62 protein-coding genes and 1 tRNA gene (1 of these 63 only partly in view) are annotated in these 55,164 nt (G+C 64.4%); 34 read left to right on the top strand and 29 right to left on the bottom strand.

Translation table 11 applies throughout. The features are described 5' to 3' along the window. The 5 genes in view from M9921_14240 to M9921_14220 are tightly spaced (at most 27 nt apart) and all read left to right on the top strand, a layout consistent with a single transcriptional unit that may run on beyond the window. Nucleotides 1-161, top strand: partial view of a hypothetical protein gene (locus M9921_14240; protein ID MCO5298005.1) — the 3' portion only. Its footprint begins 961 nt before the window's first position; 161 of the gene's 1,122 nt are visible here — the last part of the coding sequence; its start codon lies beyond the left edge, outside the window; it ends in the stop codon at nt 159-161. After that, nucleotides 161-1,291 carry a 2-C-methyl-D-erythritol 4-phosphate cytidylyltransferase gene (gene ispD / locus M9921_14235; GenBank protein ID MCO5298004.1) on the top strand — a complete coding sequence of 377 codons (1,131 nt, stop codon included), beginning with the start codon at nt 161-163 and terminating at the stop codon, nt 1,289-1,291. The genes M9921_14240 and ispD overlap by 1 nt, the downstream gene beginning before the upstream one ends. Nucleotides 1,292-1,301: 10 nt before the next feature. Next, entirely contained in the window at nt 1,302-1,835 is a 534-nt protein-coding gene (gene raiA / locus M9921_14230) for a ribosome-associated translation inhibitor RaiA (GenBank protein ID MCO5298003.1), read from the top strand. Nucleotides 1,836-1,862: 27 nt separating this feature from the next. After that, nucleotides 1,863-2,363 (top strand): DUF1854 domain-containing protein, encoded by a 501-nt coding sequence (locus M9921_14225; protein ID MCO5298002.1) that lies wholly within the window; start codon nt 1,863-1,865, stop codon nt 2,361-2,363. Then, entirely contained in the window at nt 2,326-2,976 is a 651-nt protein-coding gene (locus M9921_14220; protein ID MCO5298001.1) for a ComF family protein, read from the top strand. Before M9921_14225 ends, M9921_14220 begins: the two co-directional genes overlap by 38 nt. A 78-nt stretch (nt 2,977-3,054) precedes the next feature. Here the strand turns inward: M9921_14220 and M9921_14215 are convergent, their stop codons facing one another. Together M9921_14215 and galK are read right to left on the bottom strand one after the other, a co-directional pair. Further along, nucleotides 3,055-3,324, bottom strand: a complete 270-nt coding sequence (locus M9921_14215; protein ID MCO5298000.1) for a response regulator transcription factor — start codon at nt 3,322-3,324, stop codon at nt 3,055-3,057. A gap of 253 nt (nt 3,325-3,577) precedes the next feature. Further along, the gene (gene galK / locus M9921_14210) at nt 3,578-4,723 is read right to left on the bottom strand and encodes a galactokinase (GenBank protein ID MCO5297999.1); all 1,146 of its coding nucleotides are present in this window, start codon (nt 4,721-4,723) and stop codon (nt 3,578-3,580) included. A 167-nt stretch (nt 4,724-4,890) separates the two neighbouring features. Here galK and M9921_14205 point away from each other — a divergent pair, with 167 nt between their 5' ends. From M9921_14205 to M9921_14195, 3 genes are all read left to right on the top strand, one after another. After that, nucleotides 4,891-6,288, top strand: a complete 1,398-nt coding sequence (locus M9921_14205) for a Sapep family Mn(2+)-dependent dipeptidase (protein ID MCO5297998.1) — start codon at nt 4,891-4,893, stop codon at nt 6,286-6,288. A 114-nt stretch (nt 6,289-6,402) separates the two neighbouring features. Continuing rightward, nucleotides 6,403-6,864, top strand: a complete 462-nt coding sequence (locus M9921_14200; GenBank protein MCO5297997.1) for a glutathione peroxidase — start codon at nt 6,403-6,405, stop codon at nt 6,862-6,864. 8 nt (nt 6,865-6,872) lie between these two features. Next, entirely contained in the window at nt 6,873-7,604 is a 732-nt protein-coding gene (locus tag M9921_14195) for a hypothetical protein (protein ID MCO5297996.1), read from the top strand. 390 nt (nt 7,605-7,994) lie between these two features. Here M9921_14195 and M9921_14190 read toward each other — a convergent pair whose 3' ends face one another. Both M9921_14190 and recG read right to left on the bottom strand, forming a co-directional pair. Further along, on the bottom strand, nt 7,995-8,318 hold the full coding sequence (locus M9921_14190; protein MCO5297995.1) for a rhodanese-like domain-containing protein: 324 nt from the start codon (nt 8,316-8,318) through the stop codon (nt 7,995-7,997). A 12-nt stretch (nt 8,319-8,330) separates the two neighbouring features. Beyond that, entirely contained in the window at nt 8,331-10,436 is a 2,106-nt protein-coding gene (gene recG / locus M9921_14185) for an ATP-dependent DNA helicase RecG (protein MCO5297994.1), read from the bottom strand. 20 nt (nt 10,437-10,456) lie between these two features. Here recG and M9921_14180 point away from each other — a divergent pair, with 20 nt between their 5' ends. From M9921_14180 to M9921_14140, 9 genes are all read left to right on the top strand, one after another. Further along, complete coding sequence (locus M9921_14180) at nt 10,457-10,930, top strand: hypothetical protein (protein ID MCO5297993.1); 474 nt, start codon at nt 10,457-10,459, stop codon at nt 10,928-10,930. Next, nucleotides 10,927-11,307, top strand: coding sequence for a hypothetical protein (locus M9921_14175; protein MCO5297992.1), 381 nt, complete (start codon nt 10,927-10,929; stop codon nt 11,305-11,307). The genes M9921_14180 and M9921_14175 overlap by 4 nt, the downstream gene beginning before the upstream one ends. After that, entirely contained in the window at nt 11,307-12,158 is an 852-nt protein-coding gene (locus tag M9921_14170; GenBank protein MCO5297991.1) for a F0F1 ATP synthase subunit A, read from the top strand. Before M9921_14175 ends, M9921_14170 begins: the two co-directional genes overlap by 1 nt. Before the next feature lie 71 nt (nt 12,159-12,229). Further along, nucleotides 12,230-12,550, top strand: a complete 321-nt coding sequence (locus tag M9921_14165; protein MCO5297990.1) for an ATP synthase F0 subunit C — start codon at nt 12,230-12,232, stop codon at nt 12,548-12,550. Nucleotides 12,551-12,572: 22 nt separating this feature from the next. Then, a complete protein-coding gene (atpF, locus tag M9921_14160) occupies nt 12,573-13,190 on the top strand; it encodes a F0F1 ATP synthase subunit B (GenBank protein ID MCO5297989.1) in 618 nt (205 codons plus the stop codon). A 2-nt stretch (nt 13,191-13,192) separates the two neighbouring features. Further along, nucleotides 13,193-13,744 (top strand): ATP synthase F1 subunit delta, encoded by a 552-nt coding sequence (gene atpH / locus M9921_14155; protein MCO5297988.1) that lies wholly within the window; start codon nt 13,193-13,195, stop codon nt 13,742-13,744. Between the two features lie 21 nt (nt 13,745-13,765). After that, a complete protein-coding gene (gene atpA / locus M9921_14150; GenBank protein ID MCO5297987.1) occupies nt 13,766-15,298 on the top strand; it encodes a F0F1 ATP synthase subunit alpha in 1,533 nt (510 codons plus the stop codon). Between the two features lie 18 nt (nt 15,299-15,316). Beyond that, the gene (gene atpG / locus M9921_14145) at nt 15,317-16,183 is read left to right on the top strand and encodes an ATP synthase F1 subunit gamma (GenBank protein MCO5297986.1); all 867 of its coding nucleotides are present in this window, start codon (nt 15,317-15,319) and stop codon (nt 16,181-16,183) included. A 27-nt stretch (nt 16,184-16,210) separates the two neighbouring features. Next, the gene (locus tag M9921_14140) at nt 16,211-16,777 is read left to right on the top strand and encodes a hypothetical protein (GenBank protein MCO5297985.1); all 567 of its coding nucleotides are present in this window, start codon (nt 16,211-16,213) and stop codon (nt 16,775-16,777) included. Between the two features lie 40 nt (nt 16,778-16,817). On the opposite strand, the gene M9921_14135 is transcribed toward M9921_14140, so the two are convergent. From M9921_14135 to M9921_14085, 11 genes are all read right to left on the bottom strand, one after another. Continuing rightward, the gene (locus tag M9921_14135; GenBank protein ID MCO5297984.1) at nt 16,818-17,351 is read right to left on the bottom strand and encodes an acyl-CoA thioesterase; all 534 of its coding nucleotides are present in this window, start codon (nt 17,349-17,351) and stop codon (nt 16,818-16,820) included. Then, nucleotides 17,348-18,139 carry a triose-phosphate isomerase gene (gene tpiA / locus M9921_14130; protein ID MCO5297983.1) on the bottom strand — a complete coding sequence of 264 codons (792 nt, stop codon included), beginning with the start codon at nt 18,137-18,139 and terminating at the stop codon, nt 17,348-17,350. The genes M9921_14135 and tpiA overlap by 4 nt, the downstream gene beginning before the upstream one ends. Next, nucleotides 18,140-18,598: an OsmC family protein gene (locus tag M9921_14125; protein MCO5297982.1), complete on the bottom strand. Its 459-nt coding sequence runs from the start codon at nt 18,596-18,598 to the stop codon at nt 18,140-18,142. A 32-nt stretch (nt 18,599-18,630) separates the two neighbouring features. Further along, nucleotides 18,631-19,704: a flagellar biosynthesis protein FlhB gene (gene flhB / locus M9921_14120; protein MCO5297981.1), complete on the bottom strand. Its 1,074-nt coding sequence runs from the start codon at nt 19,702-19,704 to the stop codon at nt 18,631-18,633. Between the two features lie 3 nt (nt 19,705-19,707). After that, nucleotides 19,708-20,478: a flagellar biosynthetic protein FliR gene (fliR, locus tag M9921_14115; GenBank protein ID MCO5297980.1), complete on the bottom strand. Its 771-nt coding sequence runs from the start codon at nt 20,476-20,478 to the stop codon at nt 19,708-19,710. Between the two features lie 3 nt (nt 20,479-20,481). Beyond that, a complete protein-coding gene (locus tag M9921_14110) occupies nt 20,482-20,751 on the bottom strand; it encodes a flagellar biosynthetic protein FliQ (protein ID MCO5297979.1) in 270 nt (89 codons plus the stop codon). A gap of 1 nt (nt 20,752) precedes the next feature. Further along, the gene (gene fliP, locus M9921_14105; protein ID MCO5297978.1) at nt 20,753-21,514 is read right to left on the bottom strand and encodes a flagellar type III secretion system pore protein FliP; all 762 of its coding nucleotides are present in this window, start codon (nt 21,512-21,514) and stop codon (nt 20,753-20,755) included. Nucleotides 21,515-21,527: 13 nt separating this feature from the next. Continuing rightward, entirely contained in the window at nt 21,528-22,049 is a 522-nt protein-coding gene (locus M9921_14100; GenBank protein ID MCO5297977.1) for a flagellar biosynthetic protein FliO, read from the bottom strand. Further along, nucleotides 22,050-22,955, bottom strand: coding sequence for a flagellar motor switch protein FliN (gene fliN, locus M9921_14095; GenBank protein MCO5297976.1), 906 nt, complete (start codon nt 22,953-22,955; stop codon nt 22,050-22,052). A 13-nt stretch (nt 22,956-22,968) separates the two neighbouring features. Then, on the bottom strand, nt 22,969-23,988 hold the full coding sequence (gene fliM / locus M9921_14090) for a flagellar motor switch protein FliM (GenBank protein MCO5297975.1): 1,020 nt from the start codon (nt 23,986-23,988) through the stop codon (nt 22,969-22,971). 225 nt (nt 23,989-24,213) lie between these two features. Beyond that, nucleotides 24,214-24,825, bottom strand: coding sequence for a flagellar basal body-associated FliL family protein (locus M9921_14085; protein ID MCO5297974.1), 612 nt, complete (start codon nt 24,823-24,825; stop codon nt 24,214-24,216). A gap of 162 nt (nt 24,826-24,987) precedes the next feature. Here M9921_14085 and pheS point away from each other — a divergent pair, with 162 nt between their 5' ends. Further along, nucleotides 24,988-26,010: a phenylalanine--tRNA ligase subunit alpha gene (gene pheS / locus M9921_14080; GenBank protein ID MCO5297973.1), complete on the top strand. Its 1,023-nt coding sequence runs from the start codon at nt 24,988-24,990 to the stop codon at nt 26,008-26,010. On the opposite strand, the gene M9921_14075 is transcribed toward pheS, so the two are convergent. Next, nucleotides 25,967-27,073 carry a hypothetical protein gene (locus M9921_14075; GenBank protein ID MCO5297972.1) on the bottom strand — a complete coding sequence of 369 codons (1,107 nt, stop codon included), beginning with the start codon at nt 27,071-27,073 and terminating at the stop codon, nt 25,967-25,969. The two genes, pheS and M9921_14075, sit on opposite strands and share 44 nt — an antisense overlap. A gap of 49 nt (nt 27,074-27,122) precedes the next feature. Between M9921_14075 and pheT the strand changes: the two genes are divergently transcribed. Continuing rightward, a complete protein-coding gene (pheT, locus tag M9921_14070) occupies nt 27,123-29,198 on the top strand; it encodes a phenylalanine--tRNA ligase subunit beta (GenBank protein ID MCO5297971.1) in 2,076 nt (691 codons plus the stop codon). Here pheT and M9921_14065 read toward each other — a convergent pair. Further along, nucleotides 29,122-30,474: a hypothetical protein gene (locus tag M9921_14065; GenBank protein ID MCO5297970.1), complete on the bottom strand. Its 1,353-nt coding sequence runs from the start codon at nt 30,472-30,474 to the stop codon at nt 29,122-29,124. The two genes, pheT and M9921_14065, sit on opposite strands and share 77 nt — an antisense overlap. Nucleotides 30,475-30,565: 91 nt before the next feature. Here M9921_14065 and M9921_14060 point away from each other — a divergent pair, with 91 nt between their 5' ends. Continuing rightward, nucleotides 30,566-31,096: a TlpA family protein disulfide reductase gene (locus tag M9921_14060; GenBank protein ID MCO5297969.1), complete on the top strand. Its 531-nt coding sequence runs from the start codon at nt 30,566-30,568 to the stop codon at nt 31,094-31,096. On the opposite strand, the gene M9921_14055 is transcribed toward M9921_14060, so the two are convergent. Beyond that, entirely contained in the window at nt 31,093-32,178 is a 1,086-nt protein-coding gene (locus M9921_14055) for a hypothetical protein (protein MCO5297968.1), read from the bottom strand. The two genes, M9921_14060 and M9921_14055, sit on opposite strands and share 4 nt — an antisense overlap. A 2-nt stretch (nt 32,179-32,180) precedes the next feature. Then, complete coding sequence (trxB, locus tag M9921_14050) at nt 32,181-33,131, bottom strand: thioredoxin-disulfide reductase (GenBank protein ID MCO5297967.1); 951 nt, start codon at nt 33,129-33,131, stop codon at nt 32,181-32,183. 71 nt (nt 33,132-33,202) lie between these two features. On the opposite strand from trxB, the gene M9921_14045 reads away from it, so the two are divergent. The 3 genes from M9921_14045 to M9921_14035 are packed head-to-tail and all read left to right on the top strand — an operon-like array spanning nt 33,203 to nt 35,024. Next, a complete protein-coding gene (locus M9921_14045; GenBank protein MCO5297966.1) occupies nt 33,203-33,508 on the top strand; it encodes a DUF1844 domain-containing protein in 306 nt (101 codons plus the stop codon). Further along, complete coding sequence (locus M9921_14040) at nt 33,505-34,047, top strand: hypothetical protein (protein ID MCO5297965.1); 543 nt, start codon at nt 33,505-33,507, stop codon at nt 34,045-34,047. The genes M9921_14045 and M9921_14040 overlap by 4 nt, the downstream gene beginning before the upstream one ends. Further along, nucleotides 34,038-35,024, top strand: coding sequence for a hypothetical protein (locus M9921_14035; protein ID MCO5297964.1), 987 nt, complete (start codon nt 34,038-34,040; stop codon nt 35,022-35,024). Before M9921_14040 ends, M9921_14035 begins: the two co-directional genes overlap by 10 nt. Nucleotides 35,025-35,037: 13 nt before the next feature. Here M9921_14035 and gyrA read toward each other — a convergent pair whose 3' ends face one another. After that, the gene (gene gyrA / locus M9921_14030) at nt 35,038-37,512 is read right to left on the bottom strand and encodes a DNA gyrase subunit A (GenBank protein ID MCO5297963.1); all 2,475 of its coding nucleotides are present in this window, start codon (nt 37,510-37,512) and stop codon (nt 35,038-35,040) included. Nucleotides 37,513-37,718: 206 nt separating this feature from the next. Between gyrA and M9921_14025 the strand changes: the two genes are divergently transcribed. From M9921_14025 to M9921_13985, 9 genes are all read left to right on the top strand, one after another. Next, nucleotides 37,719-38,702, top strand: coding sequence for an NAD-dependent epimerase/dehydratase family protein (locus M9921_14025; protein MCO5297962.1), 984 nt, complete (start codon nt 37,719-37,721; stop codon nt 38,700-38,702). Between the two features lie 34 nt (nt 38,703-38,736). Next, complete coding sequence (locus tag M9921_14020; protein MCO5297961.1) at nt 38,737-39,336, top strand: UbiX family flavin prenyltransferase; 600 nt, start codon at nt 38,737-38,739, stop codon at nt 39,334-39,336. Then, nucleotides 39,333-40,262: a TIGR01777 family oxidoreductase gene (locus M9921_14015; GenBank protein MCO5297960.1), complete on the top strand. Its 930-nt coding sequence runs from the start codon at nt 39,333-39,335 to the stop codon at nt 40,260-40,262. Before M9921_14020 ends, M9921_14015 begins: the two co-directional genes overlap by 4 nt. 224 nt (nt 40,263-40,486) lie before the next feature. After that, the gene (locus M9921_14010) at nt 40,487-41,296 is read left to right on the top strand and encodes a zinc metalloprotease HtpX (protein ID MCO5297959.1); all 810 of its coding nucleotides are present in this window, start codon (nt 40,487-40,489) and stop codon (nt 41,294-41,296) included. Between the two features lie 98 nt (nt 41,297-41,394). Beyond that, nucleotides 41,395-42,687, top strand: coding sequence for a trigger factor (gene tig / locus M9921_14005; protein MCO5297958.1), 1,293 nt, complete (start codon nt 41,395-41,397; stop codon nt 42,685-42,687). A 57-nt stretch (nt 42,688-42,744) separates the two neighbouring features. Beyond that, complete coding sequence (locus tag M9921_14000; GenBank protein MCO5297957.1) at nt 42,745-43,329, top strand: ATP-dependent Clp protease proteolytic subunit; 585 nt, start codon at nt 42,745-42,747, stop codon at nt 43,327-43,329. Nucleotides 43,330-43,344: 15 nt separating this feature from the next. Continuing rightward, entirely contained in the window at nt 43,345-44,643 is a 1,299-nt protein-coding gene (gene clpX / locus M9921_13995; GenBank protein ID MCO5297956.1) for an ATP-dependent Clp protease ATP-binding subunit ClpX, read from the top strand. A 266-nt stretch (nt 44,644-44,909) separates the two neighbouring features. Further along, nucleotides 44,910-45,308, top strand: coding sequence for a hypothetical protein (locus tag M9921_13990; GenBank protein MCO5297955.1), 399 nt, complete (start codon nt 44,910-44,912; stop codon nt 45,306-45,308). A gap of 119 nt (nt 45,309-45,427) precedes the next feature. Further along, nucleotides 45,428-45,646, top strand: a complete 219-nt coding sequence (locus M9921_13985; GenBank protein MCO5297954.1) for a hypothetical protein — start codon at nt 45,428-45,430, stop codon at nt 45,644-45,646. A gap of 61 nt (nt 45,647-45,707) precedes the next feature. Here M9921_13985 and M9921_13980 read toward each other — a convergent pair whose 3' ends face one another. The 6 genes from M9921_13980 to M9921_13955 all read right to left on the bottom strand — a co-directional run bounded on the left by M9921_13980 (nt 45,708) and on the right by M9921_13955 (nt 51,670). Then, nucleotides 45,708-46,535 carry a PEP-CTERM sorting domain-containing protein gene (locus M9921_13980; protein ID MCO5297953.1) on the bottom strand — a complete coding sequence of 276 codons (828 nt, stop codon included), beginning with the start codon at nt 46,533-46,535 and terminating at the stop codon, nt 45,708-45,710. A gap of 289 nt (nt 46,536-46,824) precedes the next feature. Next, on the bottom strand, nt 46,825-47,550 hold the full coding sequence (locus tag M9921_13975; protein ID MCO5297952.1) for an ankyrin repeat domain-containing protein: 726 nt from the start codon (nt 47,548-47,550) through the stop codon (nt 46,825-46,827). Nucleotides 47,551-47,979: 429 nt separating this feature from the next. Next, entirely contained in the window at nt 47,980-48,564 is a 585-nt protein-coding gene (locus M9921_13970; protein MCO5297951.1) for a type II secretion system GspH family protein, read from the bottom strand. A gap of 1,256 nt (nt 48,565-49,820) precedes the next feature. After that, nucleotides 49,821-50,807 carry a hypothetical protein gene (locus tag M9921_13965; GenBank protein ID MCO5297950.1) on the bottom strand — a complete coding sequence of 329 codons (987 nt, stop codon included), beginning with the start codon at nt 50,805-50,807 and terminating at the stop codon, nt 49,821-49,823. 69 nt (nt 50,808-50,876) lie between these two features. Continuing rightward, nucleotides 50,877-51,254 carry a hypothetical protein gene (locus tag M9921_13960; protein MCO5297949.1) on the bottom strand — a complete coding sequence of 126 codons (378 nt, stop codon included), beginning with the start codon at nt 51,252-51,254 and terminating at the stop codon, nt 50,877-50,879. 263 nt (nt 51,255-51,517) lie between these two features. Next, the gene (locus tag M9921_13955; GenBank protein ID MCO5297948.1) at nt 51,518-51,670 is read right to left on the bottom strand and encodes a hypothetical protein; all 153 of its coding nucleotides are present in this window, start codon (nt 51,668-51,670) and stop codon (nt 51,518-51,520) included. A gap of 158 nt (nt 51,671-51,828) precedes the next feature. Between M9921_13955 and M9921_13950 the strand changes: the two genes are divergently transcribed. Continuing rightward, entirely contained in the window at nt 51,829-52,002 is a 174-nt protein-coding gene (locus M9921_13950; protein ID MCO5297947.1) for a hypothetical protein, read from the top strand. A 337-nt stretch (nt 52,003-52,339) separates the two neighbouring features. Here the strand turns inward: M9921_13950 and M9921_13945 are convergent, their stop codons facing one another. The 3 genes from M9921_13945 to M9921_13935 form a co-directional block, all read right to left on the bottom strand. After that, entirely contained in the window at nt 52,340-53,032 is a 693-nt protein-coding gene (locus M9921_13945) for a choice-of-anchor J domain-containing protein (GenBank protein MCO5297946.1), read from the bottom strand. 149 nt (nt 53,033-53,181) lie between these two features. After that, a tRNA-Gln gene (locus M9921_13940) sits at nt 53,182-53,257 on the bottom strand. Nucleotides 53,258-53,887: 630 nt separating this feature from the next. Then, nucleotides 53,888-54,673 carry an ArdC-like ssDNA-binding domain-containing protein gene (locus M9921_13935; protein MCO5297945.1) on the bottom strand — a complete coding sequence of 262 codons (786 nt, stop codon included), beginning with the start codon at nt 54,671-54,673 and terminating at the stop codon, nt 53,888-53,890. A 134-nt stretch (nt 54,674-54,807) separates the two neighbouring features. Here M9921_13935 and M9921_13930 point away from each other — a divergent pair. Then, on the top strand, nt 54,808-55,164 hold a 357-nt coding region (locus M9921_13930; protein ID MCO5297944.1), incomplete at its 3' end, for a hypothetical protein.

The following is a 55,164-nucleotide window of genomic DNA, read 5'->3' as shown; positions in this document are numbered from 1 at the left end:
AGAGCGGGCGCGAGCATCTGGGCGAGACCATGGACGTGGTCGTGACCCAAGTGATCCAAACCGAGCGCGGCAAGATGATTTTCGCGGAGCTTCCGAGCGGCGAGGAGACCGAAGACGATCCCGCGCCGAGCCGACGCAAACCCCGGTACCGCAACTCCTGATGCACACGGTCGCCGTTCTCCTCGCCGCGGGTCGAAGCGAGCGCTTCGGCGAAGACAAGCTCGCGCGCGTCCTGCGCGGAAAACCCGTTTGGCGATGGGCCTTCGACGCCCTTCGCGACCACCCCCGCATCGACGCGGTCGGCGTCGTGTGCTCGCCCGAGGGGGAATCCTCCGTGCGGGAGGCGGCGCCAGACGCCCTCTTCGTCGTCCCCGGCGGCCGGACTCGGTTGGAGAGCGCCCGATGCGCGATGCGCGCCCTGCCAGACGGAACCGAGATCGTGCTCGTGCACGACGCGGCGCGCCCGTTTCCCTCCGCGGTCTTGATCGACCGCGTGATCGATGGCGCGGAGGCTGCCGGCGCCTGCGCTCCGGGAGTCCCGATCGCGGACACGGTGAAGGAGCGGGCCGGCGACATGGTGCGCACGCTGGACCGGAGCCGCCTGGTCGCCATGCAGACGCCGCAGGCGGCCCGCAGGGAGCTGTTGGCCCGAGCCTACGAGCTGGCAGACGAGTCGCACACCGACGAGATGTCGATGCTCGAGGCCACGGGGGTCGCGCCCTGCATCGTCGCTGGAGAGGCGCTCAATTTCAAGCTCACGACACCCGATGATTGGGAACGTGCACGCGCGCATCTTGGTGTGGGTGAGACGCGGACGGGAATCGGGTACGACGTCCACGCCTTCGCACCGCCCGGAGAGGGCGTGCTCGTGCTGGGCGGCGAACGTTTCGAGGGCACTCCGCGCCTTGCCGGGCACTCCGACGCCGACGCCCTCCTCCACGCGGTGTGCGACGCCCTCCTGGGCGCGGCGGCGCTCGGGGACATCGGCCAGCACTTCCCGAACAAGGACCCGCGGTGGAAGGACTGCGACTCGACCATGTTCCTCGCAGAGGCCGCGCGGATGCTGAAGGAACGCGGGTGGCGTATTGTGAACATAGATGCAACCGTGATCGCCGAAACCCCCCAGGTGATGCCGCGGGCCGAGTCCATTCGCGGCCGCATTGCCGACACGGTGGGAATCTGCGTCGATCGGGTGAGCATCAAAGCGACGACCAACGAACAACTAGGAGCGCTGGGGCGGGGTGAGGGGATTGCGGCCTACGCCGTCGCCACACTCGCCGAGGCGCCATGAGGAGCACGAGATGGACCTGTTAGTGAGAAACGCCGAAGGCAACGTCACCAAGCGCGATCGCGAATATGCCGCGGAGAAGTTGGGAAAGCTGGAGCGGTATTTCCATCAAGCGCACAAGGTCGAAATGGTGCACCGCGAAGAGAAAAGTGGCCACCGACTCGAAATCACGGTGTTCGCCGACGGCTTCACGATCCGTGGTGAGGACACCGAACCGACGTTGCGGGAGGCCATCGACAAGGTCAGCGACAAGTTGGAAGCCCGGCTCAAACGGCTCAAGGGACGCCTGATCAAGAGCCATCGGAAGAAGGGCGTCCAGCCCCCGTCGGGACTCGAACCGGAGGCCGAGGCCGATGGCGACGGCTTCATCGAGATCCGCGAGCGGAAGACCTTCCTGCTCAAGCCGATGTCGCCCGAGGAGGCCGCCCTCCAGATGGAGATGGTCGGCCATCCGTTCTTCGTGTTCAAGAACGAGATCAGCTCGCAGGTCGAGGTCCTCTACAAGCGCCGAGACGGCCAGTACGGCATTCTGCAGCCCGAAATGTAGCGCCTCGACGCAGATCATAATGCGCGTATGGTCTCGGAACCGTTGCGCTATCTGGAGCCCGATCTCGTGCGCGTGATCCCCATCGAGGGGGCCGTCCACCCGCGCCTCGAAATCGAGGGCGACCGCACGGTGCTCTCGGCGAGGTTCCGGCGCATCTTTCCGCTCAGCGAGCCCGACGCCTACATCTCCGTCCAAGACGCGGAAGGACACGAGGTCGGCATTCTGCGCTCGCTCGACGCGCTCGACCGCACGAGCCGGGACCTTGTGCGCTCCGCGCTGGAGCGCAGGTACTTCACGCCCCCCATCGAGCGCATCCTGGACCTGCGCCAAGATGCCGGCATGTGGCGGTTCCACGTGAAGACCCAGCGCGGCGAGATCACGTTTTACGTCCGGAACTGGCGCGACAGCGCCCACGAGGTGCAGAACGACCGTTGGATGATCACCAGCGTCGACGGTTTGCGCTACGAAATCCCCAACGCGGAGGCGCTCGATGCGCGGAGCAGGAATCACCTGGACCGCCTCGCTTAGGCAGATTCTCGAGGCGGTCTATCCGCCCCAATGCGCGCTCTGCGGCCTGACGGGCCTGCCCGCGCTCTGCAGCGTCTGCACGGCCGAGTTCGAAGCATACGAAGGGGGCATCGAACCTGCCCACGTCCCCAGCATCGACGAGTGGGCCTGCCTCTGGCGGTACACCGGCCGAGCCGCCCAGGCCGTTCAGCGGCTGAAGTACGGCCGCTCGACGTCCCTCGCCGCGCCGATGGCGACGATGCTGGCGGAGGCCGCCGGTCGCTGGGGCTTTATGGAGGGCGCGTGGATCGTGCCCGTTCCCATCCACTGGTCCAGGAGATGCCTGCGCGGCTTCAACCAGTCCGAGTTGCTGTGCGAGCGCTTCGATCGAACCGCGGTGCGCCCGGAACTGCTCCGACGCACCCACGCGACATCGCCGCAGGCCGGCCTGAGCCGGGAGGCCCGCGCCGCGAATCTGCACGACGCCTTCGCCGCGCATCCGGAGGTGCAGGGACGCCGCATCGTGCTGGTGGACGACGTACGCACCTCGGGAGGCACGTTGGAAGCGTGCGCGCAGGCGCTGCGGGCGGCTGGTGCCTCCGCCGTGGACGCCCTCACCTTTGCGAGCGGCTAAAACGACCGCGGCCCCGCCACAGCAATGGCGAGGCCGCTCCGAAAAGACATGCAATCCAAGTCTACGTTGTCGTTGTTGCTACGACTCTCCCCGTGCGTGGCCGAACGTCGGCTCGAACGGGATCAGGCCCAATCGCGTCGCAGCGCGGAACGCTTGAACACGGTTGTTGACCTGGAGCTTGTCGTAGATGTTTGCCAGGTGGAAGTCCACAGTGCGCTTCGATACGTACAGGGTCTCCGCGGCTTCCTTGCTGCTGTGACCCTGGGCGATGAGGCTCAGAACCTCGATCTCCCTTTTCGTTAGTCGAACCGCGCGCTGCGACGATTCCGTTCTAGCTGTGCTTGGCATTGGCATGACCCACCCCTCATTCCTAATTGAAGTAACCGCCTAGGTTCTTCTTTCCACACAGGGCTGGTGTTTTTGATATGGCAATTGTGCGGAACCCGAATTCCGCCAAAAATGCCGGGCCTGCGCCCTCTTTCGTCCCCATCACCAAGCTTCCCACTCTCATCACCGCGAACGCCACAGGTCGACTTCGGCCCGAAACCGACATCCTTAGGAAGTCGAATCTGCGCTCCGTGTTCCACCCTTGGCATCCAACTCACCGGTCGATGACGCAAGCGCCGCCGACCGCATAGCAAGTACTGAATCTACCCAAACCTCCCGTCCGCGCGTGAAACCCCCTCCCGGCGGCCTCGATGAACTCGTCCACCTGGGCCTCCTCGACCAGGGCGACGCACGCGCCCCCGAATCCGGCACCCGTCATGCGGGCCCCGATGCACCCGGGCGCTCCCGCTGCGGACTCCGCCATCGCGTCCAAATCGAGACTGGAAACCTCGAACAGGTCTCGGAGGCTCTCGTGGCTTTCAGCCATGGCCTTTCCCGCAGCCCGCGCGTCCCCGCTTTCGAGCGCGACGGCGAATGCCGCGACGCGCAGGTTCTCGCCGACCACGTGTCTCGCTCGACGATCGAGGAGCGGATCCAAGGATCCACGCCCGGCTTCCAACGATTCCGGCGTCGCGTCCCGAAGCGAGGCCACGCCAAGCTCCGCGGCGGCCCGCTCCACCTCCCTGCGCCGCTCGTTGTACGCGGAACCCGCCAACGTGCGGGGCGTGCACGTGTCGCAGATCACGATCCGCCAATGCGGGGGCAAGGGCACGTGGCGCGCTTCGAGCGAGCGGGTGTCCAGCATCATCGCGCACCCGGGGCGCGCCAACGCGCAGACCGCCTGGTCCATGATCCCGCACGCGACGCCGACGAACCGATTCTCCGCCTCCCGAGACACCTTGGCCAACTCCCAGCCATCCAGGCCCCAGCGGTGCAGCGTGCTCCACGCCAGCGCAACGGCGACCTCAAGCGCCGCGCTGCTTGAAAGCCCCGAGCCCATGGGGATGTTGCTGGCCACCACGCCCTCGAGGTCGTCGACGTCTTCAAAGCCCCACTGGCGGAGCGCCCAGCCGACCCCCGCCGCATAGGCCCCCCAGTCCGTGACGGCGCCCGGCTCGACGTCCATGATGTGGAAGGGGTTCGCCGGGCCGCACTCGCGCGACTCCAGCCACGTTTCTCCTCGCGTGGGGCGCATCGCGACCCATGTTTCTCGGTCGATGGCGACCGGCATCACCCACCCGTCGGAGTAGTCCGTGTGTTCCCCGATCAGGTTCACCCGACCGGGTGCCCGGACCACCACCCCGGGCTCGCCTCCAAACCGCTCGGCGAACGCCTCCTCGACCTCTGTGTGCATGGGCATGGTCTTACCCGAGAGCGGGCCGATCCCAAGAAGCGACATTTTTACCGGGGCCAGCACGGCCCGGCCATGGAATACACCCTGTGGCGCCACGAAGGTCCCACTAGCCGCCCGGGATCGTTGTGTGCGCCCTTTTTCTTACGTGGAGGGCGCAGGGGTAACCTCGGCTCATGGCCGATCCTCGAGTCGAGCGCGCCCAGGAGTGGCTGCGCGCCCACGAATCCGAACTGCTGGACGACACGCGCGCCATGTTGCGCATCCCCTCGGTGGAGACCGAGGCGGAGCCCGGAGCCCCGTTTGGCGCGGCCAATCGCAAAGCGCTCGACCTCGCGCTCGCCCTGGGCGAGCGATGGGGCATGCGCACCAAGGACCTCGATGGCTACTGCGGCTATGCCGAGTTCGGGACCGGGGAGAAACTGATCGTCTCGCTTGGCCACCTCGACGTTGTGCCCGTTTCCGATGGGTGGAAACACGAGCCGTTCGGCGCGGAGATCGACGGCGACTACCTCTATGCCCGGGGCTCCACGGACGACAAAGGCCCGACGATGGCCTCGTTCTACGCGGCGCGGGCGCTGAAGGAGGTCGCCGGAGACCTCGGGTGCCGCGTTCGGATCGTGTTCGGATGCGACGAGGAGTCGGGGTTCGAGTGCGTGCACCGCTACGTGCAGGTCGAGGAGCCTCCCACCTTCGGCGTGGCCCCCGACAGCGGGTGGCCCTTGATCCACGCGGAGAAGGGGATCGCCAACCTCCACGTGGAGGTGCCGCTGCCTTCCGGGGAGTTCGCGCTCGTGGAGGCTTCCGGTGGCCAACGGCCGAACATCGTCATCGACGCGTGCCAGGCGGCGGTCCGCGTGGGTCCCGGGGCGCGGCCCCACGTCGAGGCCAAGCTCGCGGACGCGTGGGACCGCAACGTCGTGTGGCGGTGGGACGGCGACCTGCTGCGGATCGAGGCGATCGGGAAGGCGTGCCACGGCTCGATCCCATTCGGCGGAGACTCGGCCGCGATTCGCGTGTTCCGCTTCCTCGCCGAGCTCGCCCCGCTCGAAAGCGAGACGTTTTACGAAGAGCTGCTCTGGAGCGCGCACCTCGGAGGCGCGGGCCTCGGCATCGCCGGCGCGGACGAGGCCAGCAAGGACCTTACGTGCAACCTCGGCGTTGTTTCTGTTGAAGATTCCAAGTTGAAACTTCTATTTAACGTGCGCTATCCCGTGACGTGGAAGGGCCAGCAGGTCAGCCAGTCGTGCACCGATCACCTCGCCACGCTGGCGAGCGGATGGAAGTTGGCGGACTTCGACGACAGCCCCTCGCTTTTCTTTCCCCTGGAGCACCCGCTGGTCCAGACGATCTGCAAGGTCGTGGCAGAGGAGACCGGAGAGACCAAGGCCCCCGGCGTGATGGGAGGCGGCACCTACGCCCGCGCCATCCCGAACACGGTGAGCATCGGCACGGGTTGGCCCGGCGACGGGGACGCCCACGAAAACGACGAACGCCTCAAAGTGGAGCATCTGTACAAGATGAGCCGTATCTACGCACATATCCTTTTTGAAATGACCCAACTCAAGGCCTAATCCCTCCCCCGACAAACGACAAACGAAGAACGACCAACGACTATGTCCATCCTCGCACTCACCGTCCTCGCTTCGACCCTCCTGACCGGTCCCGCGACCATCTACGACTTCACGATGAACGGCATCGACGGCAAACCCGTGCCGTTGGCGCGCTTCAAGGGGCAGGTGCTGCTCGTCGTCAACGTGGCCAGCAAGTGCGGCAACACGCCGCAGTACGCCGGCCTCGAGGCGCTGTACCGCAAGAACAAGGCAAAGGGGTTCGCGGTGCTGGGCTTCCCCGCCAACGATTTCAACCGCCAGGAACCGGGCACGAACGCCGAGATCTATCAGTTCTGCACCGAGACCTACAAGGTGACGTTCCCCATGTTCGCCAAGATCGTGGTGAAGGGCGAGGGGATCGCACCCCTCTACCAGTGGCTGCTGGACAACGACGGCGTGGAGACCGATATCGACTGGAACTTCGCCAAGTTCCTGATCGGGAGAGACGGCAAGGTGATGGCCCGATTCCCCGCCAAGACCCAGCCCGACGCTCCCGAAGTCTTGGAGAGGATCAACCAAGCGTTGGCGAAGAAATAGGTCGGCCGATGCTCGGGATTCTGGCTTTGCTTCCCTGGCTCACTTCTTTCCCTGTTGCGACGTTCCCCTTCTCATGGCTGGACCACGGGGGCGCTCGATGGAGCGCGGTGGTGCGCGTGAGCATTTCGGAGGCCTTGCAGGTCTTCACGACCGTCGCCGTGCGTCGGAACGACGCCCTCTTGTGGGAGGCTCGGATCGATGGCCTCAGCGAAAGGATGCCGGATCTGGTCATTGCCGCGTCGCTGCCAAGCTTCGTTGCCCAGTCGTCCGCGTTGGCGTTTCCGGTCGTGTCGGGCCAGCGCCTCCTCCTAATCGATGTTCCGGTTCCCAATTGGTCTCGTACGCTCTTGTGGGTTGTCGGCGAGGGCGAAACCGAGCCGCTCGTCCTGTCCCGGCGCGACGAGTGGAAGAACGTCGTCGCTCTTCACCGTTCCGATGGGTTGGTGGACGAGTTGACTCTGTACGACCGGTGGGTGGGAGGCGTACAAAGCGAAACCCGCATTCGCGGGAAGTTATTCAGCCGCACTGAGCAGGTGAGCGAATACCGTGTCGGCGCCAGGGGATTCGAGCTGAAGCGGGAACGAAAGCGTTTGGTGCCGAATTCTGGCGGAGGGATTGGCGAGAAGGACTTTGTGTGGATTTCCCCAGGTCATCAAGAGCCACCCGCACCACCGGATGACAGATGTTCCACCAGGGTGATTGCTGGCCTCGAGAGGACCACAAACGTGACCGCTAAGTGAAAGAAGACAACGGCACTGATGCCAAAAATCGCCGTGAGAGGTGTCCGCCTCCACACACTGATGACTGCCAGTAATCCATTGGCACCTAGCGCAAGGAGTGCGAGCCGACCCGACAGGACGAACTCCATGGTCGGCGTGGGGGAGATGCCCAGATCGACGAACACACTTCTCACTTGTGGCATCCACCAGTGAAGACCCACCGAGGCCAGAAGGAGATGGGCTGCGGTGATCAGCAGAATGAACGTCAGCGGGAGTTGTCGCGAGTCCTGAGGCGAGTCGGACATTCAACAAGAGTACCGGCAGTCCCCTCACCCCCTGCCCCTCGGAAGGGGGAGGGGCGAGGGGCTTCAACCACAACCACAACCACAAACCACCAACCACAAACCACGATCAGTAGCGTCGCATGGTGGGGTCGACGTCCCGAGACCATCGCAAGACGCCGCCCGCGAGGTTTCGGACCCGCCGATAGCCCTGCTGGAGCAGGAACGCGGTCACCCGGGCGCTGCGCGAGCCCGAACGGCACACGATGACCAAGTCGTCCTCGGTGCCCAACTCCCCCATCCGCTCGACAAATTCCCCCATGGGAATCAGCACGTGGGGGTCCAGCCTCGCGATCTCCAGTTCGAAGGGCTCGCGCACGTCGACCAGGACTGGGGGTGTGGGGCCTGCGAGTTCGGCCTTCAGTTCTTGGGGGGTGATTTCGGGAATCTGCATCGGCAGCTTCTTCTACGACGACGCGATCACCGCGACCTCGCCGGGCTGGCGCAAGGCGCGCTCCCGAATCTTCGCATGCTCCGGCCTCTTCAGCCCGGGATCCTCGGCGATCAGCTCCATCGCCGCCTGGCGCGCGGCCTCGAGGAGCACGCCGTCCTGCACCAGGTCCGCAATCTTGAAATCGAGGTTGCCGCTCTGGCGCGTGCCGGCGATCTCGCCCGGGCCTCGAAGCCGCAGGTCCGTCTCCGCGATCTTGAACCCGTCGCTCGTTCCCACAAGCGCGTCCATCCGCTCGCGCGCATCGTCGGTCTTCGCGTCCGCGACGAGCACGCAGAAGCTCTGCTCCGAGCCGCGGCCGACGCGGCCGCGCAGTTGGTGAAGCTGGCTCAGGCCAAACCGGTTCGCGTCCTCCACCACCATGATCGTGGCGTTCGGCACGTCCACGCCCACTTCGATCACCGTGGTGCTCACCAGCACATCGATCTCGCCAGCGCGGAAGCGGTCCATGGCCGCCTCCTTCTCGGAGACCTTGAGCTGGCCGTGCAGCAGCCCCACCCGAAGGTCGGGGAACTCCTTCTGCGAGAGGCGCGCGTAGAGCTCTTCGGCGGCTTGGGCCAGCATCTTCTCGCCCTCGCTCACCATGGGGCACACGATATAGGCCTGCCGCCCTTCCGACACGAGCTTGCGCACCGCGTCGTACACCGAAGGCCGTTCGTGCGGCAGCTTCCACCACGTCTTGATCGGCTGCCGGCCTGGCGGCATCTCGTCGATGACGGACAGCTCGAGGTCTCCGTAGAGGGTCATCGTGAGCGTCCGCGGGATGGGCGTCGCGGTCATCACGAGCACATCGGGGTTGCCGAGCGCCTTTTCGCGCAGGGCGAGCCGCTGCAGCACGCCGAACCGGTGCTGCTCGTCGATCACGACCAGCCCCAGCCGCTGGAACTCGACGCCCTCTTGGATCAGCGCGTGCGTCCCGATCGCGAGGTCGGCTTCGCCCTTCGCAACGGCTGCCGCGGCCTTCTTCTTTTGGGTCGGCGTCTGCTTGCCGACGAGCAACGCCGTGCGGACCCCCAGGGGATCCAGAAGTCGGTGCAGGTGCGCGCAGTGCTGTTCGGCGAGGATTTCGGTCGGGGCCATCAGCGCGCCTTGGAAGCCGCACCGGATGGCGGCCAGCAGGGCCGCCGCGGCCACGGCGGTCTTGCCCGAGCCGACGTCCCCCTGCACGAGCCGGTTCATCGGATGCGGCGAGGCCATGTCGCTCCAGATCTCCTCCACCACGCGGCTTTGGGCGCCGGTCAGCTCGAACGGGAACATCTGGTGCACTTGGGCCTTCAGGTCCGGGACATCGGCCAGGCCGAAGGCGATCCCGCGTTCGAGCTGGGTTTCAGCGCGGCGCATGGCCAATCCCACCTGGTGGTGGAAGAACTCGTCGAACACCAGGCGCTTGCGCGCCTTGAGGCGAAACTCCTCGCTTTCGGGATGGTGCACCTGGCGGATCGCCCACTGGAGCTTCTGCAGCTTGTGGCGGCGGCGGAACTCCTCGGGAAGGGGGTCCTCCACGAAGCCGAGGTAGCCCTCGAGGGCCGCATCCACCGCGCGGCGCACGACGAACTGCTGCAACCCCTCGACGAGCGGGTAGACGGGGACGATCTTGGCAAACGCGTCCGGGTCGTCGTCGTCACCCAGCAGCTCGAACTCGGGGGAGTGGATTTCGCAGCCGTACGTTCCCTCCTTGACCAGCCCGTACGCGATGATCTCGCCGTCGTAGCCCGCGAGGCGTTTCGTGATCCAAGGCTGGTTGAACCAGACGAGGGTCGCCGTTCCGGTGGCGTCTCCCACGAGGGCTTTGAGCACGACGACCCCGCCGCGTCGCGCGGAGCGGCCCTCGAAGTCCGAGACGGTGCCCCGGATCGTGGCGAACTGGCCGGGCCGCAGGTTGCGGATGGGCGGGAGGTTGGTGCGGTCTTCGTACCGTCGGGGGAGGTGGAGCAGCACGTCGTACACCGTGCGCAGTCCCGCCTTGGCGAGGAGCGGCGCCAGACGGGGTCCGACGCCCTTGAGGAACTGGGCGTCGGTCTGAAGCGATCGTGTTGCGAATCCGGAACCAGGTGCAGACATACGTGCGGTACCTTGTGAGTATGGCGGACGACGCCCCTCACCGTTCGGACGACGACGAGCCCGATCTCGATGCGATCGAGAAGGCCGCGCAAGAGGCCGCGGACCGGCTGCTCGGCGCGGACCATGGCTCGGGAGCCCCAAGCGCGGCTGCGGATCCAGACGACGAATTCGACGCCCGACTCAAGGAGATTGAGGACAAAAGCCGCCAACTGCGGTCCGGTGCGATGCCAGAGCCACCCGAGTGGGAGTACAAACGCAAGCCGCGCAAGGGCGATCCCACGCGGTCGGATCGCGAGTCGTACCGTGGTGTTGCGTTCGGGATCGGCCTGGCCTATCTGTTCGTCGGACCCCTCATCGCAGGCTGGCTGATCGGTTACTTCGTCGATCAGGGATCTGGCGGCAACCAGTGGCAGACGTGGGGCACGGTGATCGGGCTCTTCGCCGGGTTCCTCGCGGTCGTGGTGATGATCACCAAGGGCCCCAACCGGCCGTGAGGCCGGCGCTTCGGACTCTCGGCCTGTGCGGCGCGGCGGTCGTTGTCGCCAGCCTCGTGCTCGCGGCTTTGTCGAGGGGCGATCAGGCTTTGGGCTTCGCGTTGGGGGCGGGGCTGGCGATGTTCAGCATCGGATCGTTCGCCGCTCTCGCGTGGCTGGTCGGACAGAAAGGCGGGGCGTCAAGCGGATTCGCCGGATTCGCCACCGTCGTGTTTCTGATCAAGCTGCCGCTTTACTGGGTCGCGATCACGTTCGCGATCCGCCTTGGGGATTCCGCGATGGCTTGCTTTTTGGCAGGGTTGGGGCTGGTATACTCCGTGCTGGTCCTTCTGGCGCTCCTCGATTCTCGAATGCACCGCGAAGGCCCTTTTTACTGATGGACGGCCTGTTTCAGTTCGCACCGATGATGTTTGCGTCCGCCGAAGGAGGCGAAGGCGCTCACCACGCTCTCGGTTGGCCCATCTTCGTTTACAGCGGCGTGATCGTCACGGTCATCTTTGCTTTGCTGGCGATGGCGCGGTCGGGGATGACCGGCAAAGGCGTGTTCCGGAACCCCTTCACCCTGATGGCCGAGCAGGCCTACCTGTTCGTCGAGAACATGTGCCTGAGCGTGATCGGGCCGCACGGCCGCAAATACGTGCCGTTCATTCTCGGGCTGTGGCTGATCATCTATTTCGGCAACTTGATGGGGCTGATCCTTCCCCACACCCCGACCGCGGATTGGAGCCTCAACGTTGCGATGGCCCTGGTCGTATTGGGCTACGTCCAGTGGGAAGGCATCGCAGGCAACTACGTTGAGCAGCGCAAGAAGGGGCGCGGCGTCGTGATGGCCGCGATCATGGGCTTCCTGCTGCACGTGAAGCATTTTGCAGGACCCAGTCTGGGCGTCATCGGCCTTGTCGTCACGCCGCTCATCTTCGCGATCGAGTTGATCAGCGAATCGATCAAGGTGCTCTCGCTCTCGGTACGTCTCTACGGGAACATTTCCGCGGGCCACGCAGCCAAGGCCGCGCTCGACAACATGGTGACGCTCGGCGGCTTTCACGTGCCGCTGGGTGCGGTGATCTTCCCGCTCGAGTTCTTGGTTGCCTTGGTCCAAGCTTTCGTTTTCGTGCTTCTCTCTTGCGTGTACATCGCCACCGTCACAGCGCACGGCGACGATCACCACGAAGAGGCGCACGGCCATGGGGACGGCCATGCCGATTCCCGTCTCGTCCACGCATCTTGAATTGAACGCTACGGTAGGTTTTGCTCCGCGAAGGCGGGGTGAAGACAGGAGGAAGGTCTAACAAAATGGATATGTCAGTCGCTCTCGGCGTCGGCCTTGGAATGGGCCTCGCAGTTCTTGGTGCCGGAATCGGCCAGGGTATGGCCGCGAACGGTGCTGTTTCCGGTATTTCGCGACAGCCAGAGGCTTCGGGAAAGATCCAGGGCGCGATGATTCTCGGTCTCGCTCTGATCGAGTCGCTCGTCATTCTCACCTTCGTCGTCATGAACGGCATGGCCGCCAAGGTCCCCGCGCCCGGCGCGTCCCCCACCGCGGCGATCGTTCGCCCGATGGACCAGAACGCCCAGGCGTCGAACGCCTCCGCCCCGGTGGAGACGGTCGCGGTCCGCTAACGCGCTCGCGCACGGTAACAACATGATCACTCGCAGGCGAACTCAGCTCGGCGCCATCAGCCCCGGATCGTTGATCTGGGTCGTCGTGGGCCTTGTGCTTGTCGCGGTTGGAGGCACGGTCTTCAAGGACACGGCTCCCCCGCTTCTTGAAGGGATCGACTTCAATCTGGGCAAGATGCTCACGCAAATGGGCGTGGTGCTGGTGTTGTTGCCGGTCATCAACATCTTCTTTGTCAAGCCGCTGAGCGAGGCGATCAACGAGCGCAACAGCGAGCTTGAGAAGACCTTCACCGAGGCCGAACAGCTCCGTTCCAAGATGGATGCGATGCGGTCCGAGTACGAGCAACGCCTGGCGTCCACGGAAGCGCGGGCCCGCGAACAGATCCAGACTCAGATCCGCGAGGCGCAGACCCTGCGCACCACGCTGATGGCCGAAGCGTCGGCCAAAGCCGACGAACTGGTCGAGAAGGCGCGCCAGGAGATCGAGCAAGAGAAGAACAAGGTGCTGAGCGAGGTTCGGCTGCACGTCACCCACCTCACGCTCGGAGCGACCGAACGCATCCTGGGCAAGAATGTGGACTCGGACACGAACCGCAAGCTCGTGCAGGAGTTCATCGACCAGGTCGAGGTGCCGAGCTAGGCATGGACAACCGCGTCGCGAAACGATACGCCCAGGCGCTCTTCAACACCGCGTTGAAGAACGACGTGGTGGCCGCCGTGGAGGACGATATGGCGGCCATCGCCGGCATGATCGCCAACGACGATCGGTTCCGCAACTTCTTACTCAGCCCCAACGTCGCCCGCGACGAGCGGGCGAAGATCGCCGAGAAGCTGTTCTCCGACCGGATCACCGCCCTCACGATGCAGGCCCTGCGCCTGATGATCGCCAAGCGCCGCGAACGCGAGGTGGAGGGCGTCTACGACGAGTTCTTGCGGCTGCGCCGCGAACACGAGCAGGCCCTGCGGGCCGTCTTCACCTCCTCCGTCGAGCTGAGCGACGCGGAGAAGAAAGCCCTCGTCGAGAAGTTCGCGAGCAAGTCGGGCAAGAAAGTCGAACCCGAATTCAAAGTCGATCCCTCAGTGCTCGGAGGCGTGAAAGTCGCCTTCGGCAACTACGTCCTCGACGGAACCGTGTCCGGCAGCCTCGCGCGGCTGCGCGACACGCTCCTCTACGATGTTTTGAAACAGAACTAACGCTCCCCACAAGAGAAACCCATGGCCATTCGACCCGAAGAGATCACATCGATACTGGAGCAGGAGCTTCAGAAGTTCGAGCGCAAGGTGGACGTCGAGCACGTCGGCACCGTGCTCCAGGTTGGCGACGGCATCGCCCGCATCTACGGTCTTCCCGACTGCCAGATGGGCGAACTCCTCGAGTTTCCCGGCGGCGTGATGGGCCTCGCGCTCAACCTCGAAGAGGACAGCATCGGCGCCGTGCTGATGGGCGACGACACGCTGATCAAAGAGGGCGATCCGGTCAAGGAGACCGGCCGCATCATCGAGCTTCCGGTCGGCAACGCCATCCTCGGCCGCGTCGTCAATGCCCTCGGCCAGCCCCTCGACGGTCTCGGCACCATCGCCTCCGAACAGTTCTCCCGCATCGAGGTGAACGCGCCGGGCGTCGTGGACCGCCAGCCCGTGAAGGAGCCCCTGCAGACCGGCATCAAGGCCATCGACGCGATGATCCCCATCGGCCGCGGCCAGCGCGAGCTGGTCATCGGCGACCGCCAGACCGGCAAGACCGCGATCTGCGTGGACACGATCCTCAACCAGAAGCACACCCACGAGCCGGGCGGCAGCCCCGTGTTCTGCATCTACGTCGCGATCGGCCAGAAGATGTCCAACGTGGCCCGCGTCGTGGAAACGCTGCGCGAGCATGGCGCCCTCGAATACACCACGGTCGTCGTCGCGAGCGCGTCCGACCCCAACGCGATGCAGTACCTCGCGCCGTTCGCCGGCGCGTCGATCGGCGAGTTCTTCCGCAACAACGGACAGCACGCCTTGGTCGTCTACGACGATCTTTCCAAGCACGCGCAGGCCTACCGCGCGCTGTCGCTCCTGCTCCGCCGCCCGCCGGGCCGCGAAGCGTATCCCGGCGACGTCTTCTACCTGCACAGCCGCCTGCTCGAGCGCGCGGCGAAGCTCTCCGATGAGAATGGCGGCGGCTCGCTGACCGCGCTTCCCATCATCGAAACGCAGGCCGGCGACGTGTCCGCCTACATTCCCACGAACGTGATTTCAATCACGGACGGGCAGATCTACCTCGAGCCCGACCTGTTCTTCGCCGGCGTCCGCCCCGCGATCAACGTCGGCATCTCGGTCAGCCGCGTGGGCGGCAACGCCCAGATCAAGGCGATGAAGTCCGTCGCGGGCCGGCTCAAGCTTGAGATGGCGCAGTTCCGCGAGGTCCAGGCGTTCAGCCAGTTCGCGAGCGACCTCGACAAGGCCACGCAGATGCAGCTCATCCGGGGCCAGCGACTCACCGAGCTGCTCAAGCAGGACCTCGCCACGCCCTACAACGTCGTCGATCAGGTCGTCATCATCTACGCGGGCACGTCCGGCGTCCTGGACGAGCTGAGTTCCGAGCAGGTCGCCCCGTTCGCCGCAGGACTCCTCGAGCACGTCAAGGAGCACTACCCCGACGCCATCGAGGGCATCCGCACCAGCAAGGAGTTCACCAAAGAGGCCGAAGAGTCGATCAAGAAGGCGAACGCCGAATACCTGGAGAAGTTCAAGGCGCAAGCCTAAGGAAGACACCGGCAAGGAATGGCGACGCTCAAGCAAATCCGTCAGCGCATCCGCACCGCGCGCAACATCCAGCAGATCACGCGTGCGATGAAGCTCGTGGCCGCCGCGCGCCTGCGCAAGGCGACGGATCGGGTGCTCGAGGCGCGGCCGTACAGCGAGAAGCTGCGCGAGCTGATGCTCTCGATGTCGAGCGCTGGCGAACTGCCGTCGCACCCCCTGATGGAGAAACGGCCCGTCGAGAAGTTCGGGCTGATCCTCATCACCGCCGAACGCGGCTTGGCCGGCTCCTACAACACAAACCTGATCCGCAGCGCGTGGGACTACCTCAAGGCCCAACCCGCCAAGGCCAAGCTGATCACGGTCGGCAAAAAGGGCATGGTGTTCCTCGGCAAGCGCGGCTACGAAGTCGCGCACAGCGTGACCGTTCCCAGCGCCGGAGCCCGCCTCGAGGATGCGATCGAAGTCTCCCGCAAGGCGCGCGAGATGTACGAGTCCGGCGAGGTGGACGCGGTGTTCATCTGCTACAGCAAGTTCTACTCGCCGATCCGGCAGGTGCCGCAAATCGTGCAGCTTCTGCCCATCGAAACGCCCCAATCGGAGGACGGCGAAACCCGCTCGGGCAACACGTCGTTCCTCTTCGAGCCTGGCCCCGCCCAACTGCTCGACACGCTGCTTCCCCGGTACTTCCTGGGGCTGATCTGGCAGGCGATGCTCGAGGCGACCGCCTCCGAACACGGCGCGCGCATGTCCGCGATGACCAGCGCGACCGACAACGCCGGCAAGATGATCAACACGCTGACGCTCAAGGCCAACCGCGAGCGGCAATCGATCATCACGACGCAGATCCTCGAAGTCGTCAGCGGCGCCGAAGCGTTGAAGAACTAATCGGCCCGATTGGGGTTAAGATGGGCTATGGAGCCCCGCCGCAGCCGGAAGGCGTTCTACGTCTTCGTCACCTTGTTGCCGCTCTTCGTTATCGCCGGCGCGTACCTGGTGTTGCGCAAGACCATGCCGCACGCCTTTGCCGACACCTCGAACTACGAGATTCTCTTTCCGAGGCCGGCGAACTGGGTGGCCGTGCCCCACGCGCCCTTCACCCAGTTCCTCTTCGAACATAAGGAGACCCGGTCCCAAATCCGGGGCGCGAGCAACCGGATCGTTTCGGACATCAATCCCACGCCGGACCTGAACGAGGACGGCCTGGCCAAGTACTACATGGCGACCACCGCAGAGAACCAGCCCGATTGGAAGGCCGAGCGGTTGCCGGACATGCAGTCGAAGGAGCTGCGCTTCTCGGCCATTCGCCGCACGCGCGGGGACAAGATCGTGGTCACGGCCTTCACCGTGCGCGGCAACACCACCGTGATGGTCAGCCTCGCCGTGAGCGAGCCCTACCTCGACCGCTATGACGAACTGCTGGGCGAGTTCAAAAAGTTCCTAGGGGACGTGCGGTTGGTGCCGAACCCGAACGAATCGTAGGAGGTATTGGGCACCACGCACCACGATAAACGACCAACGATCAACGATCAACGATCGCCTGGTCCAGTTCGGCATCGCTCATCGCCTCGAAGGACGCCACGGCCTTGGCGTCGACCTCCTGGTGCAGCGCGCGCATTTCGCGCCGAGCACGGCCCTCGAGGTAGCGGATCTTCTCATCCCGAGTCTCACACACCAACCTCGGAACCGGAGTGGGTTTGCCGTCCTTGAGCGCCACCATCGTGACCCTCGCCGTGTTGGTGTGGCGGCGCACCCCTTCGAACACACGCTCGGCGAACACCTCGATCGTGACCTCGACACTCGTGCGCCCCACGTAGCTCACCGTTCCCACGCACGTGACCAGCTCGCCCACCTCGATGGGCTCGATGAAATCCACCCGGTCGAAACTCGCGGTGACGCAGATCGTGCCGGCAAAACGCGACGCCGTGGCGTAGGCGACCAGGTCGAGGATCGAGAGGATGGAACCGCCGAAGACCTTGCCGAGGAAGTTCGCGTGGTTCGGCGTCATCACCTCGGACGTCTCGACCCGGGTCGAGGAGGCGGTCTTGCCGTTCATGCGCTCATGACGATGCGGCTGAACTCTTTGGGATCCAGGCTCGCGCCGCCGACCAGTCCGCCGTCGATCTCGGGCTGCGCGAAGATCTCTTCGCAGTTGGACGCCTTCACGCTTCCCCCGTACAGGACTCGAATCTCCTCCACCACCTCGGGATTCAGCAGCTCGGCCAGCGTGGTCCGGATGAACTTCGCCACGCGGTTGGCCTCTTCGGCGTCGCACACCTCGCCGGTGCCGATTGCCCAAACGGGCTCGTAAGCCACCACGAAGAAGTAGAGCTCCGCGGGCTCGACGCCGCGAATGGCCCCTTCAAGCTGCTTGCGGATCACGGCCTCGGTCTGGCCGGCCGTACGCTCGGCGAGCGTCTCGCCCACGCAGAGTATCGGGTTGATCGACTGGTACAGCAACGCCTGGATCTTGAGGTTCACCGAAGCGTCCGACTCCGAGAAGTAACCGTCCATGCCCGGCTCGATCTCGGACTTCCCAAAGCGGCCGCGCGTCTCGCTGTGCCCCACGATGCAGAACGCCGCCCCGCTGTCGTAGAGCATCGCCGCGCTGACTTGGCCCGTGTAGGCCCCGGACTGCTTCCAGAACACGTCCTGGGCACCCAGCTTCACATGCGTGTCCCGCACGAGTTCGCGCACCTTGCAAAGGGACACGAACGAGGGGCAGATCACCACGTCCACGTTGCTCTTCGCATCGACGTGTCGGATGAAGGATTTCACCACGGCGGTCGCTTCCGCACCGGTGAAGTTCATCTTCCAGTTGCCAACGACCAGCTTCGTGCGCATTTATGGACCTCTACGTATCGTCGGTTCGACCTCGATGGCGACATTTCCTCGCACCGCGTTGGTGATGATGCAGTAGGCGTCGGCTTTGTGCGCCATCTCCTCGGTGAGCGCCACCTGCTCGTCTGTGGCATCCGCCGAGAGAACGATCGTGGGTCGGATTGTGACCGAACGGTACTTGAACTGCGGGCCGTTCTGCTCGACCTCGCCGGTGGCTTCCGTGCGGAACGACGCCACGGGAAGCTTCCGATTCTCCGCGATGATGCCGAAGGTGATCGCGTAGCAGGCGCAGATCGCGCAGGCGAGCATCTCTTCGGGGTTCGTCCCGTTTCCTGCTCCCTGAAACTCGGGCGGCACGGCCAACGGCAGCGGCGAGGAGATGCGCTCGGCACCTACCGTGCCGCAACCCATTCTTCCGCCCGACCACTCCACCTTCACCGCATACTCGTGCACCGTCGCCATGGCCGTTATTCTACCGGGGCCGCGAACGGGAACTACTCCTCGGCCAAGCCGTGGATCGTGCGGTACACGTGGGCGAGAATCTCGGCGACGGCTTGGAAGAGCTCCGGTGGCACGAAGTCGCCGGCCTCGCACTGCCGGAACAACGCCCGAGCCAGGGGAGGCTCGGGAATCACCGGTACCCGGTGCTCCGCGGCCACCTCCCGAATCTTCAGAGCGATGTAGTCCGCACCCTTGGCGACGACCATAGGGGCGTGCATCTTCCCCGCCTCGTACTTGAGCGCGACCGAGTAGTGCGTCGGGTTCGTCACGATGACGTCGGCGTTGCGAACCGCGTCCATCATTCTTCCCTTGGAGAGACGCCTTCGGCGCAGGGCCTGGGCCTGCTTCAGTTCCGGGGAGGTCTCGCTCTCCTTCATCTCGCGCCGAACCTCGTCCTTGGTCATCATCAACTGCTTTTGCGTGCGCTTGCGTTGGTAGAAATAATCGAGCGCCGCGAGAATCAGCCACGCGATCGCGACTTTGAGGAAGATGGCGTGCAGCAGGCCCCCGATCGCCGCCATCGCTCCCCCCGTGGTCGTCCAGGAGAGGTTGACCAGCTCGTTCCAGTGCGCCTGCACGGTCGTCCAAGCCAACAGACCGAAAAGGAAGCTCTTCGCGGCCGCTTTGAGGCCCTCGACCGTCGCCGCCATGGAGAACAGCCGCTTGAACCCCTGCATCGGGTTCAACTTGTCGAGGCGGGGCGAGAGCGACTCGGTGGAGAGCACGAACCCGACCTGGGCGAAGTTGGCGGCGAGTCCGGCGACCATCGCGGTGAATACGATCGGGAGCAGACCCATCAAGGGCGGTTCGAGAGAGCGCCACGCGAAGGCGGTCAGGGTCGGGTGGTCCATCGTCGCCGGAAGCGTCGCCATGGCGATGGCAAACCCGCGCATGAAGCCCAACCCCAGGTTCCCCATGGCCGCGGGCATCACGAACATCAACAGCACGAGGACGATCGCCCCGGACAGGTCTGCGGAACGGGCGACCGTGCCCTTGCGGCGCGCTTCTTGACGCCGCCTGGGTGTGGCTTCTTCGGTCCTTTCCTGGGCGCTGGCCTGCTCCGCCATGGCCTACCTCCGCACCTGGAACGTGGCGTAGATCGATTCGGCCGCGGAATCGACGCCCGTCTGCACCGCCGAGGCGAGGGCGGGAAGCGTCAGGCTCATCGCGACGAGTCCCATCAGGATCTTCGCCGGGAGACCGACCAGGAACGCCTGCATCTGCGGAACGGCCTTGTTGACGACGCCCAGCGAGGCGTCGACCACCATGCCCACCGCCATCACGGGCGCCGCGATCTGGAGCGCCACCAAGCTCATGCGACCGATCGCGAGCAGCAGGTGGTCCTGCAGGATTTGGAGGCCCTGCGTGCCCGCCGACGGCAGGGCCTTGTAGCTGTCGGCGAACGCCTGGAGCATCACGTGGTGGCCGTTCACAGCAAGGAACACCACGACCGCCAGCATGAACTTGTATTGCGAAAGCACCGTCGCGGAGACTCCCGACACCGGGTTCAGGGTCTGGCTCATGCCCAACCCCGCCTGAAGGTCAAGAAGGGCGCCCGCCATCAACGCCGCCTGAAGCACGAGTTGGAGGAACATGCCGATCACGACCCCCGCGAACGCCTCGTGCGTCACCGCGGCGGCCAGGAGGTACAAGTCGCCGGGCGGCTCGATGCCGTTGGGCTTGAGCGCGAGCGTCATCGCCCCCGAAATGGAGAGGGTCGTGAGAATGCGCACCGGAAGCGGGGTGTTCTGCGCCCCGAACACGGGCGACGTGACCAGCATCGCCGAACAGCGCACGAAGACGAGCAGGAATGCGAACAGCATCGGCTCGTCGAACCGCATCCGCTACCTCCCCGCCCGCGCCACGTGCTCGAACGCGATCATCAGGAAGGAGACCAGCGTGTTGAGCATCCAACTGCCCATGAGCGCCCCCACGAGCGCAACCCCGAACATCTTCGGTACAAACGTGAGCGTCGCCTCTTGGACCTGGGTGATGGCTTGAAACACGCTCACCATGACCCCGAGAAACAGAGCGACCGCCAACACGGGCAGCGAGACCATCAGCGCGGTCACGATGCCTTGCCGGGCGAATTCGAGAACGGCGGACTCGTCCATCTTATCGGTACCCCGCCAGGATGGCGCTCACCAACGTGCTCCACCCGTCGGCCAGAACGAACACCAAGACCTTGGCCGGCAGCGAGACGACCGTGGGCGGCAGCATCATCATGCCCATGGACATCAGGCCGCTGGCGACGATGAGGTCGATGATCAGGAACGGAACGAAGAGATAGAAGCCGATGAGAAAGGCCGTCTTGAGTTCGCTGATCACAAAGGCGGGAATCAGCGACACCAGCGAGACGTCGTTCCGGGTCTTGGGGCTCTGTTTCGAGAGCCGAAGGAACAGTCCCAAGTCCTTCTCGTAGGTGTTCTTGAGCATGAACTCCCGCACCGGACCCTGCGCCCGCTCGATGGCGGTGTTCATCGGGATCTCCTTGGCCAGGTACGGCTGGAGGGCTTGCGTGTTCACCTGGTCGTAGGTGGGCGCCATGACGAAGAACGTGAGGAAGAGGCTCAAGCCGATCACGACCTGGTTCGGCGGGATCGTGGGGGTGCCGATCGCGCTTCGCAGGAATCCGAAAATGATGACGATGCGGGTGAAAGCCGTCGTGAGGATCAGGATCGCGGGAGCGAGGCTGAGCACCGTCAGCATCGCCAGGATCTGAAGCGACGCACTCACGTCGCCGTCCTTTCCAGGCGCGCCGGCACCCATGTTGATCGAGACCTGGGGCGTCGGGAGCCCGCTCTGCGCCCAAGCCGCGCAGGCGCCCAGCACCAGCAAAATCACCAGGGTCGTTCGCGCAAGGAAGAGGGCACGCATAGGTCGATCGGGGTCAGCCGGCAAGGCGGTCGAGGCGGCTCAGGGCCTCGGCGATCGCCGAGGGGTCGGGTTCGGGGGTCGGTTCGTCGACGGCGATCGCGGCCCGGGAAGGGGTCCGTTGGGCGCGCTCCAAAAGGTCGCCGAACGCAGGGGCCTCGGGCCGCGTCTCGGCGGGCGTCAAGTCGGCCAGACACGAGACGCCGGCCTGGCTCGAAGCGAGCAACAGGTCGCGGCCGCGGACGGAAACCACGTAGAGGTTGCCGCCGGCAAACGCCGCGGACTCCTCGATCTTGATCGGGCTTCCCACGCCCGGCGCCAGCCGTTTGTTGAACGAAGAGGCGAATCGGGGCAGAGCCCACTTCACGACCGCGAGCACGATGCCCAAGGCGATGAGCATCTGCACCAACGCCATGAGGCCGAGACCACCGCCCGAGGATGCCGCGGCGGACGTGAGCGGGTCCGGTTTTGTGCCGAGGTCTTGCGCCCCTGCGGACGTCGCCAACACCATCAGTGCGGCGAACGAATGAGTTCGCATCTAGGCGACCTCTCCGAGGGCGCCGAGTCGCTCGTTGGGGTTGATGACCTCGGTGATTCGGACGCCGAAGTTGTCCTCGATCACGACCACTTCCCCACGCGCGACTTTCAGGCCGTTGACGAGGACGTCCACCGGCTCGCCCGCCGCTTTGTCGATCTCGACGATCGAGCCCGTGCCCAGCTCCAAGACATCTTTGACCAGCATTTTCACACGCCCCAACTCGACGGTGATTTCAAGCGGGATGTCGCGCACGAGCTCCATGCCCGCCGTTTCCTCGTGGATGAACGGAACCGCGGGGCCGGCGGGCGCCTCCGCAACTTGAGAAAACGGACTCTCGGGAATCTCGGGGCTGTACTCCACCGCCAAGGCGTGGGCCACGGAGTCGAAGTCCATCAGCCAGATCGCCGTGCCGTTGAGGTCTTCGCCCGACATCGCGATCTGCGTTCGGGCGATCTCTTCGCCGCGCTGCATGTTTTGCGGAAAGGCGAAGTTCTGGAACCGGAACGTGAGGCCCGTCGCGACGACGGGTTCGCCCAGATTCTCTCCGATCGACAGGCAGAGGCCCTGAACGAGCGCCTCGAGCGCCGGACGGACGTCCGCCACGAGGTTCTCGTCCGCGCTCTCGACCAGCTCCTGCTTGACCAGCGACGCGAAGGCCACGAAAGTCTCCTGCGTGAGCAGGACGACCTGTTGGCTTTCGGGGATCCCGCCGAACGCGAACTGCACGGCGAGCACCGGCGCGTTAAACTCGGCGATCAACTCCTGCGGGTTCGCCTGCATGCACAGGGGGCTGGCGAACTGGATCTCTTGGCCCGCCGCTTCGGAGACGGTCTTGGAGACCGTCTGCCAGATGCCCTCCTGCAGGGGGGCAAGTTGGTTGATCAATTCACTGGGTTGAACGGACATGGAAGGGGTACTCCTACTCCTCGATCGGATGCGAAACAGCGAACACGACGTTTTTGCCTTGGAGGGCCGGCTTGCCGTGAAATTTGGGGACGTTGCCGATGAGCAGCCGCAGCTCGCGCTCCGTCCGCTGGTCGAGCCGAACCACATCGCCCGGCTTGAGATTCACGAACTCGTTCATCGTGATCTTGGCGTTGCCCAGGTGGACCGAACACTCGACGCGGGCGCCCTGCAACTTGTGGGTGAGCACCGCCCGCGCGCCTTTTCCGCTCTTGCGGTTGTTCGTCGCGAACCACTTCTGCCCACTGAGCTTCGTGGTGATCGGTTTGAGCACCACGTACGGAACGCAGAGGCTCATGGCGCCCCGCTGGCTTCCAACCTTCACCTCGAGCAGCACCGTGACGACGATGTCGCTTGGCGGCGCGATCTGCACGAACTGGGCGCTCGTCTCCATCCCCTCGATCCCGGGATTCACCATGACGACGCCCTCCCAAGACGTCTTCAGCGCGCCGAACAGGCGCTCGAGAATCTGGCGGACCAGGGGGCGCTCGATGTCGGTCAGCACGTTGCGGGGAATGCCCTTGCCGGGTCCGCCCAACATCCGGTCGATCATCGAGAAGATCAAACTGAATTCGCACTCCAGGACCGCTTGGCCGGAGAGCGGGGGCAGCGAGAGAATGGTGAAGACGCTCTGGTTGATGCTGCGCAGATACTCTTCGTAGGGAACCTGCTCCAGGGAGATCAGGTCCACGGCGACCGGCGTGCGCAGGTAGGCGGAGAGCGAGGAGCCGGCGAGGCGCGCGAACGTCTCGTGCAGCATCTGAAGCGTGCGCAACTGGTCCTTGCTGAACTTGTCCGGTCTTCGGAAATCGTAGATCTCGTAGGCGATGGTCTGCTTCGGCTTGTTCGACCGGGGCCGTGCAACCGGCGCCGAACCTTCGAAGTCGGCGGATTCCGACGCCGCAGGCTCGCCGTCCTCCGTGTTCAAGGAGTTCAGCAGCGCTTCGATTTCAGCTTGGGAAAGGATTTCAGACACGCTCGGCAACCTCGGTCCCAAGCCGCCCCTTTCGGAGAGGCGCTTCTCGGGCCATCAGTATGGGTATCGGCTCCAAGCGCGCTTTCTTTAGCTCCGCGAGTCGAAAAACCTCACAACCCGCGCGAGGGTTGACAAGGGGGCCCAAGGCCCAAGGACCAACAACGAAGAACGACGAAGGGCCCGCACCTTGCGGTACGAGCCCTCTCCATCCCTCTCCAGTGGTCTTTACTGCGTGGCGAAGCTGGTGAAGTAGAGCTTGAGCACAGGCCCCGTCTGCGAGTCCCAATCGGGGTGCAGATCTTTGGGCGGCTCCTCGTCATGCTTCGCTTCTTTTCCGGCCTTGGGGTCCTTCTTGTCCGAGGTCTGCTTCTCGCCGTCCTTTGCCGCCGGCTCCTCCTCCGCGGCCTCCTCGGGATGCGCGGCCTTCTCGGCAGCCTCGAGCACCTTGTTGATGGCCTCAGCGAGATCGCGCTTGAGCTTAGCCTTCCCGTCCAGCGTTCGGATCTCGGTCGAGCTTCGAGCCCCGAGCAACGTCACGATCGCATCTTCCACGGCCGGCAGGGATTTGTCCAGCTCTTCCTTCTTGAAGCCCTCCTTGAAATGCAACGCGATCTCGGTGCGAAGGTAGACGTTGCCCTCCTTCAGGTTCACCAAGAACTCCTTGAGAGGCTCGATCGCGCCGAGCTTGAGCGGGGGCGGCTCGTGCTTGCCCCCCTTGGCCTTCATCATGAAGAAGCCGCCACCGGCCAAGACGGCCACGAGGGCGATGACGATGGGGAGCTTCCCACCCTTCTTCTTCTTGACTTCTTCTGTTGCTTCCTTGGGTTCGTCCGACATCCTTGTTCGTGCTCCAGCGGGGCAGCGGTCCCCACGGAGGTTGTTCCGCATTTGTCGCAGGATTTCACATGGTGCCCTTCGGGTGAATTCCGGTCGACGACCATCCGCTGGAGTGTGGGAAGGTTGCATTCTGCCCCTTCCATGCGCCATACCTGAGCCTGCATGCAACCGATCGAAGCACTCGAGGAGGAAGCGCGAAGCGAAATCGCCAACGCCCAGGCCACCGCGTCGTTGCGCGAGCTGGAGATTCGCTACCTGGGAAAGAGCGGGCTGGTCACGGGCCTGCTGCGCCAGATCGGGACCCTTCCCGCGGAAGAGAAGCCCCTCTTCGGACAGAAAGTGAACGAGCTGAAGGCGCGCCTCCAGGCGGAAATCGAGGCCCGTCAGGAGCAGCTCAAGGGCGGCGAGCAAGCGTCTCGGTTCGAGGCGGAGCGCCTCGACGTGACGATGCCCGCGCGGCCACTTCGCGTCGGGATCGAACACGTGCTCCAGCAAGCGACCAACCGCATCCGCGACGTGCTGGTCGGGCTGGGTTTCCGCTACGCCGAATCACCCGAGCTCGAACTCACCAAGTACAACTTCGACGCGCTGAACTACCCGCCCGACCACCCCGCCATGGACGAGCAGGACACGTTCTACATCGACGCCACGCACGTGCTGCGCACCCAGTGCACTGCGCTCCAGGGCCGCATCTTCGAGAAGGTCAAGCCGCCCTTGCGCGTCTTCACCGTCGGGCGGTGCTTCCGCAACGAGGCGGTGGACCGGACGCATGGCCACACGTTCCACCAAGTCGACGCGTTTATGATCGACGAGGGCGTGTCGATGGCCCACCTCAAGGGCACCCTTGGGCAGTTCGCGCGCGCCATGTTCGGCGACGACGTGAAGGTGCGGTTCCGGCCCGACTTCTTCCCCTTCGTGGAACCGGGAGTGGATTACGCGATCTCCTGCCCCTTCTGCAAGGGCGGCGGGTGCCCGGTGTGCAAGGCCTCCGGCTGGATCGAACTGGGCGGCGCGGGCCTCATCCACCCGAACATCCTCGAGTCGTACGCCATCGACACGGAGAAGTACAGCGGGTTCGCGTTCGGCCTCGGGGTCGAGCGCATCCCCATGCTCGCCCGCGGTATCGACGATTTGCGCTACTTCATGGAGAACGATCTGCGGTTCCTCGAACAGTTCCGAGCTTAGGCGCCGTTGATCGTTTATCGTTGGTCGTTTGTCGTGTTTGTGGGATGGCGACGGTTCTTAGCGCTTCGCCTTGATCGTTCCACCACGTGATCTGGCCGCCCTCCTTCTCGCTGTAGGCGCCGGCGGCTCCGGTGACGAGTCGGCCCTCCTCCGTGACGATCGCGGCGCGCACGTGGCGGCCCTCGTGCCCTAACCAGCGATGGAGCACGCGCCCGGCCACCGTGTCCACGATCGCGATGCGGCCCTCGAGGCCGGCGAGGGCCAGGCGCCGCGAATCAGGGAACCACACCCCCGCGCGGGCGTCGAGATCTCCCAGATCGACGGTGATCTCCTGCTGGTCGGGCTCCAACGGGACAAAGAGAATCCGGTGCGCCTCCCCGCTGCCCCCGACCACGGCGAGGGTCCGACCGTCGGGCGAGAAGCGGAGAAGCTGCACGGGTTCGGGGAGCGGCAGGCGAGGCTCCCGCTCCGCCCACCGGTCCGAGGTCGCCGTTGGAACCGGCGCCCAGATCTGAATCCCGAGGTCCTCCTGGACAAACGCCACGAACGTGTCCATAGGCGCGGCGTCCCAGGCGCTCATCGGGTAGGCCGCGTTTGGCACCATCTGGAAGCTCGGAGTCCCAGTAGCAGGGTCGAACGCCGCCAGCGAACCCGAATCCCGATGCTCTCCGAAAATGAACCGGCCGTCCCCGGAGAACCTCGCCCTCGAGCTGGCTTCGGCCGACTCCACCGTCGTGCGGATGCCGAAGGGCACCCCTGTCTTCCACGTGTCGGTGTCCCACGTTGGATTGGCGCCCGACTCCGGGTTTTCGTTGCCGGCGACCAGCGTCTTGGCGTCCGAAGAAAGGGACAGTTCGGTGAGCATCGCCCCGTCGGGCCCCGCCTGGGCGCCGGTTCGGACCACTCCCGAATCCACCGTGAGGATCGACAGGCGGTTCGTCCGGTGGGAGATCGCCAACGTCTTCCCACCCTCGCACAGAGCCAAGCCCCACACGTCCCGGCCCACGGGCAGCGGACCGACCTGGGCGACCTGCACCAGACACCACAGCGCGGCAATCGTCATCGCGGCCTCCATTGTGGTGCACGCGAGGGTTTGGTAGACTCGTCGCGCGATGAAGTTCCCCGTCTCGATGCTGCGCGACTTTGTCGAGACCTCTCTCTCGGCAACCGAACTGGGCGACTTGCTGACGATGGCGGGTTTCGAACTCGAGGGCATCGACGAGGTCGAGGGCGAGCCCGTCCTCGACATCCGCGTCGTCTCCAATCGCGGCGACGGACTCTCGGTCCAGGGACTTGCCCGCGAGGTGTTGGCCAAGGACGCTTCGGCCACACCCACGGATCTCTATGCAAGAGCCGGCAACCGTTACCCGCGCCCCGATGCGGGCGGCGCGGAAGCCCAAGGCATGGCCCAGGTCTCCATCGAAACCGCCGCGTGCACCCGCTATGCGTGCCGGCTCTTCAGGAACGGACGCAACGGCGAGGCGCCCGCCTGGATCCGCGACCGGCTTCGCCGCGCGGGCCAGCGCCCCATCAGCCTCCTCGTCGACCTCACCAACTACGTGATGCTCGAACTCGGCCAGCCGGTCCACGCCTTCGACTTCGACACGCTGCGCGGCGGGCGCATCGTCGTCCGCGAAGCCCGGGCGGGCGAAACCCTCACGACCCTGAACGGCGAGGAGCACGAGCTTCGACCGGGCCAGATGATGATCTGCGACGCGGAACGCCCCGTGGCCGCCGCGGGCATCATGGGCGGCCTCGAGACCGAGGTTTCGGACCGGACCAAGACCGTGCTGCTCGAATCCGCCCACTTCGAGTGCACGAGCGTCCGGCGGACGCGAAAGCAGCTCGGCCTCTCCACCGAGGCTTCCTACCGGTTCGAGCGCAGCGTCGATCCCGAGGGGGTTCCCGCAGCCCTCAACCGGTTCGCGGAGCTTCTCGAAGGGGCCGACGCGGGTTGGGAGATCGTTCCCGGGATCGTCGAGGTGTTCCCCGCCCCGCCCCCGTCCCGCACGCTCGATCTCCGGATGTCCCGCGTCGAGCGACTGCTGGGAATGCCCGTCGGAGCGCGCGTGGCGAAACAGGCGCTCGAGGCCCTCGGGTTCGCGATCGAGGGCGATGGCGAACCCTTCGCCGTGCGCGTGCCGAGCTGGCGGTTCGACGTGGTGCGCGAAGACGATCTGGTCGAGGAGGTCGGCCGCGTCTACGGCTACGACAAGATTCCCGAGCAGCCCCTTCAGGGAACGACCGTGCAGGGGGGCGTCTTCGGGTTCGAGCGCTATGTGGACCGCGTGCGCGCGGCGCTGCTCCGGTGCGGATTCACGCAGACCATCCACCACTCCCTCGGCGCCAAACACCCCCTCGACTATCCCGGCAGCGAGCGGTTCGGCCCGCGCAATCCCCACTCGCCCGAGGCGGCTCTGCTGCGCAATTCCTTGCTCCCAGGACTCGCCGAGACCGCGGCGCGCAACGGAGGCCGCGACCTCCACCTGTTCGAGATCGGCGCGACCTTTGGCAACTTCCTGCCCGACGCGGCCTACGCGCACGACGCCACCGAGCTGGCGTTTCTCTCGACGGGCGCCCTGCAACCCGCTCACTGGAAAGGGCAACCTTCGGCCGAAGCCGACTTCTTCAGCGCGAAGGCCGTGCTCGAAGAGGTGTTTCGTATCGGCGACGGCGTGGATGGGTTCGGCCCGCGACGCGCGGTGGCCTCCGCGAGCGCAGATCCGCGCCTGCACCCCACGCAGCAGGCCGTCTTCCGCGTGGACGACGTCAAAGTCGCGCTGGTCGGCCGCATCCATCCAGACCTTGCAGAGGCGGCAGGCTTGCCCGACGCGACGGTCGTCGCGGAGGTCGACCTGTACACACTCTGGGCGCATCCCGGCGCCTCGTCGAAGTTCCACGCGATCAGCCGCAACCCCGCGGTGCGGCGCGACCTTTCGATCTTGATCCCGAAGGCCACGCCCTACGCGCGCTTGGAAGCGGCGATCCGCGAGGCATGCGGCGAGCCTCTCGAGCGCGTTTGGCTGTTCGACCAGTACACGGGCAAGGGCATCCCCGACGACGCGCACAGTCTCTCGATCGCCCTCCAACTGCGAAAGGCCGGCGAGAACTTCACGGACGAGGAAGCGAACCAGGTGCGGGATCGGGCCGTGAAGGCGCTTGAAGCGTTGGGCGCGACGCTGCGCTGATCCACGCATTCGCGGCGGCCCCGACGACGGATGCCACAAACAACGTGCGAAGCGCCATCGGCCAGTAGTGGTAGTGGTCGAACGCCTTCATCCACGCCATCGGCAGAAACGCCAGGCTGGAGAGAGCCCAACCCGTGAGCGCAAGCCGCCATCGACGCCTCAAGGCCAACACGATCGCCACCGTGGAGGCGACCGAGACCAAGACCGCCCAGAACCCGGCCGAAAGCAGCAGATACACGCCTTGCTCCATCAGGCCGATCGAGGTCCACACGACCCCGGCGGCGGGCAGCAGGTAGTCCAGCAGGGAGAGTCCCACTCCGGGCCCGGTTCGAAACTGCTGCTGTTGGTAACCCGAAGGATCCGAGGGAACGACGGACGCGCGCAACAGCAGGTAGCCCACCAGGGCCGCCCAGAACAGCAGGTGCCATCCCCACCGCACCCGGCGCCCCTCCAGGCGGAAGGAGACGGCGATGCCAAGCAGCGCGGCAGGCACCATGACCGCCTGCTCGTAGCTGCCCAGCGCCAGGGCCAAGGCCGCAAGCGACACGCCGATCCACGCGACGTTCCAGCGGCTGGCAGCGACCGCCGCCACGCTGCTCTTGGTCGCCGGGGGATCGAGGGGACCGGGAGCCGGGCGCGCCGCCGCCGTCCCACATCGTTCGTAGCGCGCGTACGCGGCCATCGAAACCAGCGCGAAGAGCCCCATCACGGACGCTGTGCGGCCGGGGATCCAGTCCAGCATCCGGAAGTGCAGGGGGGCGATGGGAATCCACTCCGCTCCCGCGAACACCCAGGCCCCGGCGGCCACCCCAGCGGCCGCCAACCGGCGCCCGGGCAGCACGGCCAGCGCCAGCGCCGAGGCGGCGACGACCCAAGCCACCTGTTCGAGACCCTGGCCGAACCCCACCAGCCATGAGGCGAATAGAACCGCTCCCAAACCGGCCATCCAGGGGCTGTCGGCCATCTCCCGAAGAAGCCAGAACAGGGCCAAGATGCCGCCGATCGCCAAGAGGGCGTTGGTGGCTCCGAAGGCGCCGGCGCCCCCGCCGCGGGCCAGGTCCCACTCGAACGTGAGCGTGGACACGGGCCGGTAGAAGTGGTTTTCGAGGGGCCAGTCGGTGCGAAACCAACTCCAAGGATCCGCGCGCTCCTGCAGGGCGCGCAGCATCACGGCGGTGTCCGAGTCCTGTAGAAGCCCGGGGCTCGACGCGCGAGCCGTCCAGACAGGCACGCAGGCGCACAGCGCCACCAACAGTGCCCACTTCCAACGCCCCACCCCGCGATTATGCTTCCCAAGACGAGCCCGTGGGAAACTCTCTTGGCCAAACGTGCGTTCTAGGAACAAGACACGCGAAGGAGACTGATTGATGAACTTACGAAGAATCGCACTGACGGCCGCGGCCCTGCTGGTCACCACGGCGGCGTTCGCCCAAGAGGGCGTCGAGGCCCTGGCCGGCAAACCGGCTCCGGCCTTCAAAATGACGGACCTCAACGGCAAGACCGTGACCAACGAGACCCTGAAGGGCAAGGTCGTGCTGATCGACTTCTGGGCCACGTGGTGCGGCCCTTGCAAGAAGGCGGCTCCAAGCCTGCAGGCGCTCCACGAGAAGTACGGCAAGGACGGTCTGGTCGTCATCGGCGCCAACACGTTCGAGCGCACCGAGGACAAGATCACCCCGGCGAAGGAGTACAAGAAGGAGCACGGCTACGGCTACCTGTTCACGGTGAACAACGACGAGATGGCCCGGGCTTGGGGCGTTCGTGGCATTCCCACGATGATCCTCATCGGCCGCGACGGCGTCGTGCAGAAGGTCCAAGTGGGCTTTGGGGATGGGACCGAGAAGATCCTCGAGTCGGTCGTCAAGGACCTCATTTCGGCGGCGAAGCAACTCCCCTAACGGTTCACAACGGCGAGTTTGGCTCCAGCCTCGGGCTGGAGCTTCGCCCAATCCCCTTTGCGCTGGAGCACCTTCGCTCCGGTCACCTTGGCTTTGCCCAGTGGGATCCAGAGCGTCTTGCCCTTGAGAATCTCCGGGATCGTCAGCTCGTAGGTGTCGGGCTCTTCTGAGGCCATCACGAGCGCGTTGGGAAAGTCCGACGCCTTGGTCGAGCCGGTCAGCACGAGGGAGCGCCGAAAGACGGCCATCGGCAACACCGCTTCGGCATACGTGGCAAGCCCGAGGTACGCGTCCATCGCGGCCGGGCCCTTCCCCGCAAGCAACTCGGCATCCGGCCCCTTCAGGGCAGCGGACTGAACCAGCGGGTCCACGTTGCGTTTCACCCACGCGTCGATCGCCTCGAGGGTCGCGCCCATCGCATCGACGGGCTCGAGCAGCTTGGCCGCCATCTTGTCCCGCAGCGTGCGCATGTACAGCTTCTCGCCGAGAAAGCCGTTCGCCCAATCCTCAGGCTCGGAGAAACCCCCGATCGGGGGGAGCGTGGCATGGCCGTACTCGTGGCAAACCTCGCGCGCCATCTCCACGGGCTCGGTGAAGGAGTCGAGGGCGTAGATGTAGATCGTGTTGACCTTCACGGGCCGGCCGTCGGCGCCGCTGTCCTCGTCGAACAGTTGCTCCCCGCCCGGTTCGCCCCCGTAGCAGATGTAGACGTCGACGACCCGGTTGTTGAAGTGCGGGGCGTGATCGAACCGGAGGCGGTAGTTGTTGTACTCCCACAGGCGGCCAAGGAGGCGGCCCACGCTCTCGCCCTTGTCGTTGGCTTTCCGCCGCTCCTGCGCGAAGACCCGGAACCGAAGCTCGTACTGCACGGGCTCGCCCTCGACATCTCCCAAAACGCTGGTGATCCAGTCGAATTGCCACTCCGGGTGCTTCGGCGCGAACTTGGGGACCTCCATGCGGTCGGTGGGAATGTGCAGGAGGAGGCGTGAGCGCTCGAAGCCGGGATTCGGCAGATAGAGGGCGCGGGCGATGGGCCCTTGGCCCCCGCCGGCGAGCACGAGCGCCGCGAGCAGAGGGAGCACGGCTAGTGGCCCTCGGCTTCGAGGAACCGCTCCGCGTCGATCGCGGCCATGCAGCCGGTGCCGGCGGCCGAAACCGCTTGCCGGTACACGCTGTCGGCCACGTCGCCCGCCACGAACACCCCGGGAATCTTGGTGCGCGTCGAGTGCGGCTCGACTTTGAGGTATCCCACTTCGTCCATCTCCAACATCCCCTTGACCAGGTCGCTGTTCGGCTTGTGCCCGATCGCGACGAACACGCCGTCCAAGGGCAGCTCGCGCAAGGTGTCGTCCACGGTGTTGCGAAGCCGCACGCCCGTCACCTTCTTCGACGGTTCGTGCTGGCCGAGGATTTCGTCGACCACCGTGTTCCAGAGCACTTCGATCTTGGGGTTCGCCAGCACGCGCTCCTGCATGATCTTGCTGGCGCGGAACTCGTCCCGACGATGCGCGACGTACACCTTGCTCGCGTGGCGGGTCAGATAGTGCGCCTCCTCCATCGCCGTATCGCCCCCTCCGACGACCAGCACCTCCTTCCCGCGGAAGAAGAAGCCGTCGCACGTCGCGCACGCGCTGACTCCGTGGCCGCCGAACGTGACCTCGCTCTCCAGCCCGATCCACTTGGCGCTCGCCCCCGTGCAGACGATGAGCGCGCGGCACCGGAACTCCTCTTCGCCCACAAAGACGCGAAACGGCCTCTCCGAGAGGTCCACGCGCGTGACCTCCTCGAACTTGACGATCGCGCCGAACCGTTCCGCCTGCTTGCGGAAGAGCTCCATCATGTCGGGGCCCATCACCCCGTCGGGGAAGCCAGGGTAGTTCTCCACGTCGGTCGTGATCATCAACTGCCCGCCCGGCTGCAACCCCGCAAAGACGACGGGGTCGAGATTCGCCCGCGCGTTGTACAGCGCCGCCGTGTAGCCGGCGGGTCCGGAGCCGATGATGATGACGTTGTGGAGGGGCGAGGTTTCAGACATGGGTTGACGAGAAGATTACCATTCGCCATTCGAGGCATCGTCCGGGCCGTTTTCGACGTCCTGAAAACTGGATGGCGGAATCGCACGACACTCCCACCCCCGAGGCGCCCGAGCCCCTGAGCGTCTTCAGCATCCTGACGTTCATGGTCGATCAGATGGCGGCCGTGGCTTGGCAGAAGCTCGGCCTCCAGCCCGACATGGTGACGGGAACGATCCACGCCGACCTGGCCGAAGCGAAGGTCGCGATCGACGTCACGACCCACCTGTCCACCTTCATCGAAGGAAAGCTGGACGACGAGGACAAGCGGCGGATCCACACCTTGGTCCGGGACCTGCGGATGAACTACGTGCAGAAGGCAAAGGAGGCTCAGCAATGATCGGTCAACAGGCGGCGGCGCGAGTGGCCCGCGGCGCCAACGTGGCTTGGCTCTGGTTGCGGCGCATGCCCAATCGCCTTCGCGTCGCCTCGCTCGACATGCGCGACGCGGCGCAGCGCGCGCGCGCCGCGTCGGCGGCTCCGACGCCTTCGGAACGGTTCGAGCAGCTTCGCGGATTCTACGATCGGTACAACCTTCTAGTGGAAACCTTGTGCGATTCGGCGCAATATGGTCCAACGGCGAAGTTGGAGGGCGAGTACGCGTCGCACCGCAAATGGATGCTGTCCAACTACCCCGCGATCCGGAAGTACGTCGTGGCCTACCTTCGATTCGACTCGGCGGACACGCGTCAGGGGCTGGACCTGCACGGCCAGTCGGCGGACGCGTTCGAAGCGCTCTTTTGCGCCTCTTCGCTCGACGAGTTCCTGCGGGCGGACGACGGGCAGATGATCGAGCGCCTCCAACGGACGCGCGAATCCCTGATCCACTACGGCGACCACCTGCGCTCCTTGGTTCGGCGCGAGAGCGGATGCGCGTAGGTTTCGAGCAGGCGGATTTCGGCGCGCTGGCCGAGCTTTGGGGCCAGACCCTCCCGTCCCGATTCGTCGTGACGCCCGAGCTGCTGCGGGCCAACACGGTGGACTCCCCCCTGTTCGATTGGGGGGCCTCGGCCATCGATCTCGGCGAGGACGGTCCGCGCGCCTTTGTCGCCGTGAAGCGCTCGGCCAATCCCACCCTGTTCTCGGGACCGGACCCCGACCAGGCCCACCTCACGTGCCTCGTCTACTCGGATCCCAGCCTGGCGGTCGATCTCGTCGCCCGGGTGAAATCGATCCTGCGCGACCGGGGTGTCTACAAGCTTGTGTTCGGCGCGGACTCGCGCCACTTCTTCCCCGGGTGTCCCAGCGAGTGCACGGCCCTTCGCGACTTCTTGATCATCGAAGGGTTCGACGAGGGGGGCGAAGTAATCGATCTTGAGCGCGACCTCTCGGATTACGAGCCCCCCCAAGGGTGCCTCGCGGTGCTTTCGGGTTGGGACGCTCGCCAGCGGCCGAAATCGGCGGCGGGAGCCACGACGGTGGGCCCGATTCACGAGGACGATTTAGGGGCGCTCGAGCAGTTCCTCGAGCGGGAGTTTCCAGGCCGCTGGGCCAGCGACACGATGAGGATGATCGCAGAGGAGGGCACTTCGGAAGGCGTCTACGGCCTGTTCGTCGCCGACCAGGTGGAAGGTTTTGCCGTGACCCAGCGTGAGGGCCAGAAGATGCCGTTCGGCGGCGCCGTCTGGCATCTGGACCTGGGGGAGCGATGGGGCAGCCTCGGTCCGATCGGGGTGTCCAAGGGCGTGCGCGGGAAGGGGTTTGGCGATGCGCTTCTGGGTGCGTCCCTGCTCGCCCTGAAGGAGCACGGGACCAAGCGCTGCATCATCGATTGGACGACGCTCGAGGCCTTTTACGGAAGGCACGGGTTCAAGCCCGCGCGATCCTACCAGCCGTTCATCCTCGGGTTGGAGTAGGGGCTCCTCGCCCCTACTCTTCTTCTTCTCCGGTCGGCTCCTGATCCTCGAACTCGCCGTCGTCGGTGCCTTGCACGAGTCGCGCGATCGAGCGAACGTGGTCTCCAGTGGCCAGGTTGATGAGTTTGACGCCCTGCGCGATGCGGCCGACTTCGCGAATCCCGCTCACGCGGATGCGGATGCCCTTGCCCTGCGTGGTCATCACCAGGAGACGGTCTTCGTCCTCCACGACCTCCGCCCCGACGATCGGACCGGTCTTCGCGGTCACGTTCATCGTGAGGATGCCCGAGCCGCCTCGGCCCTGGACGCGGTACTCGTCCAATCGGGTGCGCTTGCCAAACCCGTTCTCGCCGACCACCAGGAGGGTGGAGTCGGGTCGCACGTAGTCGACGGCCACCACCTCGTCGCCCGGCTTGAGTCGGATGCCGCGCATGCCGCCGGCGGCGCGCGTGCGGCCCGTGACGTTCTTCTCGGCGAACCGGATCGACTGGCCGAGCCGCGTGACGATGAGGACGTCGTCGGTGCCGCGCGTCTTCAGCACCCAGCCCAGCTCGTCGCCCTCTTCGATGTCGAAGGCCACGAGGCCGTTGGAGCGGATGTTCTCGAAGTGGGCCATCTTCGAGCGCTTGATCTCGCCCATCTTCGTGACCATCGTGAGGAAGCCTTCTCCCTTGATGTCCTTCACGCTGACGGTGGCCGTCACCCGTTCGCCGCTCTCGATGTTGATGTAGTTGATGACGGGCATGCCCTTGGCGTAGCGGCCCGTTTCGGGGATCTCGTACCCCTTGAGCTTGTACACGCGCCCGCGGTCCGTGAAGAACAGGATGAAGTGGTGCGTGCTGACCTGGAACAGGTGCGCGGGTTCGTCGTCGGCCTTCAGCGTGTTGCTCACGCCCTTCCCGCCGCGCTTCTGCTGGCGGTAGGCCTCGATGCTCACGCGCTTGATGTAGCCGTCGCGCGAGATCGAGATGATCGCCTCCTCCTCGGGGATGAGGTCCTCGTCCGTGAACTCGCCGGCCTCGCGCGCGATGATCTTCGTGCGGCGCTCGTCGCCGTGCTTGTCGCGAAGCTGGGTCAACTCGTCGCGAAGCACGCCCGTCAGGCGCGCGTCGTCGTTGAGGATGTCCATCAGGTTCTGCACGCGTCGCAGCGCGGCTTTGTAGTCGTTCTCCAGCTCCTGCTGCTGGATGCGGGTGAGCCGGCGGAGCGGCATGTTCAGCACCGCGTTCGCCTGGAACGGGGACATGTCGAACTCGCGCACCATCTCCGCCCGAGCCTCGCCGGGATCTTCGCTGCGTCGGATCAGGGCGATGATCTCGTCGAGGAACCGCCTGGCGATCTGGAAGCCCTCGTTGAGGTGGACCTCTTCGAGGGATCGGTAAAGCTCGTAGCGCGTGCGGCGCTCGATGACGATGCGGCGGTGCTTGATGTACTCGTCCAGCATCGTGACCAGCGGGCACGTGCGGGGAACCATCTCCGCAAGGCTGAGCATGATCGCGCCGAACGTCGTGCGAAGGGTCGTGTGCTTCAGCAGGTAGTTCAGCGCCTTGTTCGGCTGCACGTCGCGCCGGATTTCGACCTCGATGCGCATGCCGCGCTTGTCGGAGTAGTCCTGCACATTGAGGATGCCGTCGAACTTGCGGTCCTTGGCGATCGCGGCGATGCTCTTGATGAGCGTCTCCTTGTTCACCTGGTAGGGGATTTCGGTGACGACGATGACGGCCTTGCCCGAATCTCCAGGCTCGATCATCGTCTTGGCCTGCATCACGATCGACCCGCGGCCGGTCTCGTAGGCGCTGCGGATGCCCTTGGTGCCCATGATCGTGGCGTACGTCGGGAAGTCGGGGCCCGGCATGACCTCCATGATCTCGTCGAGCGTGCACGCGGGGTTGTCGAGCCGCATGAGCATCGCGTTGCACACCTCGGTGAGGTTGTGCGGCGGCAGGTTCGTAGCCATCCCGACCGCGATGCCGGTCGAGCCGTTGCAAAGCAGGTTCGGGAACTTGCCCGGGAAAACCGTGGGCTCCTCGAGCGTTTGGGAGTAGTTGGGAATCCAGTCGACCGTCTCGCGGTCGAGATCCTCCATCAGCTCCATGGCCAGAGGCGTGAGCCGGCACTCCGTGTACCGCATCGCCGCGGGCGAGTCGCCGTCGATCGACCCGAAGTTGCCCTGCCCGTCCACGAGCGGGTAGCGGAGGGTGAACGGCTGCGCCATGCGCACGAGGGTCGGGTAGATGACCGCTTCGCCGTGGGGGTGGTAGTCGCCGCTGGTCTGGCCGCAAACCTTCGCGCACTTCGAGTAGCCGCTCCCCGGATCGAGGTTGAGCTGGCGCATCGCGTAGAGGATGCGGCGCTGCACGGGCTTGAGTCCGTCGCGCACGTCGGGAAGGGCGCGCGCGATGATGACGGACATCGCGTAGTTCACGTAGGAGCGGCCTAGCTCCTCGTCCACGTTGACGATCGAAATGTGTTGGTCTTGCTCTGCCAAATCGGAGTCCTTGGAAGGGGGTTTCGCCGCCTCTTGGAGACGTCGTGCTCAGGTTCGAAGTGTACCCCGTAGAGGCACGTGGTTTCAGGTTCAAACCGCTTGCCACGCCCGCTCGACGGGCGTGCATCGTCCCCACGTTGACCCGACCGTGCGATGGGGCATGCGCACCCGTCCCAATTTGCCGTTCGACGGTGTACGCTGGTGGCATGAGGATCCTGATTCTCGGAGGCACGGTGTTCGTCGGGCGGGCCCTCGCCGAAGCCGCGTTGAAACGCGGACACCACGTCACGCTTTTCAACCGGGGTACACATGCCGGAGCGGTGCCCGGCGCGGAGGAGATTCACGGAGACCGCACGAAGGGCCTGGCGCCGCTTCACACGGGTCACTGGGACGCCGTGATCGACACGTGCGGCTACGTGCCGCGCGTGGTGCGCCTGGCGTGCCAGGAACTCGCAGGGCGCGTGAACCACACCACCTTCATCTCGACCATCTCGGTCTACGCCGACGCCTCCGACCCCCATCTGTCGGAGACCAGTGCGCTCGCGACGATCGAGGACGAAACGACGGAGGAGGTCAACGGCGAAACATACGGAGCCCTCAAGGCGCTGTGCGAGCACGAGGTGGAGAAAGCCTTCCCGTCGTCGAGCCTCATCGTCCGACCCGGCCTCATCGTGGGTCCGCACGACCCCACCGACCGCTTCACCTACTGGGTGGACCGCATTGGGCGCGGTGGAACGGTCTTAGGTCCGGGACGCAAGGAGCAGCCCGTGCAGGTCATCGACGCACGCGACCTCGCCGAGTGGACGCTCGGGATGGTGGAGAACAAGGTCAGCGGCACGTACAACGCGTGCGGCCCAGCCGAGCCCCTCACCTTCGAGCAGATGCTGCGCGGCATCAAGAAGGGCACGGGATCGGACGCGTTGGTCGTGTGGCCCACGGACGAGTTGCTCGTGGCCGAGGGCGTCCAACCGGGCTCCGACCTGCCGTTCTGGATTCCGGAATCCGAGAACGGCGACGGCATCCTCCAGGTCTCCAACCGGCGGGCCGTGGCCGCCAACCTGCGCTTCCGCCCCCTCGAGGACACGGCAAGGGACACCTGGGCGTGGACGCAGTCCCGCGCCGCGCCCCTCAAACTCGGCCTCGACCCCGACCGCGAGGCGCAACTGATCGAAAAGGCGCTGACGGTCTAATCTCGACACTCCCACGCCCTAGTACACTCCCCCTGTGGGTACTGGACGATTGGTGGTGGGCGTCACGGGAGCGAGCGGCTCGATCTATGCGCAGCGCCTTCTGCGCCATGCGTCCAAGCACTTCGGCGAGATCTTCCTCACCCTGAGCGACCAGGCGATCCAGGTCGCGCAAACCGAACTGGGAGTCGCCCCCAACCGCGATGGAAACCTCGAGGACTGGCTTGGCTGCAACACCCCAAACATTCGTTTGCTTAACGAACGAGATTACTTCACTCCGCCTGCGAGCGGCTCCTTCCGTCACGACGGGATGGTCGTCGTTCCCTGCTCGATGGGAACGGTGGGACGCATCGCGAACGGCATCTCGAACGACCTGTTGACCCGCGCGGCGGACGTGTGTCTGAAGGAGGGGCGGAAGCTGATCGTGGTCCCGCGCGAGATGCCGTGGAACGTGATCATGCTGCGCAACCTTACGACGCTCGCGGAGGCCGGCGCCACGGTCTTGCCCGCTTGCCCGGCGTGGTACACGCGGCCCCAGAACCTCGAGGAGCTTGCCGACACGGTGGTGGCCCGCATCCTCCAGCAGTTGGGCGTGAACCACGGTCTGCAGGCCGAGTGGATGGCGGACGGGTCGTGAAGGTCGTCCTCGCGGGCGGGTCCGGTCTCATCGGCTCCGCCCTCGCCGCTTCCCTGCTCCGGGACGGACACGAGGTGGTCGTGCTCAGCCGCTCCCCGGGCGGCTCCGCGGGTGCTCGGGTGGCGGTATGGGACGGCAAGACCCAGGGCGGGTGGGCGCAGGAGCTGAGCGGTGCCCATGCGGTGGTCAACCTCTCGGGCTACCCGGTGTTCTCGCGCTGGCACGCGCGCACGCGCGAACTCATTGTCCGCTCGCGAATCGATTCGACCCGCGCCGTAGCCGAGGCCATGGCCTCGGCCGCCAACCCTCCTCCGGTGTGGGTGAACTTCAGCGCCGTGGGCTACTACGGGGAGACGGGCCAGGCGCGCGTCGACGAGACGGCCCCGCCCGGCGCGGGGTTCATGGGGGAGACGTGCCAGGCGTGGGAGGACGCCGCCCAGGCGCCCCTCCAGGGGGCCGGGGCCCGTCTGGCGATCGCGCGCATGGGCGTCGTACTCTCGCGCGAGGGGGGCGCCTTGAAGCCGCTGACGCTGCTCACCAAGCTCTTTCTCGGCGGGCACCTCGCGGACGGCGCGCACGGAATGAGTTGGATCCACGAGGAGGACGCCGTCGCGATGGTTCGCGCCGCCATGGGACTTCCCACGGGCTCTTCCGAGCAGGGCGAAGCGTGGGAGGGGCCTTACAACGTCACCTCCCCCCACCCCGTGTCGCACCGAGAGTTCATGGCGACGATGCGCAAGGTGCTTCACCGCCCATGGAGCCCGCCCGTGCCCGCCTTCGCGTTGAGGGCGGCCTCGTGGTTCGGGGCACCCCCCGCCGACATCCTTCTCGAGGGCCAGTACGTGCTGCCCCGCGTCGCCGAGCGGCGCGGCTTCCGCTTCGCCTATCCCAATTTGGAAGAAGCCCTGCGCTCCCTATTGGGGTGAGCGGGCTCCCTTAGGAACCAAACACGCGGGGCAAGCGTTGAACAACGACAGAACCCAAGAAGGGGAGTAGCGTCCTTCGGCCCGCCGAAGGAGGAACGATCGTCAAGACGCCGCAAGGCCGGTCGCTCCGCAAGTGCAAGACCTTCATCCGAGACCAGGTCTCGGATGGAGGCCTTTTCTTTTTGGGTTCGGACAAAGCGATGAACACACTCAAAGTTGGATTGATGCTGGTGGCCTTAACGGCCCTCTTCCTCCTGATCGGCAACCTGATCGGCGGCACGACGGGCGTCGCCATCGCGTTTGGTTTGGCCGTGGTGCTCAATGTGGGCAGCTTCTGGTTCAGCGACAAGCTGGTGCTGAAGATGACCGGCGCGCAACCCGTCGATCCCGCCCAGGCGCCCGAACTCCACGCCATGGTGGAACGACTCTCCGCCCGCGCGGGCATCCCGACACCACGGCTCTATGTCGTGGACGACCCGTCGCCGAACGCCTTTGCAACCGGACGGAGCCCCGAACACGGGGTCGTCGCAGTGAATACGGGCCTGCTGCGCGTCCTCGACCAACCCGAAGTGGAGGGCGTGATCGCCCACGAACTCGCCCACATCCGCCATCGGGACACCTTGACCATGGCGGTCGTGGCGACGGTCGCCGGCGCGGTGATGATGCTCGCATCGTTCGCGCGGTTCGCCGCATTCTTCGGCGGCAACGACGAGGAGGGCGGCAACCCGGTCGCTCTTCTCGTGATGGCGCTGGTCGCTCCGCTCGCGGCGATGATGATCCAGATGGGCATCAGCCGGGCTCGGGAGTACGAGGCCGACCGGTTGGGCGCCGAAATCGCTGGATCGCCCAACGGGCTCGCCAACGCCCTCCTCAAGTTGGAGCGCGGTGCCGAGGCGATCCCTGCGCACACGCCCGTTCAGGCGGCGCACCTCTGCATTGTGAACCCGCTCCGCGGCGGCGGACTCGCCAGCTTGTTCTCGACCCACCCACCGGTTGCCGAGCGCGTGCGGCGGCTCCAGGCGATGCAGGGCTGACTTCCCCGAGGTCCGCACGGCCCTGGATCCAGCCGTGCGGACCCTCCTAAAGGTACAATCTCCATTCGGCTCCGACCGAAGGAGCACCCCTTTTCACCATGCAGATCACCCGTGAGGACCTTAACCCCTGCACCGTCTCCCTCGACGTCGTGTGCGACGCGGAGGCCGTGTCCGCAGGCTTCGAGAAGGCGTTCAAGACGCTCGCCAAGCAGATGCGCGTGCCCGGCTTTCGGCCCGGCCACGCCCCCAAAGCCGTCGTGGAGAAGATGGTCGAGCGCGAGCATCTCTACGATGCCGCCGCCGACGCCATCGTGCGCTCCGTCGTCAAGAAGGCCATCGAGCAGGAGAAGCTCGAACCGTTCGACCGCCCGTCCGTCGATTTGAAGAAGCTCGACCGCGATGCCGGCGAGTGCGAATTCTCGGTCAAGGTCCCGCTCGCACCCAAGGTCGAACTGGGCGACTACCACGGCTTGAAGGCCGAGGTGCCGAACCTCCAGGTCACCGACGAGGAGGTCAAACACCAGATCGACGAACTGCGCCGCCGCTACTCCACGCGCGAGGCCATCACCGGCCGAGGCGTCGAAGAGGGCGATGTCGCCGTGGTGAACATCAAGCCCGAGGGCCAAGAGGGCGACGGCCGCAACTTCATGACGATCGCCGGCCAGACCTTCCCCGCCCTCGACGCCGCGCTCATGGGCATGAAGGCCGAGGAGATGAAGCAGCTCGAACTCACCTTCCCGGACAACTTCCAAGAGAAGGACTGGCAGGGCCAGACCTACCCTTGCCGCGTCACCTTGCGCTCGGTCAGCTCCGTCACGCTTCCCAACCTCGACGACGAGTTCGCGAAGGAGCTGAACCTCGAGGGCGTGAAAGACCTGGAGAACCGCATGCGCGAACAGATCGGAAACGCCAAGCGCGCGATGATCCAGGACTATGTGAACGAACAGCTTCTCGAGGACCTGGCCTCGCGCAGCACGATCCACGTCCCCGACACGATGTGGGAAGGCGTGGCCAACCAGCGCCTGCGCGAACTGGCGCAGGAGCAACAGAAGAAGGGCAAGACCCTCGAGCAGTACGCCGCGGAAAACAACATGACCGTCGAGCAGATGGTCGAGGCGTGGAAGACCGAAGCGAAAACGCAGGTCATCCGCGCGATCATGGTCCGCGAAATCTTCGCGCGGGAGAAGATGAGCCTGTCGAACACCGAGCTCAACGACGAGTTGGGGACCATGGCGCGCGAGTTCGAAATGCCCCCCGACCAACTGGTCGAGGCGTTGAAGAAGAACAACGCACTGGACGAACTTCACTTCCGGGCCCTCTTCCGTAAGGTGACCCTTTTCCTCGACGAGCACGCGAAGAAGCAAGAAGTGGCCGCCGGCAGCGCAACTTAGGGTTGTTTGACCGGCCGACGTGCCGATAATCTGGATGGTGTTAGGAGGCTACGACCGATGACAGTTCCCTTCGTCATTGAACAGACCGCGCGGGGCGAGCGCAGCTACGACCTTTGGTCGAGACTGCTCAAGGACCGTATTGTTTTCCTTGGAACCCAGGTGGACGACTACGTCGCGAACCTGCTGGTGGCCCAGCTCCTGTTCTTAGAGAAGGAAGATCCTGACAAGGATATCGATTTTTACATCAACAGCCCGGGTGGCTCGGTAAGTGCCGGCCTCGCCATCTACGACACCATGCAGATGATCAAGCCGGATGTGGCCACGATCTGCGTCGGTCAGGCCGCGTCCATGGGGGGCGTGCTCCTGGCGGGCGGCACCAAGGGCAAGCGCTATTGCCTCAAGCACGCCCGCGTCATGATTCACCAGGGGAGCGCGGGATTCCGCGGAACCCCGGCGGACATCATGGTTCAGGTTGCCGAGATCAACCAGTACATCGAATCGCTGTACGCGATCCTCGCCCATCACTCCGGCCAGGACGTCGACAAGGTCCGCAAAGACTGCGATCGCGATTACTTCATGTCTGGCCAAGAAGCGATCGACTACGGTCTCGTGGACAAACTGCTCGAACCGGGCGTCCGATAAAGAAGAGGAGAAAGAATGGCGAAGCTTGAATCGCGAAACCAGTGCTGCTTGTGCGGCAAGACCAAAGAGCAGGTCCGGAAGCTCATCGTCGGGCTCCACGGCGCGGTCTGTTCGGACTGCATCGACCTGTGCAACGATATCCTCCACAACAACGTCGAGCAACCGGCGGGCCTGGCGGACGTCGTCGAAGGTGGTCCCGCGTCCCGCGTCGGGGTGGTCGACGGCTCGGGCAAAGTGCCCAAACCCAAGGAGATCGTCGCGTTCCTCGAGAACTACGTGGTCGGCCAGGAGGCCGCCAAGCGCTCCCTCTCCGTGGCGGTCTACAACCACTACAAACGCGTGAAGGAGTTGGGCTCCGACGATGTGGAGCTGCAGAAGAGCAATATCCTGATGCTGGGGCCGACGGGCTCGGGCAAGACGCTTCTCGCGCAAACCCTGGCCAAGATGCTCAACGTCCCGTTCGCGATCGCGGACGCCACGGCCCTCACCGAAGCCGGCTACGTGGGCGAGGACGTCGAGAACATCCTTCTCAAGCTGTTCCAGGCCGCGGAAAGCATCGACCCCCGCAACGCGAAAAGTCTTTGCGAGCGCGGCATCATCTACGTGGACGAGATCGACAAGATCGCCCGCAAGAGCGACAACCCGTCGATCACCCGCGACGTGAGCGGCGAGGGCGTCCAGCAGGCGCTCCTCAAGATCCTCGAAGGCACCGTGGCCAACGTGCCCCCGCAGGGCGGCCGCAAGCACCCGCAGCAGGAGTACCTGCAGATCGACACGACCAACATCCTGTTCATCTGCGGCGGCGCGTTCGAAGGCATCGAAGAGATGATCCGGCGCCGCATGAAAGAGAACATGATGGGCTTCCGGGCCAACCCCGAAAGCAAGTCCGAGCGGCCCAAGGACATCCTGCGGCACACGCTGCCGGAGGACCTGCTCAAGTTCGGCCTCATCCCCGAGTTCATCGGCCGTCTGCCCGTGATCGCCACGCTCGATCCGCTGGACGAGGAGGCGCTCGTACGCATCCTGTCCGAGCCGCGCAACGCGATCCTCAAGCAGTACGCGAAGTTCTTCGAACTCGACGGCGTGGAGCTCGTATTCGAGCCCGCGGCGATGGTCGAAGTCGCCCACGAGGCGATGAAGCGCAAGACCGGCGCCCGCGCCCTCCGCGCGATCATCGAGCAGGTGATGCTCGACGTGATGTACGAGGTGCCCAGCAGCATCGAGGTCAAGCGCGTCGTGGTCCCCGAGGGCGTGATCACCGGCGACACCGCGCCGATCCTTATGACCGAAGAGATGATCCGCGAAGCTTCGTAAGGGGGAAAAAGGGGGCGGGGGCGCCGGTTGGCGCCCCCGCCCCCTTTTTTCGTTGGTCGTTGATCGTTGGTCGTTTGTCGTCTTCTCCCCTCTCCCCGACAAACGACAAACGATAAACGTCCACCGATTCCTGCTAGCCAGAAACCTCACCGGTTTCCGCACGACACCCCGTCAATTGCGAGGAGAATCCTCTCTTCAGGTTGGAATGACCAGAACAGAGGAGGCAGCAAAGGCGTGCGGCCAAGCTGTTGGAAACCATGTACTTGATGAGTTGGAACGAGTCGGATGCGCGGATCGAGGCGAGCCTCGGGGGACGAGTGACGGCCGAGGAGATGCAAGTTTTCGCCGGCGAAGTCGATGAGATCGTCGCGTCCTTTGGGGGCAAGAGCTTTGATCTGCTGCTCGACTACTCGCGCGCCAAAGAGTTCGACCGGGAATCGATGACGACTCTGCGGGCGATGAAGGACAAGTGCCTTGCTGCAGGAGCGAGCCAGATCGTGAGCGTCGCTCGCGACGAGGATCAGCTCACACGGGAGACGACGGATCGTTTGAACCTCGTCCTCGAGGGCCGCGAGCGGGTTGTGCTCGAGGCGCCTTGGGGCGTCGAAGAAGCCGCGGCGGCCGCCGTCGCGGAGCAAGACTTCGGATTCGGACTCGCGGCCTAAGGGCCCGAGCCGCCTCCTCGACCGGAAGCCGGTCCCCGACTCTGCGCAACGAGCGCGGTGGCGAGGGTCCGGCTTTTGGTTTGTGCAACCGCGTGCCATGCGCGGCGGTAGGTACCGATATGAGGAAGCGGAAATCGACGCGGACGCCGACGTTTGGCTTCTACGGCGGCATCATCGGCGCGGCCTTTGGGTTTCTCGTCCCCTCGTTGCTCGGGATCGAGGAGGCCGCGGGACTCTTCCAACTCCTCTACGGCGCCGCCGGATTCGTGGTGGGCATGGGCGCCGCCGTGCTGATCGCCCGGCTGACCGAACCCAATTCCGGGCAACGCCATCCCTGAAACGCAACGCTCCCCCTCGCCGAGCGATCGGCGAAGGGGAGCGAGTTCCATGGGACTGCGATCAGCCGCGTCGGCGGCGTCGCGCGAATCCCAGCAACGAAGCGACTCCGAGCACGGTCAGCGTCGCCGGCTCGGGAACGGCCGTGAGCGCGTTCATGCCGGGCACGCCCAGATCGCCGAGGTTCGTGGCAACCGCGGTTCCCGGATCGATCGTCAGAAGAGACCCTGCATTTCCCGAGGCCGGGTTGGGCAACGCATAGAGCACGCCGTCCGTTCCGAACTCGAGAGCGGTCGCGCCGATGGTGGTCCCGTTCAGGGTCACCTGTCCGACCGACGTGCCGGCACCGGTCCCGAGATGGATGGTGTAGAGCGTCGCGGCCGAGCCACCCGAAGTGATGCCGTACATCGTCGTTCCGTCGAAGGCCAGACCCCCCAACGGAGATCCCGCTCCGGTCGCGCCAATGCTCGTGACGGTCCCGCCGACGGTGTCGACCGTGGCGAGGTAGGTTTCGCCGCCACCTTCGGTCGTCAGCCCCGCGTAAAGGGTGCTTCCGACAAACTCGAGCGCCGTGAGCACGTCGCCCTGCGTGGGAAACGTGAGCGTGAGGGTGCCGACCACCTGCCCCGTCGCCGGGTCGATCTTGTGCAGGTTGGTGTTGACGCCCGTATCGGCGCCCCAGATGAAGCCGCCGCCCCACTCAATCTCCGCCAGGATCCCCGAGTTGGAATCGTTGCCGATGAACGTCGCCGTCGGGCCGCTTGCGTTCACCGAGTAAAGATCGTTGTCGCCTCCGGCATAGCCGAACAGGCCCTGCGCCTGCGCGGCACCCGCGGAAACCACCATCGCAGCCACCACGGGCGCGGCGTGTCGAATCGAGAACTGAAGCATGTCTCCCTTACCTCCATCGAAGTTGGAGCCCGCCAAGCCGATCGCAGGGTGGATCCCTGCCCCGTGCGCCGAGCCACCAGTAATGTCAGTTTAGCGCAAAAGGGCGCTCCCCATGGCGCCCATTGCGTTCTTTGCGTGAGAAATCTCCCCCCGCGCCTCAGCGCCTCCGCGTGAAACCCTCCCCCATTGCGTTCTTAGCGTTCTTTGCGTGAAACGCGATCGGAACCGGTGCCAGCGCGACCTCGATCTCCGAGTCAGGCATCACACGAGTACCTCCTCATCAATCGGCTCACCGTGATGACGCGGCTCCCATCAAAAGCGTCCTGGAAGCGGCAAACGACGGAGGGATCGGCTTGGCTTCCGGGGGCAACTGACCCTGCCACCAGAGGAGGGTCTGGAGAGGCGTCCTTCCCTCCGAGTCCAAAGCCATTGGCTTGGCACCGGCCTCGAGCAACGCCTCGATGACTCTGTCATTGGCTCTTGAAGCGGCCATATGCAATGGGGTTTGGCCATCAAAGCATCTTGCGTTGGGATCCGCCCCCGCCTCAAGCAGGAGTTGCACGCGCTTGACCGCTGGTGCCCCGGCACCATAAGAGGATCGACACGCGAGGAAAAGCGGTGTTGACTGGTCGTTGCTGTGGCGATCGACCTCGGCGCCCCGAGCAAGTAGAGTTTTCACGATCTCCCCAGACGCTGGCAGATCTTTCGAGGTAGCGGCCCAGTGCAACGCGCTGTAGCCGTTGCTGTCGACCAACCCAATTGCCGCGTCGACATCCAGAAGCACTCGGACCAGCTTCACGTCGCCTTCGAAACATGCATCATGGAGAAGGGTGATTCCGCTTTGGCCTCGACGATCAGTAGTTCCATCGCGTCTCAGGGCCGCGGCGACCTCGTCGTATCGACCCGCATGCGCCATCTCGGTAAGGTCCTCGAACGTCGCAGGACCCTTGGCCGAGCCACAGCCTACCGCCACCAGCGCGACCAAGATCAGCCCTTTCGTGGCGACGGAGCTCATGCTTCTTAGTATGCGAAGAGAGTCCGCTGACTCGGGCGCTTTTGCCGCCAAGCCGTCCAAGACTGCGGGTGCATATGCCCGAAGGCTTAAACATTGCGAACCTAAAGAATGCCAATAGACCCCGCATGATCAGGACATTGGCGAGGAAATCACGGACCCTTCAGAAGGTCTTCCCTTGTGCCAACCAATGGGAGGTGCTTGTCCGCAGGGCCGGTAAAGACAATGGCCGTCGGACCTCGAGGCTCACGCAGAGGCGGCGAGGCGCGGAAGTCTGCAAGGGACTGGTCACTTGCCAGGATGCGTTCGGGATCGATACACCGATGGAGCTGCATTTGACATCCGGTATGTTAATGGTCGGAGTGCACGTAGCGACAACAAGCGCCGCTGCGGGCAGAGTAGTGAGAAGTACGGGGACGACTCGGTGTTGTTTCATAGGTTCCAGTGCGGATAACGCCGGTGACAGGGAACGGGATGCGGTTCACCCAGCATCGCGTTCATGACTTCGGCGTGGCGTTTCCGGCTTACAATCGTGACATTGCCGGCAGCGCGAAAGACGATGGCAAATCCAGCTAGTTCGTCATCTGGACGGATCAGATGCGGGAGGTGATTTACATCGATCGCCAGCGGCATCTCGCCATTGCGAATGGCCCGGCATGATAGGAGGTTCTCTCGATGGTCGAGTCGCTCTCCATTCCAAACCTCAACCAGCGGCCGCACATTTGCACAGACGACATAGCTTGCAAAGGGATTGACGACCTTGACCAGTGGGCACTTCAGATTCCCAGTGCCCAAATACGACAGAAGGGAGCGATTGCCTTGCCAAGCATACTCATCCCAATCAGCATGATACAGTTCAAGAGCCATTCCGATCTGCCTTAGATTACTAATGCACACCGCCTGGTTAGCTTTTGCCTTTACGGATGTGAAGACAGGGGCAAGTATGCCAGCAAGAATCATCATGATCAGCATACAGACCAACAGTTCCGTCATCGAAAGAGCTCTGCGAGACTTCATTCGCTTTCCTCCGAGATCTTAATCCATACGAGAGGCACGAGCAAGGCGGTGTAGGCAAGGGCCCTGGTTGGCGCATACATCGACTCGATCAGAGGAGACCAGAATCGATCGAGAACGTATGTAGCCAAGGTAAGGCACGCAGCAACTCCAAGAAATGCCCAACGCGTCCTTTCACCCGGGCGGGAGAGATGGAACAGGCTTGCGACCGCAAGGCCGCACGAGAATCCCCCAGGCAGAGCCCATATCCAAGAACCCCGGTTCCCGAAATAGTAGTCGAACGTCCCTGGCCATATCCACAACCCGCGGAAGTTCAACATCAAGACCACAAGCGCGCAGATGGTCAACGCACCGACGAGCATCCCACGCCAACGCGCTCCCGAGGCAAGGGCGCCGATAACTGCCCCACCAACGGCGAGAAAGATCCAAGGGCGCGCGACGACCCATACTCGCAACCCACCCAAATCGCTAATTGCCGCGCCCCTCATAAGAGCCTCTTCCAGAGCGAGCACGGAGATGCTGAGCGCGACCACCTCAACCGGAGCTTGCTTGGCCTCATGCCTCATCGGAATCTGCCCTCAAAAACACGGGCGAACTTCCCTATTTCGGCACTCGTCAATGGCTGTCGTTGAACAACGGACAGCATCGAAAGCACCATGCCTCGTGCCTCTGTACATCGCATTTCAGAGGAACAAGCCGACATGATGCAGTAATGATACGACACCCAGGGAGGCCGTTGAGGGGGGGTAAGACCTAGCAACAATGGAGTCATCGAGAGGAGCGGACGTCCACCCGTCCGAGTACTCCCGCTCCCGCGATCGACAACCCGAAGCAGGATCGCCGAGAAGATGGCCCGATGCCGTTGGGCACAAGCGACAAGGACCGAACACCCTGTTCAACGTCTGGTGCACGGCCAAGAGCTTACGATCCCCCAAACCTCCGGAGCAGCGGACGCAAAGGCAAGGAGCTCGAGAACCAACCCGACACGGTCCACCCACTGCATGGCATCCGACCATAGACCACCCCAGCCTCCCATCCAACGCATCAACAAATTGGACAAGCCCCGAGCATCTGCATGCCCCGGCCCCCATTTGCGTCCTTTGCGTTCTTTGCGTGAGAATCTCCCCCCGCGCCTCAGCGCCTCTGCGTGAAACCCTCCCCCATTGCGTTCTTAGCGTTCTTTGCGTGAAAAATCTCCCCCCGCGCCTCAGCGCCTCTGCGCGAACCCTCCCCCATTGCGTTCTTTGCGTGAAACAGCCTCAGCGCCCCGAGAAAGCCATCCCGTCCGGCGTGTCCCCCGCCTGGATCGTGCCGACCACCGCGCGCTTCCGCAGGTCTACGACCGCCACCTGCTCCGAGCCCGAGAGCGCCACGTAGGCGACTTTGCCGTTGGGATGCACGAGCACGCCCACCGGCCCGTAGCCGCCGGGACCCGTCGGACGGCCGCCCAACGCGTTCACATCGAGCCTCCCCACGATCTTGCGCGTGGCGACGTCGAAGAGCACCATCTCGTCGCCCCTCGCGTTGCTCACCAGCGCCTGCTTGCCGTTCGGCGTGAACTTCACACGGATCGAGAACGCGCCGCAGGGCATGGTCGCGATGACCTTCAGCGTCTTGGCGTCCACGACGGACACCGTGCCGTCCTCGCGGTTGGTCACCCAAACCTGGGAGCCGTCGGGCGAGACGTCGATGCCTTCGGCGCCTTTGCCGGTCGGCACGATCGCCAGCCGCGTGCCCGTCGCGAGGTCGAGGGCGCTGATCGAGCCCGAGCCGATATTGGCCGTGTACGCGCGCTTCCCCTTCGCGTCGAGCGCCACCATGTGGGAGAGTTGCTGCCCCGTGGGGATCGCCTTCTCGACCTTGCCCGACGCGACGTCCACAACCACGAGGTTGCCGGTCGTTTCGCTCGTGACCGCCACGCGCTGGGAGTCGAGCCACGCGATGCCGTGCGGCCGGGTGTAGGCGCCGAGGTCGATCGTGCGCAGCACCTTGCCCTCGGGCACGGTGAACACGGTGAGCGAGTTGCCGGGCGTCGCGGCGCCGTAGTTGCACGCGACGGCGTTCTTTCCATCTTCGGAGATCGCCACCTCGTGCGGCCCCTCGCCCGTCGGCACGGTGCGCAGGGTCGTGCCGTCCTTGAGGGAGACGATCGAGGCGGTGGCCGCCCCCTTGTTGAGCACGACGAGCGTTCCCGGGGCGGAGAGGTACGGGATCTGCCCTGCGAAGAGAAGGAGAAGCGAGGTCATACCCCTGTTATGCACTGAATCGGGTCCTGGGTTCCTCCTTGGGCCCATTGCGCGGCGTGAGCAGGGAGGTCACTCCTGGCTTGATTCCGGCTGTCGAACGAACCGCACCAATCGGATGTCGAAACCTCCCGTAGGTTCGTTGCCCTCCAGTTCAAAGTCGTCGGAGACCCAGAGGTCGAAGGAAGACTCGCTTTTCCACTCCGCACCGAAGAACGTGCCGCGCTTGATCCAAAGCCTCGCCTCGGGAAACAGGTGCAAACCTCGGCCAAACACGTCGATGCTGGGGCGGTCATCGGAGCGCCACGCCAGCGTGTGTCGCCCCGATGGCGAGCGCACGAAGGACTCCTTGGAGACGGGCGCCACGAAAATGTGGGCGAGCGCAAGGGCGAGGGAGATGGCCCCGTAGACCCAAAGCCCGATCAGGGCAACGTGGCCGATGCGCTTCAAGGCCCTTCTCAACAAACTCGATTGCTCGATGGATGCCACTGGTTCCTCCCGCAATTCCGGACAAGATACCGCCCCAGCCGCCCCGTACCATACTCCAATCATGGACCGTTCACCCGGCACGTGGAATCTCTTCTCGGGGATACTCGTGGTCCTGGCCGTGTGCTTGCTCATGTAGCCACTGCGGATGCTCGCTACGCTGGTATGCATCGAATCCCTGCCGATCTATGTCCTTGCTTCGGTTGCAGTCGGCATCACCCTCGCCTTTAGCGTGGGAGCGTGATGTCGATCCGCTCGTCGCTGGGCACATAGCGGTAGGTGCAGAACCTGGGCACATTGGGCAGGGGCAGAAGCACCTCGCTTCCCTTTCGAGTCGCGCTTCCCGTAAGTTCCAGGGCGGCTCCAAGGCCGATCGGCAAGCGCTTTCCGTTCAGGCGGAAGTTCCAGAATCCCTCGATTGCGTTGATCGCGATGTTGAAATTCGGTCGAATGTTCCGGAGGTGCAGGGGTTCGGACGCGAGGGTGCGGAGCTCTCCATTTCAGCGGGATCTCCTTACCGCCCGCTCCCCACATCGGCATGACGGGCTTGGGCACGAACGCACTGAGCTCCGGCTTGCTGATGCGTTTGCAGTTCGACCAGTCCACGGTGAGCCAGCAGTGCTCGATCGACCCCTTCCACGTCGATCCGGTCGCCAGCACGTACCCGTTCACGACATACCCCGAACCGGCAAACCCGTTCTTGGCACGATAGTGGGTCGTTACCACCCGCGTCTGGTTTGCTTTGAAGTTCGCGTCGTCGGCCGATGCGAGGCTTGAGATGGCAAGAAGGACCAGGGCGAGAGGTCGAGCCATGGTGACTTCAGTATACAGGGTGTCTTGTGTGGACCGTCCAGGAGTGGCTGCCGGTCTAAGGATCGAACCTTGACCCGAGGGCGCATCGCCCGCACGTCTGAGGCGCCGGCAATTGGCCCTCCGGGCCTGTTTCTGTTCGTCGGAGCAACGGCGAACGACCCGCGGCGTCAAAGATCCAAAACAAGGCGACCGCAGAGTCACACTCTACGGTCGCCTGGTTGATCCTAGCCGCACACCTAGCGTCGGGCTCTTCGCCGAATCAACGCCAAGGCGCCGAGTCCAAGCACCGACATGGTGGCCGGCTCGGGGACCGGGTTGTAGTTGAACTCATCGATGCCGATATAGTTGCTGTTGTTGCCGTTGGGGCCGGCATTGTGGATGTAGTAGCGAAATGCGAGGCGTCCCGAAAAGCCACCGCTGAGACCGGACATCGTCACCTCGTACTCCGTCCATGTCTGCGGGTAGTTGGCCGCGCCAGCCACCTCGTTGGGGTTGATGTCGAGAAGAAGGGTCGTGAAGTTGCCGACATCCTCCGCCACCGAACCGGCGTTGGTGCTCGAACCCGAGCCCAATCGCACCTGCAGGCGGTCCGCCCAAAGGCTGCCATCCGGAGTGCGTGTATAGAACGAGAACGTGTCCCCGTTGCTCATGGCCATCTCCGGGGTGATCAGCCATCCGCTGATCGTCTCGGAGCCGGTGGTGCCAGAAGTGAACTGGTAGTTCGCTCCGATGTAGGAATCGTCGGCTCCGGAAAAGGCCACAAACGCGGCCGGGTTCCCTTGGAACCAGTTGTTGGTCGGCAAATCGGACAAGTTCTGCATCGACCAGCCTCCGCCCGCCAACGTGGTGATGTCGTCAAACCCTTCATAGAAGGCCATTGCGCTGCTCGACAGGACAACCCCGATCGCGATACAAAGTACGTGTTTCATCTTTCTTTTCTCCCTATATTGCAGGCCAACAAATAGGAGGCTTCTCGGCCCGCTCATTCCCATTGTAACGCACTGCGCGAATCTTCGACCCAGCAAAAATGCGGATCCCTCGAATCTGGCCTGCTCCCGCGGAGTCCGTGGTGTTGGAGTGGCTGCCGGACAAGGGATCGAACCTTGAACCTCCTGATCCAGAGTCAGGTGCTCTACCAATTGAGCTATCCGGCAACGAGGTTGTCCCTTTTGAACCTGAATCGAGCAAGAGCCTTGCTCTCCCCTCCCTGGTTTCCCAAGGGAGTCAGTTGCTCAAAGAATGGCACAGATCCTCACTCTGGTGCCTTGGGAACCACAGATCAGCGGAGGTTCTGCCCCAGGAGCCCTTCAATCCCCTTGGAGGGCACCAAGCCAGTTGCAGCCGGCCACAGCCGTGCCTGAGCGTAGCGAAGGTGAATATTGCCCCAGAGGGGCTCATTCAGGCGACCATGGCTGTGTTGAAACTGGCTTGGGAGGGGTCTGGGGGTTGAAGGGCTGGGGCAGGGCTGAAGCGGTGTGGAAGCCAACGTTGATTTGGAACTCGCTGGATGACGCCAAGCAAGGTCTTCAGATCTTGATTGAAGTGTGCTATAAATGTTGATGACAGATGTCAGCAGGGTTTTCTTAATGAACGACTCACCTCCTCCATCCACCGGCATGACTGGCTGTGCCTGGTTCGTTGTCATCGGCTTCTTCCTGTTGAGCTTGGCAGTCCCTTGTCTGCTCCCTCTGAACATGGTAGTCATCGGCATTGCCGCAAAGATGAGAGATTGACGGGGCTGGCAGGGAGAATCTCCGTGCCAGCCCCGGGGTCCTTGCTTCGCTTCAGAGCAGATAATCCAGGACTTCTCCCGCTGCTTGATGGATGTGCGTCAGCGAATCGTGGAGCGCTTGCGCATCGCCATTGTAGAGCCGGATGTAATCAGCACAGGCGCTGTTCGTCTCAAGCCCTACAGCATTGCAGACCACGAATGAGACGGCTTCAGCCTCCAACTCCCTCGTTCTGATCTCTGGCTTCCTGTCCCCTCGATGGAGCAACTCGTGAGCGATCTCATGAACCAGCACCCCAAACTCCTCAGCTGAGGAGAGGCTGTCGAGGATTTGGATGTGTCGCCCCTTGGAGACGCCTTTGGCACCGTTGAGATTGGGAACCAACTCCACCTTGATCATCCAGTCGATGGCAAAGAGCTTGAGTTGATCGAGGGCCCACATTGGGTCACCTTCAACAGTGGCAAACTCCGGGAGGTCCTCACCTTCCGTCTGGGAGATGTCGAAGACATAGCCTCCCATGAAGCCAATGGAGCACTCTTCAGGTTCCTCGACCAGAGGCTCCTGATCCCGTCTTCGATACTTGACTGGAATGAGGATCGAGATTCCCTTCTCACCCTTCTTCACCCAGCGGCCAAGCTGCTTCCAGGTTCCGTAGCCGGCAACATGGGTGGCATCTGGGCGCTGGGAGACGATCAGCATCGTGTTGTGGAGTGAGTAGCGATGAAACTTGCCCATCGCCTTCAGATAGGCAGTCAAAGTCTGGCTGTTCCCAGACTCTAGGTCAATTGCCAGCTGCGCCAAGGCGTCAGTGGCGAGTGTCTTGATTTGCTCTTTGAACATTGGTTTCTCCTCGTGAGCCTGTTTGCTCACCCCAGAGAGCGTTTGGGCAGACGAGGAGTCATTTCAAGATGTGGCCACCCCAGGCCACATCCCTGGCAATCCTGTGTAAGATGGTCAGACGCGGAGGATGAGTTGTGTTTGCAGGAATCGCCATTCTGACCCTGGGGCTTTTGAAGCTAGTCATCAACATGGTGAAGATGCTTAGCGTCAAGCGACACTTGGAATCCTATGCCAAGTGGTTGAAGGAAGGCACCGGGGCTGCGGTCTTTGAGAACCGAGGTGTTGCGATTCGGCTATTGGAGGAAGCAGGCGTTACCGATGCCTCGTTGCCATATGCGGAGCCCATTGGGTTTGGCCAGGTCGCAACCTCAAGCATGTCGGTGTTTGAGAACTACCCAGCCAACCGGAAGGACTTGGTGATTATCATGGTGCAGAAGTTCCAGGAGGCTATAGGCACGTATAGATCCAGATCACTTGAGGCGATCAATCCG

This window comes from Fimbriimonadaceae bacterium (genome assembly GCA_023957775.1).
Taxonomy (GTDB): Bacteria; Armatimonadota; Fimbriimonadia; order Fimbriimonadales; family Fimbriimonadaceae; genus JAMLGR01.
Note: the sequence above shows the minus strand (reverse complement) of the source record. Positions and strands in the feature narration are given on the sequence as shown.

Excerpts from the sequence above, each read along its gene's own strand:
- ispD (MCO5298004.1), top strand. The coding sequence starts at position 161 with ATGCACACGGTCGCCGTTCTCCTCGCCGCGGGTCGAAGCGAGCGCTTC.
- raiA (MCO5298003.1), top strand. The coding sequence starts at position 1,302 with ATGGACCTGTTAGTGAGAAACGCCGAAGGCAACGTCACCAAGCGCGAT.
- M9921_14225 (MCO5298002.1), top strand. The coding sequence starts at position 1,863 with ATGGTCTCGGAACCGTTGCGCTATCTGGAGCCCGATCTCGTGCGCGTG.
- M9921_14220 (MCO5298001.1), top strand. The coding sequence starts at position 2,326 with ATGCGCGGAGCAGGAATCACCTGGACCGCCTCGCTTAGGCAGATTCTC.
- M9921_14215 (MCO5298000.1), bottom strand. The coding sequence starts at position 3,324 with ATGCCAAGCACAGCTAGAACGGAATCGTCGCAGCGCGCGGTTCGACTA.
- galK (MCO5297999.1), bottom strand. The coding sequence starts at position 4,723 with ATGCCCATGCACACAGAGGTCGAGGAGGCGTTCGCCGAGCGGTTTGGA.
- M9921_14205 (MCO5297998.1), top strand. The coding sequence starts at position 4,891 with ATGGCCGATCCTCGAGTCGAGCGCGCCCAGGAGTGGCTGCGCGCCCAC.
- M9921_14200 (MCO5297997.1), top strand. The coding sequence starts at position 6,403 with ATGAACGGCATCGACGGCAAACCCGTGCCGTTGGCGCGCTTCAAGGGG.
- M9921_14195 (MCO5297996.1), top strand. The coding sequence starts at position 6,873 with ATGCTCGGGATTCTGGCTTTGCTTCCCTGGCTCACTTCTTTCCCTGTT.
- M9921_14190 (MCO5297995.1), bottom strand. The coding sequence starts at position 8,318 with ATGCAGATTCCCGAAATCACCCCCCAAGAACTGAAGGCCGAACTCGCA.
- recG (MCO5297994.1), bottom strand. The coding sequence starts at position 10,436 with ATGTCTGCACCTGGTTCCGGATTCGCAACACGATCGCTTCAGACCGAC.
- M9921_14180 (MCO5297993.1), top strand. The coding sequence starts at position 10,457 with ATGGCGGACGACGCCCCTCACCGTTCGGACGACGACGAGCCCGATCTC.
- M9921_14170 (MCO5297991.1), top strand. The coding sequence starts at position 11,307 with ATGGACGGCCTGTTTCAGTTCGCACCGATGATGTTTGCGTCCGCCGAA.
- M9921_14165 (MCO5297990.1), top strand. The coding sequence starts at position 12,230 with ATGTCAGTCGCTCTCGGCGTCGGCCTTGGAATGGGCCTCGCAGTTCTT.
- atpF (MCO5297989.1), top strand. The coding sequence starts at position 12,573 with ATGATCACTCGCAGGCGAACTCAGCTCGGCGCCATCAGCCCCGGATCG.
- atpH (MCO5297988.1), top strand. The coding sequence starts at position 13,193 with ATGGACAACCGCGTCGCGAAACGATACGCCCAGGCGCTCTTCAACACC.
- atpA (MCO5297987.1), top strand. The coding sequence starts at position 13,766 with ATGGCCATTCGACCCGAAGAGATCACATCGATACTGGAGCAGGAGCTT.
- atpG (MCO5297986.1), top strand. The coding sequence starts at position 15,317 with ATGGCGACGCTCAAGCAAATCCGTCAGCGCATCCGCACCGCGCGCAAC.
- M9921_14140 (MCO5297985.1), top strand. The coding sequence starts at position 16,211 with ATGGAGCCCCGCCGCAGCCGGAAGGCGTTCTACGTCTTCGTCACCTTG.
- M9921_14135 (MCO5297984.1), bottom strand. The coding sequence starts at position 17,351 with ATGAACGGCAAGACCGCCTCCTCGACCCGGGTCGAGACGTCCGAGGTG.
- tpiA (MCO5297983.1), bottom strand. The coding sequence starts at position 18,139 with ATGCGCACGAAGCTGGTCGTTGGCAACTGGAAGATGAACTTCACCGGT.
- M9921_14125 (MCO5297982.1), bottom strand. The coding sequence starts at position 18,598 with ATGGCGACGGTGCACGAGTATGCGGTGAAGGTGGAGTGGTCGGGCGGA.
- flhB (MCO5297981.1), bottom strand. The coding sequence starts at position 19,704 with ATGGCGGAGCAGGCCAGCGCCCAGGAAAGGACCGAAGAAGCCACACCC.
- fliR (MCO5297980.1), bottom strand. The coding sequence starts at position 20,478 with ATGCGGTTCGACGAGCCGATGCTGTTCGCATTCCTGCTCGTCTTCGTG.
- M9921_14110 (MCO5297979.1), bottom strand. The coding sequence starts at position 20,751 with ATGGACGAGTCCGCCGTTCTCGAATTCGCCCGGCAAGGCATCGTGACC.
- fliP (MCO5297978.1), bottom strand. The coding sequence starts at position 21,514 with ATGCGTGCCCTCTTCCTTGCGCGAACGACCCTGGTGATTTTGCTGGTG.
- M9921_14100 (MCO5297977.1), bottom strand. The coding sequence starts at position 22,049 with ATGCGAACTCATTCGTTCGCCGCACTGATGGTGTTGGCGACGTCCGCA.
- fliN (MCO5297976.1), bottom strand. The coding sequence starts at position 22,955 with ATGTCCGTTCAACCCAGTGAATTGATCAACCAACTTGCCCCCCTGCAG.
- M9921_14085 (MCO5297974.1), bottom strand. The coding sequence starts at position 24,825 with ATGTCGGACGAACCCAAGGAAGCAACAGAAGAAGTCAAGAAGAAGAAG.
- pheS (MCO5297973.1), top strand. The coding sequence starts at position 24,988 with ATGCAACCGATCGAAGCACTCGAGGAGGAAGCGCGAAGCGAAATCGCC.
- M9921_14075 (MCO5297972.1), bottom strand. The coding sequence starts at position 27,073 with ATGACGATTGCCGCGCTGTGGTGTCTGGTGCAGGTCGCCCAGGTCGGT.
- pheT (MCO5297971.1), top strand. The coding sequence starts at position 27,123 with ATGAAGTTCCCCGTCTCGATGCTGCGCGACTTTGTCGAGACCTCTCTC.
- M9921_14060 (MCO5297969.1), top strand. The coding sequence starts at position 30,566 with ATGAACTTACGAAGAATCGCACTGACGGCCGCGGCCCTGCTGGTCACC.
- trxB (MCO5297967.1), bottom strand. The coding sequence starts at position 33,131 with ATGTCTGAAACCTCGCCCCTCCACAACGTCATCATCATCGGCTCCGGA.
- M9921_14045 (MCO5297966.1), top strand. The coding sequence starts at position 33,203 with ATGGCGGAATCGCACGACACTCCCACCCCCGAGGCGCCCGAGCCCCTG.
- M9921_14040 (MCO5297965.1), top strand. The coding sequence starts at position 33,505 with ATGATCGGTCAACAGGCGGCGGCGCGAGTGGCCCGCGGCGCCAACGTG.
- M9921_14035 (MCO5297964.1), top strand. The coding sequence starts at position 34,038 with ATGCGCGTAGGTTTCGAGCAGGCGGATTTCGGCGCGCTGGCCGAGCTT.
- M9921_14025 (MCO5297962.1), top strand. The coding sequence starts at position 37,719 with ATGAGGATCCTGATTCTCGGAGGCACGGTGTTCGTCGGGCGGGCCCTC.
- M9921_14010 (MCO5297959.1), top strand. The coding sequence starts at position 40,487 with ATGCTGGTGGCCTTAACGGCCCTCTTCCTCCTGATCGGCAACCTGATC.
- tig (MCO5297958.1), top strand. The coding sequence starts at position 41,395 with ATGCAGATCACCCGTGAGGACCTTAACCCCTGCACCGTCTCCCTCGAC.
- M9921_14000 (MCO5297957.1), top strand. The coding sequence starts at position 42,745 with ATGACAGTTCCCTTCGTCATTGAACAGACCGCGCGGGGCGAGCGCAGC.
- clpX (MCO5297956.1), top strand. The coding sequence starts at position 43,345 with ATGGCGAAGCTTGAATCGCGAAACCAGTGCTGCTTGTGCGGCAAGACC.
- M9921_13990 (MCO5297955.1), top strand. The coding sequence starts at position 44,910 with ATGAGTTGGAACGAGTCGGATGCGCGGATCGAGGCGAGCCTCGGGGGA.
- M9921_13985 (MCO5297954.1), top strand. The coding sequence starts at position 45,428 with ATGAGGAAGCGGAAATCGACGCGGACGCCGACGTTTGGCTTCTACGGC.
- M9921_13980 (MCO5297953.1), bottom strand. The coding sequence starts at position 46,535 with ATGCTTCAGTTCTCGATTCGACACGCCGCGCCCGTGGTGGCTGCGATG.
- M9921_13975 (MCO5297952.1), bottom strand. The coding sequence starts at position 47,550 with ATGAGCTCCGTCGCCACGAAAGGGCTGATCTTGGTCGCGCTGGTGGCG.
- M9921_13970 (MCO5297951.1), bottom strand. The coding sequence starts at position 48,564 with ATGAAGTCTCGCAGAGCTCTTTCGATGACGGAACTGTTGGTCTGTATG.
- M9921_13965 (MCO5297950.1), bottom strand. The coding sequence starts at position 50,807 with ATGACCTCGCTTCTCCTTCTCTTCGCAGGGCAGATCCCGTACCTCTCC.
- M9921_13950 (MCO5297947.1), top strand. The coding sequence starts at position 51,829 with ATGACGGGCTTGGGCACGAACGCACTGAGCTCCGGCTTGCTGATGCGT.
- M9921_13945 (MCO5297946.1), bottom strand. The coding sequence starts at position 53,032 with ATGAAACACGTACTTTGTATCGCGATCGGGGTTGTCCTGTCGAGCAGC.
- M9921_13935 (MCO5297945.1), bottom strand. The coding sequence starts at position 54,673 with ATGTTCAAAGAGCAAATCAAGACACTCGCCACTGACGCCTTGGCGCAG.